At 68.7% G+C, this 57,671-nt stretch carries 42 protein-coding genes and 3 pseudogenes (2 of these 45 running past the window's edge); 22 read left to right on the top strand and 23 right to left on the bottom strand.

What is annotated here, in order from left to right:
- Positions 1–538, bottom strand: partial view of a sigma-70 family RNA polymerase sigma factor gene (locus J2126_RS16330; RefSeq protein WP_245327390.1) — the 5' portion only. Its footprint begins 23 nt before the window's first position; 538 of the gene's 561 nt are visible here — the first part of the coding sequence; the start codon lies at positions 536–538; the stop codon falls past the left edge of the window.
- 151 nt (positions 539–689) lie between these two features.
- On the opposite strand from J2126_RS16330, the gene J2126_RS16325 reads away from it, so the two are divergent.
- Both J2126_RS16325 and J2126_RS16320 read left to right on the top strand, forming a co-directional pair.
- On the top strand, positions 690–1,472 hold the full coding sequence (locus J2126_RS16325; RefSeq protein WP_209487945.1) for a DUF4394 domain-containing protein: 783 nt from the start codon (positions 690–692) through the stop codon (positions 1,470–1,472).
- Between the two features lie 168 nt (positions 1,473–1,640).
- Positions 1,641–3,510, top strand: a pseudogene (locus J2126_RS16320) (DEAD/DEAH box helicase).
- 199 nt (positions 3,511–3,709) lie between these two features.
- Here the strand turns inward: J2126_RS16320 and J2126_RS16315 are convergent.
- Together J2126_RS16315 and mtnC are read right to left on the bottom strand one after the other, a co-directional pair.
- Positions 3,710–4,039, bottom strand: coding sequence for a 2Fe-2S iron-sulfur cluster-binding protein (locus J2126_RS16315; protein WP_209487944.1), 330 nt, complete (start codon positions 4,037–4,039; stop codon positions 3,710–3,712).
- Between the two features lie 23 nt (positions 4,040–4,062).
- Entirely contained in the window at positions 4,063–4,740 is a 678-nt protein-coding gene (gene mtnC / locus J2126_RS16310; RefSeq protein ID WP_209487943.1) for an acireductone synthase, read from the bottom strand.
- Between the two features lie 221 nt (positions 4,741–4,961).
- Between mtnC and J2126_RS16305 the strand changes: the two genes are divergently transcribed.
- Positions 4,962–6,152: a lytic murein transglycosylase gene (locus J2126_RS16305; RefSeq protein ID WP_209487942.1), complete on the top strand. Its 1,191-nt coding sequence runs from the start codon at positions 4,962–4,964 to the stop codon at positions 6,150–6,152.
- Between the two features lie 3 nt (positions 6,153–6,155).
- Here J2126_RS16305 and J2126_RS16300 read toward each other — a convergent pair whose 3' ends face one another.
- The 4 genes from J2126_RS16300 to J2126_RS16285 form a co-directional block, all read right to left on the bottom strand.
- Positions 6,156–7,427: an MFS transporter gene (locus tag J2126_RS16300; RefSeq protein WP_209487941.1), complete on the bottom strand. Its 1,272-nt coding sequence runs from the start codon at positions 7,425–7,427 to the stop codon at positions 6,156–6,158.
- A gap of 105 nt (positions 7,428–7,532) precedes the next feature.
- On the bottom strand, positions 7,533–10,487 hold the full coding sequence (locus tag J2126_RS16295; RefSeq protein ID WP_209487940.1) for a putative bifunctional diguanylate cyclase/phosphodiesterase: 2,955 nt from the start codon (positions 10,485–10,487) through the stop codon (positions 7,533–7,535).
- Between the two features lie 237 nt (positions 10,488–10,724).
- The gene (locus tag J2126_RS16290; RefSeq protein ID WP_209487939.1) at positions 10,725–11,219 is read right to left on the bottom strand and encodes a hypothetical protein; all 495 of its coding nucleotides are present in this window, start codon (positions 11,217–11,219) and stop codon (positions 10,725–10,727) included.
- 113 nt (positions 11,220–11,332) lie between these two features.
- Positions 11,333–16,309: a beta strand repeat-containing protein gene (locus J2126_RS16285; protein WP_209487938.1), complete on the bottom strand. Its 4,977-nt coding sequence runs from the start codon at positions 16,307–16,309 to the stop codon at positions 11,333–11,335.
- Between the two features lie 332 nt (positions 16,310–16,641).
- On the opposite strand from J2126_RS16285, the gene J2126_RS25805 reads away from it, so the two are divergent.
- From J2126_RS25805 to treY, 7 genes are read left to right on the top strand one after another with little or no spacing between them, the layout of a single operon-like run.
- Positions 16,642–19,884 carry a maltotransferase domain-containing protein gene (locus J2126_RS25805; RefSeq protein WP_209487937.1) on the top strand — a complete coding sequence of 1,081 codons (3,243 nt, stop codon included), beginning with the start codon at positions 16,642–16,644 and terminating at the stop codon, positions 19,882–19,884.
- On the top strand, positions 19,881–23,177 hold the full coding sequence (gene treS / locus J2126_RS16275; protein ID WP_209487936.1) for a maltose alpha-D-glucosyltransferase: 3,297 nt from the start codon (positions 19,881–19,883) through the stop codon (positions 23,175–23,177). The genes J2126_RS25805 and treS overlap by 4 nt, the downstream gene beginning before the upstream one ends.
- Positions 23,174–25,378 carry a 1,4-alpha-glucan branching protein GlgB gene (glgB, locus tag J2126_RS16270; RefSeq protein ID WP_432445342.1) on the top strand — a complete coding sequence of 735 codons (2,205 nt, stop codon included), beginning with the start codon at positions 23,174–23,176 and terminating at the stop codon, positions 25,376–25,378. The genes treS and glgB overlap by 4 nt, the downstream gene beginning before the upstream one ends.
- Entirely contained in the window at positions 25,378–27,480 is a 2,103-nt protein-coding gene (gene glgX / locus J2126_RS16265) for a glycogen debranching protein GlgX (protein ID WP_209487935.1), read from the top strand. The genes glgB and glgX overlap by 1 nt, the downstream gene beginning before the upstream one ends.
- On the top strand, positions 27,477–29,228 hold the full coding sequence (gene treZ / locus J2126_RS16260) for a malto-oligosyltrehalose trehalohydrolase (RefSeq protein ID WP_209487934.1): 1,752 nt from the start codon (positions 27,477–27,479) through the stop codon (positions 29,226–29,228). The genes glgX and treZ overlap by 4 nt, the downstream gene beginning before the upstream one ends.
- Positions 29,225–31,258 carry a 4-alpha-glucanotransferase gene (gene malQ / locus J2126_RS16255; protein ID WP_209487933.1) on the top strand — a complete coding sequence of 678 codons (2,034 nt, stop codon included), beginning with the start codon at positions 29,225–29,227 and terminating at the stop codon, positions 31,256–31,258. The genes treZ and malQ overlap by 4 nt, the downstream gene beginning before the upstream one ends.
- Complete coding sequence (treY, locus tag J2126_RS16250) at positions 31,255–33,786, top strand: malto-oligosyltrehalose synthase (protein WP_209487932.1); 2,532 nt, start codon at positions 31,255–31,257, stop codon at positions 33,784–33,786. Before malQ ends, treY begins: the two co-directional genes overlap by 4 nt.
- Before the next feature lie 3 nt (positions 33,787–33,789).
- Here the strand turns inward: treY and J2126_RS16245 are convergent, their stop codons facing one another.
- Complete coding sequence (locus J2126_RS16245) at positions 33,790–34,977, bottom strand: MFS transporter (RefSeq protein ID WP_209487931.1); 1,188 nt, start codon at positions 34,975–34,977, stop codon at positions 33,790–33,792.
- Positions 34,974–35,696, bottom strand: coding sequence for an arsenical resistance protein ArsH (gene arsH / locus J2126_RS16240; RefSeq protein ID WP_209487930.1), 723 nt, complete (start codon positions 35,694–35,696; stop codon positions 34,974–34,976). The genes J2126_RS16245 and arsH overlap by 4 nt, the downstream gene beginning before the upstream one ends.
- 287 nt (positions 35,697–35,983) lie before the next feature.
- Between arsH and J2126_RS16235 the strand changes: the two genes are divergently transcribed.
- Positions 35,984–37,129, top strand: a complete 1,146-nt coding sequence (locus tag J2126_RS16235) for a hypothetical protein (RefSeq protein ID WP_209487929.1) — start codon at positions 35,984–35,986, stop codon at positions 37,127–37,129.
- 10 nt (positions 37,130–37,139) lie between these two features.
- On the opposite strand, the gene J2126_RS16230 is transcribed toward J2126_RS16235, so the two are convergent.
- Both J2126_RS16230 and J2126_RS16225 read right to left on the bottom strand, forming a co-directional pair.
- Positions 37,140–38,264, bottom strand: coding sequence for a linear amide C-N hydrolase (locus J2126_RS16230; RefSeq protein ID WP_209487928.1), 1,125 nt, complete (start codon positions 38,262–38,264; stop codon positions 37,140–37,142).
- Positions 38,265–38,349: 85 nt separating this feature from the next.
- A complete protein-coding gene (locus J2126_RS16225; RefSeq protein ID WP_209487927.1) occupies positions 38,350–38,982 on the bottom strand; it encodes a cytochrome c oxidase assembly factor Coa1 family protein in 633 nt (210 codons plus the stop codon).
- A 229-nt stretch (positions 38,983–39,211) separates the two neighbouring features.
- Here J2126_RS16225 and J2126_RS16220 point away from each other — a divergent pair, with 229 nt between their 5' ends.
- Complete coding sequence (locus J2126_RS16220) at positions 39,212–40,006, top strand: SDR family NAD(P)-dependent oxidoreductase (protein WP_209487926.1); 795 nt, start codon at positions 39,212–39,214, stop codon at positions 40,004–40,006.
- A 21-nt stretch (positions 40,007–40,027) separates the two neighbouring features.
- Positions 40,028–40,180 carry a hypothetical protein gene (locus tag J2126_RS16215; protein WP_209487925.1) on the top strand — a complete coding sequence of 51 codons (153 nt, stop codon included), beginning with the start codon at positions 40,028–40,030 and terminating at the stop codon, positions 40,178–40,180.
- 136 nt (positions 40,181–40,316) lie between these two features.
- On the opposite strand, the gene J2126_RS16210 is transcribed toward J2126_RS16215, so the two are convergent.
- Positions 40,317–40,583, bottom strand: coding sequence for a hypothetical protein (locus tag J2126_RS16210; protein ID WP_209490602.1), 267 nt, complete (start codon positions 40,581–40,583; stop codon positions 40,317–40,319).
- 139 nt (positions 40,584–40,722) lie between these two features.
- Between J2126_RS16210 and J2126_RS16205 the strand changes: the two genes are divergently transcribed.
- Positions 40,723–41,721 carry an alpha/beta fold hydrolase gene (locus J2126_RS16205; protein WP_209487924.1) on the top strand — a complete coding sequence of 333 codons (999 nt, stop codon included), beginning with the start codon at positions 40,723–40,725 and terminating at the stop codon, positions 41,719–41,721.
- A 35-nt stretch (positions 41,722–41,756) separates the two neighbouring features.
- Here J2126_RS16205 and xth read toward each other — a convergent pair whose 3' ends face one another.
- A complete protein-coding gene (gene xth, locus J2126_RS16200) occupies positions 41,757–42,605 on the bottom strand; it encodes an exodeoxyribonuclease III (RefSeq protein WP_209487923.1) in 849 nt (282 codons plus the stop codon).
- A gap of 11 nt (positions 42,606–42,616) precedes the next feature.
- Complete coding sequence (locus tag J2126_RS16195; protein WP_209487922.1) at positions 42,617–42,793, bottom strand: hypothetical protein; 177 nt, start codon at positions 42,791–42,793, stop codon at positions 42,617–42,619.
- 272 nt (positions 42,794–43,065) lie between these two features.
- Between J2126_RS16195 and J2126_RS25800 the strand changes: the two genes are divergently transcribed.
- Both J2126_RS25800 and J2126_RS25795 read left to right on the top strand, forming a co-directional pair.
- Positions 43,066–43,545 carry a PAS domain-containing protein gene (locus J2126_RS25800; RefSeq protein ID WP_348634322.1) on the top strand — a complete coding sequence of 160 codons (480 nt, stop codon included), beginning with the start codon at positions 43,066–43,068 and terminating at the stop codon, positions 43,543–43,545.
- A gap of 12 nt (positions 43,546–43,557) precedes the next feature.
- A pseudogene (locus tag J2126_RS25795) lies at positions 43,558–43,698 on the top strand (histidine kinase); the annotation flags it as partial.
- Between the two features lie 226 nt (positions 43,699–43,924).
- On the opposite strand, the gene J2126_RS25385 reads toward J2126_RS25795, so the two are convergent.
- The 7 genes and pseudogenes from J2126_RS25385 to J2126_RS16160 all read right to left on the bottom strand — a co-directional run bounded on the left by J2126_RS25385 (position 43,925) and on the right by J2126_RS16160 (position 48,831).
- Positions 43,925–44,251, bottom strand: a complete 327-nt coding sequence (locus J2126_RS25385; RefSeq protein WP_245327385.1) for an MATE family efflux transporter — start codon at positions 44,249–44,251, stop codon at positions 43,925–43,927.
- A complete protein-coding gene (locus tag J2126_RS16185; protein WP_209487921.1) occupies positions 44,194–44,706 on the bottom strand; it encodes a hypothetical protein in 513 nt (170 codons plus the stop codon). The genes J2126_RS25385 and J2126_RS16185 overlap by 58 nt, the downstream gene beginning before the upstream one ends.
- 8 nt (positions 44,707–44,714) lie before the next feature.
- Entirely contained in the window at positions 44,715–45,218 is a 504-nt protein-coding gene (locus J2126_RS16180) for an MATE family efflux transporter (RefSeq protein WP_209487920.1), read from the bottom strand.
- An 8-nt stretch (positions 45,219–45,226) separates the two neighbouring features.
- Positions 45,227–45,642 (bottom strand): annotated as a pseudogene (locus tag J2126_RS16175) (acetyl-CoA C-acyltransferase); the annotation flags it as partial.
- Between the two features lie 207 nt (positions 45,643–45,849).
- On the bottom strand, positions 45,850–47,058 hold the full coding sequence (locus tag J2126_RS16170; protein ID WP_394030007.1) for an ABC transporter substrate-binding protein: 1,209 nt from the start codon (positions 47,056–47,058) through the stop codon (positions 45,850–45,852).
- Between the two features lie 71 nt (positions 47,059–47,129).
- Positions 47,130–47,909 (bottom strand): 3-hydroxybutyrate dehydrogenase, encoded by a 780-nt coding sequence (locus J2126_RS16165; protein WP_209487919.1) that lies wholly within the window; start codon positions 47,907–47,909, stop codon positions 47,130–47,132.
- Between the two features lie 13 nt (positions 47,910–47,922).
- A complete protein-coding gene (locus tag J2126_RS16160; protein WP_209487918.1) occupies positions 47,923–48,831 on the bottom strand; it encodes a 3-hydroxyacyl-CoA dehydrogenase family protein in 909 nt (302 codons plus the stop codon).
- A 300-nt stretch (positions 48,832–49,131) separates the two neighbouring features.
- On the opposite strand from J2126_RS16160, the gene J2126_RS16155 reads away from it, so the two are divergent.
- Positions 49,132–50,517 (top strand): sigma-54 interaction domain-containing protein, encoded by a 1,386-nt coding sequence (locus tag J2126_RS16155; protein ID WP_245327383.1) that lies wholly within the window; start codon positions 49,132–49,134, stop codon positions 50,515–50,517.
- A gap of 667 nt (positions 50,518–51,184) precedes the next feature.
- Here J2126_RS16155 and J2126_RS16150 read toward each other — a convergent pair.
- Entirely contained in the window at positions 51,185–52,174 is a 990-nt protein-coding gene (locus J2126_RS16150; RefSeq protein ID WP_209487917.1) for a GntR family transcriptional regulator, read from the bottom strand.
- Positions 52,175–52,343: 169 nt separating this feature from the next.
- Here J2126_RS16150 and J2126_RS16145 point away from each other — a divergent pair, with 169 nt between their 5' ends.
- Genes J2126_RS16145 through J2126_RS16125 form a run of 5 tightly spaced genes read left to right on the top strand, consistent with a single transcriptional unit; the run spans position 52,344 to position 57,260 of the window.
- On the top strand, positions 52,344–53,531 hold the full coding sequence (locus tag J2126_RS16145) for an alpha-hydroxy acid oxidase (RefSeq protein ID WP_209490225.1): 1,188 nt from the start codon (positions 52,344–52,346) through the stop codon (positions 53,529–53,531).
- 46 nt (positions 53,532–53,577) lie between these two features.
- Positions 53,578–54,342 carry an acetoacetate decarboxylase family protein gene (locus tag J2126_RS16140; RefSeq protein WP_209487916.1) on the top strand — a complete coding sequence of 255 codons (765 nt, stop codon included), beginning with the start codon at positions 53,578–53,580 and terminating at the stop codon, positions 54,340–54,342.
- 36 nt (positions 54,343–54,378) lie between these two features.
- Positions 54,379–55,641, top strand: a complete 1,263-nt coding sequence (locus tag J2126_RS16135) for an ABC transporter substrate-binding protein (protein WP_209487915.1) — start codon at positions 54,379–54,381, stop codon at positions 55,639–55,641.
- Positions 55,638–56,375 (top strand): SDR family NAD(P)-dependent oxidoreductase, encoded by a 738-nt coding sequence (locus J2126_RS16130; protein WP_209487914.1) that lies wholly within the window; start codon positions 55,638–55,640, stop codon positions 56,373–56,375. The genes J2126_RS16135 and J2126_RS16130 overlap by 4 nt, the downstream gene beginning before the upstream one ends.
- Positions 56,376–56,414: 39 nt before the next feature.
- Entirely contained in the window at positions 56,415–57,260 is an 846-nt protein-coding gene (locus J2126_RS16125) for a fumarylacetoacetate hydrolase family protein (RefSeq protein WP_209487913.1), read from the top strand.
- Positions 57,261–57,454: 194 nt separating this feature from the next.
- On the opposite strand, the gene J2126_RS16120 is transcribed toward J2126_RS16125, so the two are convergent.
- Positions 57,455–57,671, bottom strand: the 3' end of a protein-coding gene (locus J2126_RS16120) for an aldo/keto reductase (protein WP_432445341.1). Its footprint extends 758 nt past the window's final position; the window shows 217 of its 975 coding nt (coding positions 759–975); the start codon falls outside the window, past its right edge; the stop codon is at positions 57,455–57,457.

The following is a 57,671-nucleotide window of genomic DNA, read 5'->3' as shown; positions in this document are numbered from 1 at the left end:
AGAGCAGGCCCCGGCGGATCCAGGATTTGGCGGTACCCAGCGGAATGCCGAGCCGTCCCGCCAGCTCGCCATGGCTCAACCCGCGCGCATAGGCGAGGATGATGGCGTTGCGACGCAAGGGTTCAAGCCGTTCAAGGCAGCGGCGCAGCGCCCCGTTCTCCGACAAGGCGATGACGACATGCTCGGCGTCGGCATCCTCGCTCGCCAGCCCCATCGGCTCGAAATCGTCGACGAGTTCGGTCCGGCCTTCGCCGCGCAGCACATTCAGCGCCCGGTGCCGCAGGATGGCGAACATCCAGGTCGCCGGCTCACCGCGCGCCGGATCGAATGTCGCGGCTTTCTCCCAGATGCGCAGGAAGGTGTCCTGCACCACCTCCTCGGCGAGGTCGCGGCGCCGCAGCAGCCGCAAGGCGACGCCGATCATCTGCGGTGCCAGTTGATCGTACAGCCGGCGCAGGCTGGAGCGATCGCCGCGCGCGCAGCCTTCCAGCGCCCGGGCAAGCTCATCCCGCGAAACGGCCCCCGCCAGCGCTGTCATCACGGCTCCGCGCGTCATTCGAACGAATACGCACCGACGGCGCCTTCGGATGCAAAGACAAAAAAGAAATTTGTGCTGCATCCGCCGGGCAAGGGCGTGGGTAACCGCTCCGTATCAGCCGATGCGTTCGGCTTCGGACGGAGGAAGACAGATGAAAGTCTCGATGATCGCCCTGACGCTCGCAGGCGTCCTGGCCGGGGCCGGCGCCGCCCAGGGCCAGACCGTGATCGCGCTCATGGACGGCAACATGATCGCCCCCATCGATGCCAAGACCTGGACCGCCGGCAAGCCGATGAAGGTGAGCGGCGTCGAGGGCAAGCTCATCGGCATCGACGTGCGCCCGGCGGACGGCATGCTCTACGGCCTGTTCGACAATGGCACGGTCGCCGTGATCGACACCGCGACCGCCAAGGCGACCATGAAGTCCAGGCTCAGCAGCACGCTGGCGCCCGGCGTCGCCGCCACCGTCGATTTCAACCCGGTCGCCGACCGGCTGCGCATCATCGGCAGCGACGGCACCAACCTGCGCGCCAATGTGGATGACGGGAAGGTCACCACCGACGGCACGTTGAAGTTCGCCGAGACCGACATGCACAAGGGCGAGGCGCCCAACGTGGTCGCCGGCAGCTACACCAATTCGGTGAAGGGCGCCAAGGAGACGACGCTCTACAACATCGACGCAACCATCGGCGCGCTGGTGAAGCAGGCGCCGCCCAATGACGGCGTTCTGGCCGCCGTCGGCAAGCTCGGGGTGAAGGCGAAGCGCTACGCGTTCGACATCGTGATGGTCGACGCCGGCGCGAGTGAGGGCTGGCTGCTGGCGGACGGCACGCTCTACCGCGTCGATCTCGCCAAGGGCACGGCGAGCGAAGTCGGCAAGATCAAGGGCGCCGGCGGCGTGGTCCACGACATCGCGGTGATGCCGGCGATGTGACGCCTCGTATCGTGACGATCAAGGCCGCCGGAGCGATCCGGCGGCCTTTGGTCTGTCCGGGAGGTGGATATGGCATCCGGGCCACAGGCCTATTATGAAGGGGCTCCACACGTTCCGACGGCTCCCCTCCGACGCCTGACGATACTGCGACATAGGCGGACCCCAGCCGTGCCCTTCCTGACGACGAACCCGGCCCTCGCCCGTGCCCTGGCCGAGCGGGAATATGACAACCCCACGCCGGTGCAGCTTGCCGTGCTGGCACCCGAGGCATCCGACCGCGACCTTCTGGTGTCCGCCCAGACCGGGTCCGGCAAGACGGTCGCCTATGGCCTCGCCATGGCCGGGACGCTGCTGGGCACCGAAGAGCGGTTCGCGTTCGCCAGCGTGCCGCAGGCCCTCGTGGTGGCACCGACGCGGGAACTGGCGCTGCAGGTCCAGCGCGAATTCGCGTGGCTCTACGCGGAGACCGGCTCCCGCATTGTCTCCTGCGTCGGCGGCATGGACCCGCGGCAGGAGCAGCGCCTTTTGGCGCGAGGCGCCCATATCGTCGTCGGCACGCCCGGCCGCCTGCGCGACCACCTGGAACGCGGCCGCCTCGACCTCTCGGCGCTGCGCGTGGCCGTGCTGGACGAGGCCGACGAGATGCTCGATCTCGGCTTCCGCGAGGATCTCGAGTTCATTCTCGACGCGACCCCCGCCGGAGCGCCGCAGCCTGCTGTTTTCCGCGACCATGCCGCGCGGGATCATCACGCTCGCCAAGCGCTACCAGCGGGACGCCCTGCGCATTGAGGTGGCGGGGGCGGAAGGCGGGCACGCCGATATCGAATACCGCACCATGCGCGTCGCGCCGACGGAGGTCGACCATGCGGTCGTCAACGTGCTCCGCTATTATGATACCCCCAGCGCCATCGTCTTCTGCAACACGCGGGAGGCGGTGCGGCGCCTGCACGCCATGCTTCAGGAGCGGCAGTTCGCGGCCGTCGCCCTGTCCGGCGAATTGAGCCAGAACGAGCGCAACCACGCCTTGCAGGCCCTGCGGGACGGGCGGGCGCGGGTCTGCGTCGCCACCGATGTGGCGGCGCGCGGTATCGACCTGCCGAACCTCGGCCTCGTCATCCACGCCGACCTGCCGAACGACGGCGAAAGCCTCCAGCACCGCAGCGGCCGCACCGGCCGGGCGGGCCGCAAGGGGGTGAGCGTGCTTCTGGTGCCGCCGTTTCGCCGGCGCCGGGCCGAGGATCTGATGCGGGCAATCGGCATCCGGCCATCCTGGTCCGGCCCGCCCACGTCCGAGGACATCCGCAAGCTCGACCACGACCGCATGCTGCACGATGCCCTCATCACCGATGAGCCGGGCGAAGAGGATGCCAGCGCGGGCCTTGCCCTGCTCGCCGCGCACTCGCCCGAGCACCTCGCCGCCGCGCTGGCGCGCCTCTACCGGGCCGGCCTGCCGGCGCCCGAGGAAGTCGCCGATCCGGGCGAGCCGCGCACCGCCCGCGACCGGGCGGCCGGGCGGGACTTCGACGGCGGCTCGAATGTCGGCGGGGTCTGGTTCCGCCTCAACGTCGGACGACGCAACAATGCCGACCCCAAATGGCTGCTGCCCCTGATCTGCCGGCGCGGGAACGTGACGCGCAAGGAGATCGGCGTCATCCGCATCTTCGATGAGGAGACCGCCTTCGAGGTGAGCCCCGCCGCCGCCGAGCGCTTCAGCAAGGTCGCCCGCAAGGCCGACGGCGACGATGTCGTCATCGAGCCGATGCCCGGCCAGCCGGCCGCCCCCGCGAAGCGCCCCGGCCGAACAAGGCCCGAGCGCGACAAGACCGAGCGCCACCTCTCGCGCTCCGAGAAGCCGTCTCGCGGCAAGTCATTTCGCAGTGGAGCGGAGCACGAGAGGCCGGCGCACGGCAAAGCCCCATTCGAGAAGCCGCGCGAGACCAAGCAGGTGGGTCAGGGCAAAGGCGAGCGTCAGCAGAAAAGCCGCCGCGCGCACCCATCCGAGGGCAAACCGAAAGGTAAGCCGCCGAGACGCTCCTGACGGCGATCGGACGCCAGTGGGCTGGAGCCCCGAACGGGAGCGAAGGGAGCAGATGTCCGAGGGTGGACCGCCACACCCTCCTTCCCTGGAGCGCGATCCGATCAAGTTGAATCGACTTGATCGGTGGATCGCCCTCTAAGCTCAAGAAAGAGAACGCGTGATCCGATCTGATTGCGACGCAATCAGGTCGGCGCGTGCTCTAGAAGCTGCCCGGTTCCTCCGGCGCAATCACCACAAGCATGCCTTCCATGGCCGGCTCCAGCTTCAACTGGCAGGCAAGCCGGGACGCAAGCGTGCGGGCCGCGCTGGTGGCGAGCATGCGGCTCTCGCCGGGGCTGATCTGAGGCGCCGCCACACTGGCCGGAAAGGTGACGAAGACATGGCAGGTGGCGCAGGCGCAGCCGCCGCCGCACTGGGCCGTGAGTTCTTCGATGCCGCCCTTGCGGATGGCCTTGAGGAGGGAGGCGCCATCGCGGCCGCTTACCTCCTGCCGGTCGCCGCTGCGGGTTTCCACGGTGAACCGGGCCATGGCTCAAGCACCCGCCCGCCGGCTCACGGCAGGATGACGGACGCGAGGTCCGCCGCCGCCGGGTGCCGTCCACTTTCACCGCCTGCCCGCGCGATCCGCACCGTAGCGAGGCCGGCGGATGCGGCCGCGTCCAGTTCGTCCACATTTTCCGAGAGCACGAGGATCTGCGCCGGGGCGATGCCAATCTCCTGGGCGATGGCCTTGTAGGCCTCCTCCTCCACCTTCTGGCCCATGCGGGTGTCGAAGAAGCCGTCCAGAAGGCTCTCCGCGTCCGACCCGGCGGACGAGAGCCAGAGCTTCTGCGCCAGTTCCGAGGAGGACGAGAAGCTGAACAGCCTGAGCCCCTGGGTCTTCCAGGCGGCAAGGCTCGGTCCGGCATCGTCATAGATCTCCGCCTTGAAGGCTCCGGCGGCATAGCCCTCCTGCCAGATTCGGCCCTGGATGATCTTGAGCGGCGTCGGCTTGCGGCCCTGCTTCATCCAGCGCAGCAGCAGCGCCTCCGCTTCGTGGGACTTGAGGGAGAAGCCACCCATCAACCGTCCCGCCTCATCCAGCGCCGCCTCGATCTCCTCGTCCTCCTCGCCATGCGCGGCGATGAAGGCGCCGAGCCGCTCGCGGGTATGTGGGACCAGTGTTTCTTCCAGGAAGGACAGGGGGCCGAGCACGCCCTCGATGTCCATCAGCACCGCCTTTATGGCCATGGATGCGCCTCTGCCTCAGCCGGATCCGATTGTCGGGAAGCCGCCAGAACGGCCCTCCCCTCCGCGCGGTCCGGGTTACCGGGAGGGGCAAGCACCCGCCGTGCCAGCCGCCGCTTTGGCGGCGAGGCGGGCCATGTTACCCTCCGGCTGTGCCTCTCCCATCGATGAGCCGCCCCTTGCCCGCCGGTTACCGTTGCCTCTTTGCCGGGCTCGTCGCCTGGATGTCCGTTCTCACGCTCACCGCGCCCGCCCGCGCGGCGGATGCGGCCTTCACGCAATTCATCGCCTCCCTGTGGCCGGAGGCGCAGGCAGCCGGCGTGTCGCGCGCCGCCTTCGAGCGGGAGACGGCGGGCCTCGAACCCGACTACAAGCTGCCGGATCTCGCTCTGCCCGGCCGACCCTCCACCGGTGCGGGCGGACAGGCCGAATTCGTGCAGGTGCCGGCGGCCTATGTGAAGGAAGCCACCATCGCCCGCCTCGCCGCCGAAGGGCAGCGGCTGATGCAGAAGTACAAGGCGCCCCTCGACCGAATCGAGGCCATGTTCGGCGTGCCCGCCCCCGTGGTGCTGGCCATCTGGGGCCGCGAGACCGATTTCGGCCGCTACACCTCGCCCCACGACGCGCTCAAGGTGCTGGCGACGCAGGCCTATGCCGGCCGGCGCAAGGAGCAGTACCGCACCGAGTTCATCCTCGCCCTCAAGATGCTGAGTGACGGCGATGTGAGCCGGAAGGATTTCCGCGCCTCCTGGGCCGGGGCGACCGGCCTCGCCCAGTTCCTGCCCTCCGATTATGTGAAGCACGGCGTCGATCTCGATGGCACCGGCCACGCCGATATCTGGCGCTCGGTGCCCGATGCCCTCGCCTCCGCCGCCAAGCAACTCGCCGACAAGGGATGGCAGCCGGGCGTGCGCTGGGCCTATGAGGTGCTGGCGCCGGTGAATGCTGATTGCACCATGGGCGTGCCGGAGGTGAAGCAGCCCATATCCGAGTGGATCCGGGCCGGCTACGCCCCCGTCCGCCGCCTCTCCGGCAGCGAGGTGACGCAGCCGGCCTCGCTGCTCCAGCCGGAGGGCATCTACGGCCCGTCCTTCCTCACGACGGCGAATTATTTCGTCATCAAGCAATACAATTTTTCCGACCTCTACGTTCTGTTCGTCGGCCATCTGTCCGACCGCATGACGGACCCCGCGCCCTTCCGCACGCCGTGGTCGGCCTCCTCCCAGCTCAAGACGAAATCGGTGGAGGCCATGCAGAAGCACCTCGCGCGGCGCGGGCTCTATTCCGACAAGATCGACGGCAAGGCGGGCATGCAGACCCGCGCGGCGCTCGGCACCTACCAGAAATCCGCCGGGCTCAAGGTGGACTGCTGGCCGAGCGAAGCGGTGCTCAACGCCATGAATGCCGGGCGCTGACCCTCAGGGCGCCGCCCGGTCCTCGTCCGGCCGGTGGAAGGCGAGGACCAGTGCAACGGATGAAAGCGCCAGCACCGCCATCAGCGCGAAGCCGTCGGCGAACGAGCCGCGCAGCGATAGCACGAATCCGGTAACAACAGGGGCGACGAAGCCGGCCAGCGCGAAGCAGAAATCCATGATGCCGAGCGCGGTGGCGGCCTTCTCCGGCACGATGTCCACATTCACCGCGAAATAGGCCGCGTTCGCCCCCATGGAGGCGGCGACCGCCAGCGAGATGCAGGTGATGGCCACCGGAAGGCTGGCACTGAACGCCACCGGCACCACCGCGAGCGCCGCCACCAATTGCGTTCCGGCGATGAGGTAAGAGCGGGATACGCGCAGGCGCCCCGTCGTCGTCAGCAGGTGATCGGACCACCGGCCCAGCGCCCAGAGCGCGCCGGCGGCGCACAGCCACGGCAGCACGGTGAAGACGCCGACGGCCGGAAGATTCAGCCCATAGGACTGTTGCAAATAACTCGGCAGCCACGCCATGAAGAAGAACAGGAAGTAGCCGAAGACGAAGAAGGCCCAGTAATTCACCAGCAACGTGCGGTTGGTGAGCAGCACCCGCACCTCGCTCATGCGCGGCCAGCGGCGAACGGGTGCGACCTCCGCCTTCTGTCCTTCGCGGATGAACGCCAGTTCCTGCGCATTTACATGGCGGGACTGCGCCGGATCGTCCCGGAACAGGAAGAACCACAGCGGCACCCAGACCAGCGACACCACGAACAGCACGGCGAAGGTGCCGCGCCAGCCAAGCGCCGCCAGAAGCTGCGTCACGATCGGCCCGCCGCACGCCAGCGCCACCGGCACCGCCACGAGGGCATAGGAGAGCGCGCTCGCCTGCCGGGCCGGCGGCAGCCAGCGCTCCACCGCGCCGGTGACGGCGGAGAAGTTCGGCCCCTCCGCCATGCCCAGCAGCGTGCGGGCGAGATAGAGCGTGAGGAAGCCGGAGGCGAGGCCGGTGAGGCCGATGGACAGGCTCCACAGCACCGCCGCCACGGTGAGCACGATGCGCGCGCCGTATCGGTCCACGGCGAAACCGCCGACGAGGGTGGTCACCGCATAGCCGAGGCCGAAGGCGCCGAGGATGGTGCCGGCGGCGGCCTTGGACAGGCCGAGCTGCTGCTCGATTTCGGGGATGGCGTAGGAGATGGCCGCGCGGTCGATGTAGTTCACCACCGTGATGGCGAACAGGAGGAAGATCACCACCCTGTGGAATCGCGTCGCCGCCATGGCTCTCCCCCTGCGTGATCCCCCGACCCCCGCGCCGAGACTCAGAGGACGGATGTACCATGCGCAAGGTGGACGATGGGGATCAAGGGCGCTATCGCGCCGCCCTCACCGCACCCCGGCACTTCCGCTGACGGCGCCTAGCACTTTGGGGAACAAGGCTTCGAAGCGCTCCGGCGGCAGCGGCCGGCTCCAGTAATAGCCCTGGCCGTAGGTGCAGCCGTGGGAAGCGAGGAAGGCCATCTGCCCCGCCTCCTCCACCCCTTCGGCGAGGATCTCGATATCGAGCGCCCGGGCCATGGCGATCATGGCGCGCACCAGTTCGCCATCCACCGCGGACGTGGGCAGGTCGCGCACGAAGCTCTGGTCGATCTTGAGCCGGGAGATGGGGAAACGCTTGAGGTAGGCCAGTGAGGAATAGCCCGTGCCGAAATCGTCGATGGCGACCCGAATACCCAGTCCGGCAATGCGGTTCAGGGTGGTTTCGGCACTGGAATCGGCATCGAAAAGCATGCTTTCGGTGATTTCGAATTCGATGCTGTCAGCCGGCACCCCCGCGGCGGCGAGCGCCGCCTCGGTGCGGGCGACGATGTCGGTCGCATTGAGCTGCCCGGCAGAGATATTCACCGCCACAAACCCGCAGGGCAGCCCCGCCCTCCGCCAGGCCGCCATCTGGGCGCAGGCGGTCGTCAGCACGAAGTCGCCCAGGGGGACGATGAGGCCGGTGTCCTCGGCGACGGGGATGAAGCGGTCGGGGCCGATCATCTCGCCTTCGGGGGTGACCCAGCGCACCAGCGCCTCGGCACCGACGATGGTCTGGTCGGCGAGACGGACGATGGGCTGGAAATGGACGGTGAACTCCCCGTCCGTCAGCGCCCGCCTCAGGTTGGCGACGAGTTGCACGCGCGCCCGTGCATCGCGGGTCAGGGCGTCGGTGTAGAAGGCATAGGTGCGCCCGCCCCGGCTCTTGGCCTTGTAGACCGCCGAATGGGCGTGCTGGAGCATGGTGGTGGGGTCGCTGGCGTCCTCGGGAAACAGGCTGATGCCGATGCTGGCGTTGACGAAGAGATCGCTCACGTCCTCCGCCGCGAACGGCTCTGCCAATGCCTTGATGAGACGTTCGGACAGGCGCACCGCCTCCTCCGGCCCCTTGTCCACGTCGATCACCACCACGAACTCGTCGGCGCCGTAGCGGCCGAGGGTGGCGTCTTCCGGCGTCGTCTTGCGGATACGCTCGGCGGCGCCCCGCAGCACCGCGTCTCCAGCGGCGAAGCCGAGGCTGTCGTTGATGGTCTTGAGGTGGTCGATGTCGATGTAGAGCACGGCGCAGCGGGTGTCGGTGCGGGTCAGGGCGTGCTCGATGAGGGAATAGGTCAGGGTGCGGTTGGGCAGGCCGGTGAGGGAATCGTAGCGCGTGAGGCGGTCCACCTCGATCTCGGAGCGGCGCGCCTGGGTGATGTCGTTGAACGCCCCCACATAGCTCTCCGGCGCGCCGGTGCGGCCGTAGACCGTGCTGATGACCGTCTGCTGCAGATAATAGGGTCCGCCCTTGCGGCGGTTCCAGATCTCGCCGCGCCAGACGCCGGTGTCCTTCAGCGTGCCCCAGAGCAGCTGATAGAACAGCTCGTCGTGCCGGCCGGAGTTGAGGACCCGCATGTTCTGGCCCAGCACCTCCGCCTCCTCGTAGCCGGTGATGGCGACGAAGGCCTTGTTGACGGCGGTGATGCGCCCGGCGAGGTCCGTCACCACCAGCCCCTCCTGGGTATTGGTGAACACCGCCTGCGCCAGCGTCAGCCGGTGCTCGGCGGCGCGACGGGCGGTGGCGTCGGAGGCCATGAGGATGACATAGCCCTCGTCCTCCAGGCTGTCGCGGGCGATGGACCGGACGCAGGACAGCCAGATCTCCGTGCCGGCCCGGGTGAGGTGGGGCTGATCCCCCGGCTCCTCGAGGACCGTGCCCGAGGCAAGCGACGTGCCGTCGACGGGGACCACCGCACCCGTGGCCTGCGCGCGGATATCCGGTCGCACGTCGGCATAGCTGCGCCCCAGCAGTTCGTCCCGTTCATACCCCAGGAGGGCGCAGAACGCTTCGTTGACCCGCAGGAAGCGTCCGTCGAGGTCGAGATGGGCGATGCCCTCGGCGGCCTGCTCGAAAGTCGCCCGGAAGCGCTCCTCCGCCGCGTGGAGCGCGGCCTTCTGGTCCGCCTCCGCCAGGGCGGCGCGCAGCCGCTGGTGCTGGATGAAGAGCAGGGTGAGAACCCCCGCCACCAGCAGGCATGCGGCGGCGGTGATGGCGGAGAGAAAGGCGACGCCGCGCACGTCGTCCACCACGTCGCTGGTGGCGACGCTGGAGATGAGCACCGCATTGGCCGCGGGGATGGTTGCCGCCGCCACCAGCAGCGGCGTGCCGTCCGCAGGCGTGATGACGTCGGACGCGAGGCCGCCGGCCCCTGCGGACGCGAGGGGCGTCAGGGCCTCGGGCAGGGCCTGCTGACGCCCGACGATCATCCACCGTGCGTCACCGCTGCCGGGTCTGGTGGCGATCAGCACCCGGGCGCTGCCGCCCATCAGGCCGACGAAGGATCCCAGCCGGTTGAAGCCGGCACCGCCCTCGGTGACGATGGAGAGGAGGGTGTCCTGCGGCGCGGCCGGCGTCGCCTCCGTCATCCGCCGTGCCACCTCCCCATCGATGGAGCGCGCCACGGCCTCGGTCATGAATTCGAGCTGACCCCTGCGCTCGCCGAGCAGCGTGTCAGAGGCCGAGCGGAACACCGCATAGCTGATGAGACCGGCCGGCAGGGTCACCAGCGCAAGGCTCACGAACAGAAGCCATGCGCGCAGCTTCGGCATCGGCCGCGTGCGTTCCGTCCCGGCGGTGTGGAGCGCGAGATAGAGAAGCGCCGTCGTCACCGCCACGAAGACGAAGCCCTTGAGGGTGGAGAAGAGGCCGAAGCCGATGGATCCGCCCACGCCCTCGATGAACCGGTCGGAGAAGTAGATCCAAAGGGTGGCGCCGACCGCATAGGCGATGGTGACGCTCGCGATGTACGTCCTGCGGGTCATCATCGCGCGTCTTTTCACAGTCAGAGATCGAATGCACCTTACATCCGGGCGGACGCGCAGCGAAACGAGAGTTTGCGGATCATCCCAAGAAAATATTTCAGCTCAAGGGGATACGGTAAAGCTCGTGGCTGGGACAGGCGATCGCGGGGCGCGCAGCGGACCACGGCATCGTTCAAGCCACAGCGTCGGGCGCGCCGTTTCCTTGCACGTCCGGGCAGGCTCCCACCTCCGGGAGGGTCATGGGGCGGGGGCGACCACGTTGTCGAAGCTGATGACCACCTCGGTCTTCTGCTGCTGCGAGGTCATGCGGATCGGCAGGCCGCTGTCAGCCGCGATCCAGACCCGCTGAGGGTCCAGCGCGCCGACCCCCGGCATGGGCGGGGGCGTGTAGTCATAGGCCACCGCGCTCTTGCCCTGGACCGTCTCCGGGCCCACGCGACGGCAGTCCTTGAGGCTCGATGCGCCGGGAATGACGCTCTTCTGCATCCGCACACGCTCGCCGGGTCCAAGCGGCAGCTTGTTCCACTTCGCGCCATCCTTGACGTACATGTCGTCGCCGACGATGACGGATTCCATCAGGAGCTTGCCGTTGAGCGATGTCATCTGCCGGTAGGCCGGCGCCTTGCTGAGGCGATCATAGGCATCGGCCACGTTCTGGCAGTCGTCGGCGCGCGCCCCTGAAACCGGCACGACGAGACAACCGAGCATCAGGATCGGTCCGGCGGCGCGCATGAGATGTCCTTCCAGATCAGGCGCGCAAGCTTAGTCTGTGCCTTCGGCCCACTCAACCGGCCTTCGGAACGCGGTGCCCCCAAGACCTTCCCTTCGCCAACGCGGGCGGCGCCCTACCACTGGTAGCGCATGCCGCCCCGGGCGTTCGCCGCCGCGTAGCCATCGCCGAACTTGACGCTGGCGGTGGTGAAGCCGTTCCAGCCGTTCGCCTTGGCGAACACGTTGAAGCCGCCGCCGACCTCGCCGAAGGCGCCGTTGAAGTCGTCGGCGACGGTCAGCGGCAGGCCGGGGTTGAAGATGGTCACCGCGTTGTCGCCGAGGAATTCGTACCACAGGCGCGCGTTCAGATTGGCCTCGATGCGCAGCGCCGCGTTCTCGTGGATCGGCCCGCCGACCCGGGCGCCAAGGCCCGCCCGCAGGCTGTCGTTGCTGCCGAAGTCCGCCGCCGTGCCCGCGAGCAGGAAGACGTTGTTGATGCGGGTGGAGACGTAGCTCAGCGTGGCGATGGGCTCGAAGAAGCCGGTGGCCCCGAGCTTCGCCCGGTACCCGGTGTCGAGGGTGAAGCCGAGGCTCGTCGCCCGCGCGCTCTGGCCATAGGCCGCGACGCCGCCGAGGGTGGGCGCGGTGTAGTCCATGGAGAGGATGTCAGCCTTGAACAGGCCGTCCACGAACCAGTTGCGGTTGAGGTAGGTGGCATAGGCACCCACCGTGCCGCCGGAATAGCTGGCGGAGGTCGGCGAGGCATCGAAGCCGAGCTGGGAGGTCACGTAGCCGGCCATCACGCCGAACATCACCGCGTCTTTGCCGGAGGCGGACGGGTTGGTCTTGCCGAAATCGGCGCCGGCGATGAAGCCGTAGGTGTTCTGCGCATAGCCGGTGTCGTAGCTGTAGGCCGCGCCCGGCACCGTGGCGGTGGTGGTGGAATTGCGCAGGCCCCAGCTGCCCACCGCCTTCGCCCACACGCCGGGCGTCACGGCCTGCTGCCCGCCCTTGCCAACGTCCGCGCCGTTGCCGCCGTCGAGATAGGTGCGCAGGTCCGCCTGCCGGTCCAGCCAGCCGCCGCTGGTCTCGTACCAGATGCTTTGCGCGCCGGTGACGAGGCGCGGCAGCTCATAGGCCTCCCGGTCCGGCACGCCGACGAGATAGGTGTCGTTGCCGCGCGTCACGAGGTCGTAGAAGACCACGCCCTTGTCGATGACGCCGCCGAAGCGCGGATCGTAGCCGGCCGACTCGGCGGAGATGACGAAGCTCGCCTCCTGGCCGCCGCGCTTGCCGTAGGAGACGGCATCGGGGTTCACCACCTCCACCACCATCATGCCCTTGGGGTTGTAGCCCCCGGCGCTGCCGCTCACGTCGTTGATGACGATGGCGGTCTGCCCCTGCGTCGCCACCGTGCCGGCGGGCAGCAGATCGCCGTTGGCATCGAGGCCGCCGATCACGAGCCTGTCGGCGGTGGTGCCGGGGCCGCCGAGATACGCATCGATGCCGAGGCGGCTGTTGCCCTGCCCGACGAGCACGCCGCTCACGTAGGTGACGTCACGGGTGCCGTTATAGGCGGTCTGGCCCGGCGTCTCGTCGATCATGGTGAGGAGGCCGGCGTCGGTCGAGACGAGGCTGCCGTTGACGAAAGTTTCGAGGCCCGTGAACGTGGTGGTCTCGCCCTGCGCACCGTTGAGGGCGGTGACGGTCAGGCCGGTGTTGTTCACCTGGTCCGTGCCGCCGCCGAAGCTGTTGACGCCCACGGTGATCCAGGTGTTGGAGCTGAGGTTGCTGACGATGTCGTTGCCGTCGGAAAAGCTCACCCGGCCGATGACGGTGCCGGCGTTGGTGACGGTGGTGGACCCCGCATCGGCTCGGATCGCCACGCGCCCGGCGGCGGTGGCGAGGTCACCGTTGGCCGCATAGGTCCAGGAGCTGACGAGCGAGCCGTTGCCGATGTCGATGGCGGTGCCGTCGCCGCTCGACACGCGGATCACCGCCTCGCCCTCGGACGCGCCCGAGCCGGAGACGACGCTGAAGGTGCCGATGGCCACCGCGACGGTGCCCGTCCCGTCAGCGCGGATGCCGTTGCCGGAGCCGCTTTGCCCCGAGTCCGCATAGATGCGCGAGCCGGTGCCGAGCGTGACCGTCGCCGCACCGCCGCCGCCCGCGAGCGTGCGGACGCCGGTGCCGCCGGCGAGGATGCGCACGCCGTCCGCGAGCGTCACCTGAACGTCGCCGCTGCCGGCCGTCTGTGCGACGACGCCGGTGCCCGCGCTGGTGATGTCCGCCCCCACATCGACACGCGCCGCCCCCGCGCCGCCCGAGGTCGCGCCCACGCCGAAGCTGCCGCCCGCCGTGATCTTGCCGGCGACCGTGACAGTCGTTGCACCGCCGGTGTTGAGGGCGAGGATGCCGGAGCCCGTCGCGTCGATCTCCGCGGTGGTCTTGACGGTCACCGTGCCCCCGGCGCCGGAGAGGCCGGCATCGATGCCGGTACCGCCCGCCGTGACCTTGGCATTGGTGGTGACGTTGACCGTGCCGCCATCGCCCGTGAGGGCGGCAAGGATGCCGGAGCCGCCCGCCTTCACGAGGCCGTCCGTGGTGACGGTGACGCTCATGCCATTGCCGGTGGCGCTGGCGTCGATGCCCTGCGCGCCCGAGGTGATGGCGCCGTTCGCGCTCGTCGTCACCGTGGCCGAGCCGCCGGCGCCGGTGGCCACCGCGCGCACGCCGAAGCCCGTGACGGTGATGGCATTTTCCACCTTCACCTCGGTGGTCGCCGTGCCGGCCGCGGTCGCCGATGCCTCGGCGCCGCTGGCGCTGTCGGTGATGGCGCCGCGCAGGGTGAAGCTGCTCAGGGCGTCGCCCGTCTCCGAGGTGGCGAGCCCCTTCACCGCCGTGCCGGTGCCGCCTTTCACGGTGGCGTCGGTGGTGATGATCGTGGTCGCATTACCCTTGGTGCTGGTGGCGTCGGCGACGATACCGCCGAGCCCGCCGGTGACGGCGCCGGTGACGCCGATCTTCGTCTGCGTCGTCCCCTCCACCGCCGAGACGGCGGCGATGGCCGCGCCGCCGCTGCTGGTGACGGTGCCGGCGGTCGTCACATCTACGTTGCCGGAGGTACCAGCCTTGTCGATGCGGATGCCGCCCACCGCACCCGACACCGAGGTGCCGGCCTTCGTCTCAACCACGATGTCTCCGGTGCTCGCCGCGTCCGAAGAGACGCGCAGGCCGACGGTCGAGCCCTTCACCTGCGTGGTGTCGGCGAGGGTCACGGAGACCTTGCCGCCCATCTGCTTCAGGAACACCCCGTCCTGCGTGCCCTCGATGGCCGCGTTGCCGGAGGTTGTGAGCGTGATGGTGCCGGTGGCCTCGCCATAGAGGCCGAACCCGCCCGCCACGGTGGATTTCGCCGTGCCGGAGAAATTCTGGATGGAGAGATCGCCGCCCTTGGCGTTGAAGAAGGCGCCGTACTGCCCGCCCGAGGCGCTGCCGCTGAAATTGTCCGCCGTCACGCCGCCGCCCAGCGTCCGCGCGAACACGCCGGCCCCGGTGCCGCCCGTCGCCGTGCCGGAGAAGCCGGAGACATTGATGTCCCCGCTCGTGCCCGCCTGGACGAAGATGCCGTACTGCCCGCCGGAGGCGCTGGCGGCGAAATTCTTCACGCTGATGCCGCCGGTGTCGGTGAGCAGCAACACGCCGTTGGCGCCGCCGACGACGTTGGGCGACCCGGCCGAACCGCCGGTGAAATTGTCGGCGGTGATGGCGCCGCCGATGGTGCGGCCATAGACGCCGTAGTCGCTGTTGCCCGTCGCCGATCCGGAGAAGCCGGAAAAGTTGACGCTGCCCGCTCCGGTCTGGGCGAAGATGCCGTATTGGCCGCCCTGAGCGCTGGAGCCGAAATTCCGGATGCTGATGGCGCCGGACGTGGACAGCGCCTGGATGCCGCCCGCGCCGCCAGTGATGAACGGGCCGCTGCCCGTGCCGGCGGTGAAATTGTCGGCGGTGATGGCACCGCTCGTGGTCGAGAGCAGGAGGCCGCTGCCGGCCGTGCCCTTCGCCGTGCCGCTGAAGCCCGAGGCATCGATGGTGCCGGAGGTGGCGAAGGCGAGGATGCCGTTCTGGCTGCCCGTGGCGCTGCCGCTGAAGCTGGTGAGCGAGATGTCGCCGGTGGTCACCACCTGGGTGAAGATGGCGTTGGCGCCGGTGCTTTCCGCCGTGCCGCTGAAGCCGGAGAGATCGACCTTGCCGGCATTGCTCTGGGCGAAGATGGCGTTCTGGCCCGCCGTGGCGCCGCCGCCGAAACTGCGGATGTTGACGTCGCCCGTCCCAGTCACCTGCGCAAACACGCCGCTGGCACCGGTGCCTTCGGCGGTGCCGGTGAAGCGGTCGATGGTGATGGTGCCGTTGCTCGACTGGGCGAACAGGCCGTTCTGACCGCCGGTGGCGCTGCCGGCGAAATCGTTCACCGTGATGTTGCCGCCGGCGATGAGGGTGAGCCCGTCCGAGGTCGTGCCCTTGAAGGTGCCGCCCTCGGCCGCGATGTCGATGTTTCCGGTGGTCGAGGCCAGCACGCCGCTCGCGCCGCCGGTGAGGCTTGCGCCCGCCAGCACCCGCACGCTGGCGTTCGTGGCGGGAAGCAAAGCCAGGGCATAGCCGTCCGCGCTCACGGTGGCGCCGATGCCGGTTCCGGACGCCTGGGAGATGGCGCCGCTGGAAATCAGCACGATGCCGTCGGTGGTCGCGGTGAAGCTGCCGCCGATGTTGTTCAGGACGATGTCGCCGCCGCCGAGGCCGGAGCCGACGACCACGGAGATGGGCGCCGCCCCGGTGATGATCGTATCGTCCGCGGTCGTCACGGTGATGGTGTTGCCGGTGACCACAGCCGCCGGCGCACTCGCGCCCGCGCAATCAAGCGCCGTGGGATTGCCGGCGGGACCCGAGGTGACGCAGGCGCCGTAGGCCGCCGGCGCGGGCATCAGCCCCGCCAGAACCGTTGCCAGCGCCGAGCCGGACAGAAGCGTCCCGCCAAGGCGCGCGCGCCATGGTGCGCGCCTCTCGGCCCGGCCTGACGGTCGCATCTTGAGCCTGTGCGTGGCGCTGGACATGCACTCGTTCTCCGGCCCGATCCATGATCCGCCCCCTCGATGCGCCCCCGTGACGCGCCCCCGTGACGCGCCCCCTTGGCACGGCACGAGAGCCCGGCACGCGTGCGCACGCGCCAGCCGCCCGCTTGAGCGGGCACCGGGCAGCGACAGCGAAGCAGCCGTTTCGGGTGACGCCAGAATTTCCCATCATGGTTAACCTTGAGTTACGCGGCGAAACAAATGCGGCCCAAGATTTCCCGCGCATCCGCCAGCATTCTTGACCTTTCGGCGGAACCCCTCACTGCCCAAGACATTGTCTCCCCGCAGGCAAACGGTATCGGCGAGGGCAAGACGTGCACCATCAGGCGATGGAGGGCGAATATGGGCGCATGCCCCGGGTGTCGGACGAGACGCGGCCTCGGCTGTATCATGTGCCTGCGCGGGCGCTGCCAGACGGCGCGGCGCGGGACGCCCTTCTGAAGCGCATCGCCGCGCTCGGCTTCGACACGCTGCTCCTCGGCTGGCCCTTCCCCGTGGAGCCGCACAGCTGGTTCGCCACCCGGACGCTCGACAGCCTCGCGCAGCCCTTCGATGGTGAGACGCCGGACGCGGCTTTCGCCGATCTCGCCGAAGCGGCTGCCGCCCACGGCCTCGCCTTGTTTCTCGACCTTGCCTGCACCCGCGCCGGCAATGGCGACCTTCTCACGGCCCTGCCGGAGTGCTGGAGCGGCAATGCGCGCGAAGGCGACCCGCGCGTCTCTTCCGCCGCCGCCGGCCACACCGTGACGCTTTCCGACGATGCGGACGCCGACCGCTTCATCGCCTTCTGGTCCGGGCATCTCGACCGCTGGCGGCGCGCCGGCATCAGCGGCGTGCGCTGCCACGATGCCGGCGCGCTGCCCGCCGACATCTGGCGGCGCCTTCTCGGCCCGACGCGCGACGCGGGACTGGTGGCGGTGGGCTGGACGCCCGGGCTGCCGCGCGAGCGGGTGCGCGATCTCGCCTCCGCCTTCGATTTCGTCACCTCTTCCACCGCCTGGTGGGATGGCCGCGCACCCTGGCTGGTGGACGAAGTCAACGCGCTGCGCCCCTACGCGCGGCTGCTCGCCTTCTGCGACGATCCCTTCGGCCAGCGCCTCGCCGCGCGGGTGCCGGAAGCGGCCGCGGAGGCGAGCCACCGCCTTGCGCTGGCCGCCGCCGCGCAGCTTACTGATGGCTGGCTCATGCCCATGGGCTTCGAGCACGGCGCGCGCACGCCCTTCATGGCGGCGCACGACGCTGGCGAAGACTTGGCTGGCGAAGACTTGGCTGACGAAGACTTAATCGCGGCTGAGAGCTTCGACCTTTCCGCCGAGATCGCCGCGCTCAACACGCAGTCGTTCACTGTGCGCCGCCTCCGCCAGCTCACCGCGCCCGGCGCGCCGGCGACGCTGGTCAAGGCCGATGGCCCCGGCGGCGCCCGGCTCCTCGCCTTCAATGCCGACCTGACGCAACCCGCGCCCCTGAGCGCGCGACAGACTGCGGCACGCCTCGGCCTCGCGCTCGCCGGCCCCGTCGCCGACGAACTGCCCCCGGGCGGAACGGCTGCCATGGATCTCTCCCCCACCGCCCCGATCCTCGCTCCGCGCCAGGAGGTTGCCCCCTTCATCGCCGCGCCGCGCATCGCCATCGAGCGGGTGACGCCGAGCGTGGACGGCGGCCGCTTCGCGGTAAAGCGCTGCGTGGGCGACGTGGTGACGGTGGAGGCGGACATTTTCTCCGACGGCCACGAGAAGCTCGCCGCCGAACTGCGCTGGCGCGCGGTGGACGAGAAGACGTGGCAGCGCGTGCCGATGGTGCCCACGGTGAACGACCGCTGGCAGGCGCGTTTTCCGCTTCTGCGCGTCGGCCGCCACGAATTTCTCGTGGAGGCGTGGTGGGACCATTTCGGCACCTTCCGCCGCGATCTCGGCAAGAAGCGCGAGGCCGGTCAGGCTCTGGCGGTGGAGGTTGCCGAAGGGCGAGACTTGCTTGAGACCGCGCAGGAGCGTGCGCCGAAGGCCGTGCGCAGCGTGATCCGCGATCATCTCAAGCGGCTGAAGGGCAGCGAGGCCGCCGCCGTGGAGGCGCTGCTCTCGCCTGCCCTCGCCGCCGCCATGGCCGAGGCCGAGCCGCGCGCCTTCGCCACCGGCGGGCAGCAGCCCTACCCCATCGAATGCGACCGCGAAGCCGCGCAATTCGCCAGCTGGTACGAGCTGTTTCCCCGCTCCGTCACCGACGACGCCACCCGCCACGGCACGCTGCGTGACGTCATCGGGCGGCTGCCGGCCATCAGGGACATGGGCTTCGACGTGCTCTATTTCCCGCCCATCCATCCCATCGGCCGCACCCACCGCAAGGGCCGCAACAATTCGCTCAGCGCCGGCCCGGATGATCCCGGCAGCCCCTATGCCATCGGCGCCGAGGCGGGCGGGCACGAGGCCATCCATCCCGATCTGGGGAGCTTCGAGGATTTCCGCGCGCTCGTCGCGGCGGCACGGGACGAGGGGCTGGAGATCGCGCTCGACTTCGCCATCCAGTGCTCGCCAGACCATCCCTGGCTGAAGGCGCATCCGGACTGGTTCCAGTGGCGGCCGGACGGCACCATCCGCTACGCCGAGAACCCGCCGAAGAAATACGAGGACATCGTCAACGTCGACTTCTATGCCAAGGGCGCGGTGCCGGACCTCTGGCTCGCCTTGCGCGATGTGGTGGAGGGCTGGGTGCGCCTCGGCGTGCGCATCTTCCGGGTGGACAATCCCCACACCAAGCCCTTCCCCTTCTGGGAGTGGCTGATCGCCGACATCCGCAGCCGCGACCCCGGCGTGATCTTCCTCGCCGAGGCCTTCACGCGGCCGAAGCTGATGTATCGCCTGGGCAAGATCGGCTTTTCCCAGTCCTACACCTACTTCACCTGGCGCAATACGAAGGCCGAGCTGCGCGACTATCTGGAAGAGCTGAACCGTGCACCGGCGCGGGACATCTACCGCCCGCACTTCTTCGTCAACACGCCGGACATCAACCCCTATTTCCTCCAGCGCTCGGGCCGCCCCGGCTTCCTCATCCGCGCCGCGCTTGCCTCCATGCTCTCGGGTCTGTGGGGCCTCTATTCCGGCTTCGAACTGTGCGAGGCGGAGCCTGTGCCGGGGAAGGAAGAGTATCTCAACAGCGAGAAATACGAGGTCCGGCCGCGCGACTACGCAGCGCCCGGCAATATCGTCGCCGAGATCACCCGCCTCAACGCCATCCGCCGCGCTTATCCGGCGCTGCAGAGCCATCTCAACGTCACCTTCTACAACGCCTTCGACGATCAGATTCTCTACTTCGGCAAACGCCTGCCCGGCGAGGACGAGATGGTGCTCGTGGCGGTGAGCCTCGATCCCCACGCACCGCGCAGCGCCGCCTTCGAACTCCCCCTGTGGGAATTCGGCCTGCCCGACCATGCCTCCGTGGAGGTCGAGGATTTGTTGCGCGACACCCGTTTCACCTGGACCGGCAAGATGCAGAACCTTCACCTCGACCCGGCCGATTTGCCCTACGCCATCTGGCGCATCCGCCCCGTGGGAGGCGTCGTATGAACGTCCATTCCGCCCCCACCTCTTCCGCGCCGGCCACCACCAGCGACGACGACGCGCTCTGGTACAAGGACGCGGTGATCTACCAATTACATGTGAAGTCCTTCTTCGATGCCAATGACGACGGCATCGGCGACTTCGCGGGGCTGATCTCCAAGCTCGATTACATCGCAAGCCTTGGCGTCACCTGCATCTGGCTGCTGCCCTTCTATCCCTCCCCCCGGCGGGATGACGGCTACGACATTTCCGAATACAAGAACGTCCATCCCGATTACGGGACCATGGCCGACGCGCGCCGCTTCATCCGCGAGGCTCATGCGCGCGGCATGCGGGTCATCACCGAGCTGGTCATCAACCACACCAGCGACCAGCACCCCTGGTTCCAGCGCGCGCGGCAGGCGAAGCCCGGCTCGGCGCACCGCAATTTCTACGTCTGGTCCGACAATGACCACGCCTACGCCGGAACGCGCATCATTTTCCTCGACGCCGAGAAGTCGAACTGGACGTGGGACCCGGTGGCCGGCGCGTATTTCTGGCATCGTTTCTATTCCCACCAGCCCGATCTCAACTTCGACAATCCCGCCGTGCTGAAGGCGGTGCTGGGCGTGATGCGCTTCTGGCTCGATCTCGGCGTGGATGGCCTGAGGCTCGATGCCGTGCCCTATCTGGTGGAGCGCGAGGGCACCTCCAACGAGAATCTGCCCGAGACCCACGCCATCCTGAAGACGATCCGCGCGGAGCTGGACGCCGCCTATCCCGGCCGCCTCCTGCTCGCCGAAGCCAACATGTGGCCGGAGGATACGCAGCAGTATTTCGGCGAGGGCGACGAATGCCACATGGCGTTCCACTTCCCGCTCATGCCGCGCATGTACATGGCGATCGCGCAGGAAGACCGTTTTCCCATCACGGACATCATGCGCCAGACGCCGGATATTCCGGAAAACTGCCAGTGGGCCATCTTCCTGCGCAATCATGACGAGCTGACGCTGGAGATGGTCACCGACAGCGAGCGCGATTACCTCTGGAATTTCTACGCCGCCGACCGGCGCGCCCGCATCAATCTCGGCATCCGCCGCCGCCTCGCGCCCCTGCTCCAGCGCGACCGCCGGCGGGTGGAGCTGATGAAGTCGCTGCTCCTCTCCATGCCCGGCACGCCCGTGATGTATTACGGTGACGAAATCGGCATGGGCGACAACATCTTCCTCGGCGATCGCGACGGCGTGCGCACGCCCATGCAATGGTCGCCGGATCGCAATGGCGGCTTCTCCAAGGCCGACCCCGCGAGCCTCGTGCTGCCGCCCATCCAGGACCCGCTCTACGGCTTCCAGGCCATCAATGTGGAGGCGCAGAGCCGCGACACCCACTCGCTGCTCAACTGGACGCGCAAGCTCCTCTCCGTGCGTCGCGCCCATCCCGCCTTTGGGCGCGGTACGCTGCGCTTTCTCTATCCGAAGAACCGCAAAGTCTTCGCTTATCTGCGCGAACACCAGGGCGAAACGCTGTTGTGCGTCGCCAATCTGTCGCGCTCGCCGCAGGCGGTGGAGGTGGACCTCTCGGAATTTGCCGGCCGCATTCCGCTGGAACTGCTCGGTTCCTCGCCCTTCCCGCCCATCGGCCAACTCACCTATCTGCTGACGCTGCCGCCCTACGGCTTCTACTGGTTCCTCCTCGCCACCGACGCGCAATCGCCGGACTGGCACACACCGGCGCCCGAGGCCATGCCCGAATATCTCACCTTCGTCTTGAAGGGGGCGCCGGAGGAGATGATCACCGCCGCCCACCGCAAGAGCTTCGAGGCCGACGTGTTGCCGGCCTATCTGCCCAAGCGCCGCTGGTTCGCGGGCAAGGCCGATGCGCTCCAATCCGCCCGCGTCGCCATGACGGCACGCCTTGGCAAGAAGCGCGAGCGCGCCTTCGTGATGGTGGAGACCAAGCGGGCCGGCGGATCGGACCTCTACCAGATTCCCGTGGGCATCTCCTGGGATGACGAGGCCGGCCAGTCCCTGCCCCAGCAGCTCGCCCTGGCCCGCGTGCGGCGCGGGCGGCGCACCGGCTATCTCACCGATGCATTCGCGCTGCCCGAGTTCGCCGCCGACGTGATGGAGCTCATCGCCGCCAATGGCGAGGTTCCAAGCTCGCAAGGCCGCATCGTTTTCCGCCGAACGGAGGCTTTCGATCCCGCAGCGACGCCCGAGGGTGCCCCGGTGCGATTTCTTTCGGCGGAACAGTCCAATTCTTCTCTCATCTACGGCGACAAGGCCATTCTGAAGTTGTTCCGCCGCATCACGCCCGGCATCCATCCCGAGGCGGAGATGAGCCGGGCGCTCACGGAGCGGGGCTTCGCCAACACGGCGACGCTGCTGGGCGAGATCGTGCACGAGCCGGAGGGCGGCGCGCCGCAGGTGCTCGCGGTGCTCCAGGCCTATGTGGCCGGCGAGGGCGATGCCTGGACCTTCACCCTCTCATTTCTCCAGCGCGCCGCCGACGAGATCGGTCACGAGGTGGACCATGAGGGCAGCCAGCAGGAAGACCTCATCGCTCCCTATCTGCGCTTCACCGAGCATCTGGGCCTGCACCTCGGCGAGATGCACCGGCTGCTCGCCGCGGACACCGAAGACCCGGCCTTCTCGCCCGAGCCCGCCGGCCGCGCGGCGCTGGACGCCTGGCGCAGCCGCATCGGCGGGCGCATCGACGCCGCGCTGAACGGGCTTGCCGACCGCCTCGACACCCTTGCCGAGCGTGACCGCGAAAAAGCGGCCTGCATCCTCGACCGGCGCGCCGCACTGACCACCGAGATCGAGCGGCTCATCGCTGCCGGCGAAGGCGCCCGGCTGCATCGCATCCACGGCGATTTCCATCTGGGACAGGTGCTGGTGGCGCAGGGCGACGCGGTCATCATCGATTTCGAGGGCGAGCCCGCTTTGCCGGTGGAGGCCCGCCGCGCCAAGGACAGCGGATGGCGGGACGTGGCCGGCATCCTGCGCTCGCTGGATTATGCCGTGCGCGCCCGCCGCCGCCCCTCGCAGGCGGCCGGCGACGCCAATTTCGGCCGCCTCGCGGATCTCTTCCAGGCACGCATCCCGCAGGCCTTGCTCGACGCCTATCGCCGGGGCGCCGGCATCGAAGCTGGCGGCGCGGAGGCGAAGCGCGACGAGGCCTTGCTGCGCCTCTTCCTCCTGGAGAAGGCGGCCTATGAGGTGACCTACGAAATGGACAATCGGCCGGACTGGCTCCCCATCGCCCTCGGCAGCCTCGCCCGCCTCGTCTCCGATCTGGCGCCGGATGCCCGCGCATGAACCACGTTCATATGAGCCGCGTGCCGCCGCTCGACCCCGCCATTCTCGATCAGCTCGCGAGCGGGCGGCTGGAAGACCCCTTCGCCGTGCTCGGCCCGCACGAGGGGCCGCACGGCCGCTTCGTGCGCGTGTTCGTGCCGGGCGCGCAGGCGGTGGCGGTGCGGCCGAAGGCGGGATCGCAGACGCTGTTTCTGGAACAGGGACCCGTCGAAGGCTTGTTCTGCGGCCCGCTGCCGGAAGGCGCCTATGCGCTGTCCATTCAGTGGGGCGAGACAACGCAGGAGACGGAGGACCCTTACGCGTTCGGCCTGCTGCTCGGCGATCTCGACCTGCATCTCTTCTCCGAAGGCCGCCACTTCCGCCTCACGGATGCGCTCGGCGCAGCGCCGGTGACGGTGGAGGGCGTTGCCGGCACGCGCTTCGCCGTGTGGGCGCCCAATGCGCGGCGCGTGAGCGTGGTGGGCGATTTCAACGGCTGGGATGGCCGCCGCCATGCCATGCGGCGGCGCGGCGCCAGCGGCGTGTTCGAAATCTTCATTCCCCGCGTTGGCCCCGGCGCGCTCTACAAATACGAGATCCTCGGGCCGGATGGCGCGCGCCTGCCGCTGAAGGCGGACCCGGTGGCGCGGGCGACGCAGCTGCCGCCTCAGACGGCCTCCGTGGTGCCGACGCCGCGCGTTCACCGCTGGCGCGACAGCGCCTATATGGCCGCACGCGCCGCGCGCAACGCGCCCTCCGCGCCCATCAGCATCTATGAGGTGCATGCCGGCTCGTGGCTGCGCGATCCGGCGACGGGGGAGCCGCTCTCCTGGCTCGGCCTCGCCGAGCGGCTGGTGCCTTATGTGAAGGACCTCGGCTTCACCCATGTGGAGCTGCTGCCGGTGACGGAGCATCCCTTCACCGGCTCGTGGGGCTATCAGCCCCTCGGCCTCTTCGCACCCTCCCGCCGCTTCGGCGAGCCGGAGGATTTCGCCGCCTTCGTCGATGCCTGCCACCGCGCGGACATCGGGGTCATCATCGATTTCGTGCCGGCGCATTTCCCGTCCGACGCCCACGGCCTCGCCCATTTCGACGGCACCGCGCTCTATGAGCATGCCGACCCGCGCGAGGGCTTCCATCAGGATTGGAACACGCTGATCTACAACCTCGGCCGACGCGAGGTGGCGGGCTTCCTCATCGCCTCGGCGCTCCACTGGCTGGAGCATTTCCACGTGGACGGGCTGCGGGTGGATGCGGTCGCCTCCATGCTCTACCGCGACTACAGCCGGAAGGCCGGCGAGTGGATCCCCAACCGCTTCGGCGGGCGGGAAAATCTGGAATCCGTGGACTTCCTGCGCCACCTCAATGCGGTGGTGGCGGAGCGTTGCCCCGGCGCCATCACGCTGGCCGAGGAATCCACCGCATGGCCCGGCGTCAGCCGGCCCACCGAGGAGGGCGGCCTCGGTTTTTCCTACAAGTGGAACATGGGGTGGATGCACGACACGCTCCATTACATGGCGCGCGAGCCCATCTATCGCCGCCACCACCATGGCGAGCTGACCTTCTCCCTCGTCTACGCCTTCTCCGAGCGCTTCGTTCTGCCCCTCTCCCATGACGAGGTGGTGCACGGGAAGGGCTCGCTCATCGGCAAGATGCCGGGCGACACCTGGCAGAAGCGGGCGAACCTCAGGGCGCTGCTCGGCCTCATGTGGACCCATCCCGGCAAGAAGCTGCTCTTCATGGGCGGGGAGATCGGGCAGGAGCGCGAGTGGAGCCACGACCGGGAGATCGACTGGTTCCTGCTGGATGATCCCGCCCATCGCGGCATCCAGAGCCTCGTGCGCGACCTCAATCGCACCTATCGCGAATGGCCCGCGCTGCATGCGCTCGATGACCAGCCCGAGGGCTTCCGCTGGATTGTCGGCGATGACGCGGAGAACAGCGTCCTCTCCTTCCTGCGCCTCGCCCCCGATGCAGCGCCGGTTCTGGCGGTCATCAACCTCACGCCGGTGCCCCGGCAGGGCTACCGCATCGGGGTGCCCCATGCCGGCCGCTGGCGCGAGGTGCTGAACTCGGACGCCCCCCTCTATGGCGGCTCCGGCATGGGCAATTACGGCGGCGTCGAAACGCGGGACGCGCCCGCCCACGGCGAAGGCCAGAGCCTCGACCTCACACTCCCCCCCCTCTCCACCCTCCTCTTCGTACATGCGGGAGAACACTGATGGCGTGGCCGGATCGGCTTGAGAGCGGACAGCCCTATCCGCTCGGCGCGACGTGGGACGGGCTGGGGGCGAATTTCGCCGTCTTCTCCGCCAATGCGGACGGCATCGACCTCTGCCTGTTCGACCCCTCCGGCCGGCGGGAGATTGCCCGCATGCCGCTGCCGGAATGCACCGACGAGGTGTGGCACGGCTATCTGCCCAACGCCCATCTGGGCCTCCTCTACGGCTTTCGCGCCCACGGCCGCTACGAGCCGGAGGACGGCCACCGCTTCAACCCGCACAAACTCTTGCTCGACCCCTATGCCCGCCAGGTCGCGGGACAGGTGCAATGGTCGGATGCGCTGTTCGGCTATCGCGTCGCCTCCGGCCGGGGCGACCTCTCCTATGACCGGCGCGACAGCGCCGTGGCCATGCCCAAGGCCGTGCTGGTGGACGACAGCTTCTCCTGGGGTGACGACCGCCCGCCGCAGACGCCGTGGTCGGACACGGTGATCTATGAGGCCCATGTGCGCGGCCTCTCCATGCTGCGCGAGGACGTGCTGCCCTACCAGCGCGGCACCTTCGCCGCCCTCGCCCATCCCGCCTTCATCGAGCATGTGAAGCGCATGGGGGTGACGGCGGTGGAGCTGCTGCCCGTCCACGGCTTCGTGCAGGACCGATATCTGGTCTCACAGGGGCTCAAGAATTACTGGGGCTACAACACCCTCTCCTTCTTCGCGCCGGAGCCGCGCTATCTCTCCGCCGGCGACCGCAACGAGTTCAAGGTGGCCATCCGCCGGCTGCACGCGGCCGGGCTCGAAGTCATCCTCGACGTGGTCTACAACCACACCGCCGAGGGCAGCGAACTCGGCCCGACGCTGAGCTTCCGCGGCCTCGACAACCGCTCCTACTACCGGCTGGTGAAGGACGAGCCGCGCTACTGCATCAACGACACCGGCACCGGCAACACGCTGAACATCTCCCATCCGCGTGTGCTGCAGATGGTGATGGATTCCCTGCGCTACTGGGTGACCCATTATCGCATCGACGGCTTCCGCTTCGATCTCGGCGTCACGCTCGGCCGCGAGGAATACGGCTTCGACCCCGGCTCCGGCTTCTTCGACGTGCTGCGGCAGGACCCGGTGCTCTCCCGCGTGAAGCTGATTTCCGAGCCCTGGGACATCGGCCCCGGCGGCTACCAGTTGGGCCACCATCCGCCGGGCTTCGCCGAGTGGAACGACCGCTTCCGCGACAATGTCCGCCGCTTCTGGCGGGGCGATGCGGGGCAGCGCGCGGAGCTGGCGGCGCGGCTGTCCGGCTCCGGCGACATCTTCGACCGGCGCGCCCGGCGGCCCTGGGCCTCGGTGAACTTCATCGCCTCCCACGACGGCTTCACGCTGAAGGACATCGTCTCCTATTCCGAGCGCCACAACGCCGCCAATGGCGAGGACAATCGCGACGGCCACTCGGGAAACTATTCCGCCAACTGGGGCGCCGAGGGCCCGACCGACAATCCCGAAATCCGCGAGCGACGCGCCCGGCTGGAGCGGGCCATGCTCGCCACCGTCTTCCTCGCCTTGGGCACGCCCATGCTGCTCGCCGGCGACGAGTTCGGCCGCACGCAGAACGGCAACAACAACGCCTATTGCCAGGACAACGAGATCTCCTGGATCGACTGGTCGCTGCTGGAGGGGCCGGACGGGCAGATCCTGTCCGATTTCGTCGCCGCCCTCGCCAAGGCGCGCCACGATTATCCCCTCCTGCGCTGCCGCTCCTTCCTCTATGGCGATCGCGAGCTGGCGCCCGGCATCACCGATATCGCCTGGTTCGACGAGAAGGCGCAAACCCCTTCACCCGACGACTGGAACGCGGCGGAGGCCCGCCTCCTCACCCTGCGCCGGGCCGCCCACGGAGACGACGGCACCATCTGCGTCATGACGCTGATGCTGAACGCCACCCACGAGCCGCGCAGCTTCCGCATTCCCCCGCCGACGCCGGTGATCCTGATGATCGACAGCGCCAATCCCGGCGCGCCGGAAATGCTGGTGGAGAGCGAGGAGGTGGAGGTGGCGCCCCAGTCGCTCGTTCTCTTGCGCGGGCGCATTTCCGGGGGCGGTGCATGAGCGGGGCGCGGGACGACACCACGACCGCCTTCGGCCCTGTTCTCACCCCCAACGGCACGCGGTTCCGCCTGTGGGCACCGGGCGCTGACGGCATCGAGCTGGAGCTGTCCAGCGGCACGCGCCTCGCCATGGCGCCGCGCGGGGGCGGTTGGTTCGCGGTCGAGGCGCCGGTGGGGCCGGGCACGCGCTACCGCTTCCACCTGCCGGACGGTACCGCCTTTCCTGATCCCGCGTCGCGCGCGCAGGCGGAGGACGTCCACGGCTTCAGCCTCGTCACCGATCCCGAGGCTTATCGCTGGTGCACGGACTGGCGCGGGAGGCCGTGGCACGAGGCGGTGATCCTGGAGGTTCACGCAGGCATCTGCGGCGGCTTTGCGGGCGTGGCAGCGAAAATTCCAGCGTGGGCCGCTCTGGGCATAACGGCCGTGGAGCTGATGCCCATCGCGGCCTTTCCCGGCACACGCAACTGGGGATACGACGGTGTGCTGCCCTTCGCCCCGGCCGCCGCCTACGGCACGCCGGACGAGCTGAAAGCGCTCATCGACACTGCCCACGCGCACGGCGTGATGATGCTGCTCGACGTGGTCTACAACCACTTCGGGCCGGACGGGAATTATCTCGGCCTCTATGCCCCCGACTTCTTCCATCCCGAGCAGGCGACCCCGTGGGGGCCGGCGGTGGCGTTCGACCGGCCGGAGGTGAGTCGCTTCTTCCTCGAAAATGCGCTGATGTGGATCGAGGAGTTCCGGTTCGACGGGCTGCGGCTCGATGCCGTCCACGCCATCCTGCCGCCCGAGGCGCTCGCCGCCCTCGGCCGCGATATCCGCGCACACCTGCCGGCGGATCGCCATGTGCATCTGGTGCTGGAGAACGAGCACAACGACGCGGCCCTGCTGCCGCGCCCGTTCGATGCCCAGTGGAACGACGATATCCACCATTGCCTCCATGTGCTGCTGACCGGCGAGCGGGAGGCCTATTACGGCGACTTCGCCGACGCCCCGTCCGCCCGCCTCGCCCGCTGCCTCTCCGAAGGCTTCGCTTATCAGGGCGAGATGGCGCCGAACCTCGGCCGCGCACGCGGCACGCAAAGTGGCCATCTTCCGCCCACCGCCTTCGTGTCCTTCGTCCAGAACCACGACCAGATCGGCAACCGCGCCTTCGGCGAGCGGCTTCTCGCGCTGGCCGATCCCGACAGCGTGCGCGCGGCGCTGGCGCTGGTGCTGCTCGCACCGCAGATTCCCATGCTGTTCATGGGCGAGGAGATCGGTACGCGCACGCCCTTCCTCTTCTTCACGGACCATGCCGAGGGGCTCGCGGACCTCGTGCGCGAGGGCCGGCGCGCGGAATTCGCCCGCTTTTCCGCCTTCTCCGATCCGGCGCGCCGCGCCACCATCCCGGACCCGAATGCGGAGACGACCTTCACCGCCTCCATCCCCGCGCCGCCGCCCGATGCGGAGGAGTGGGAAGCGTTCGTGGAGGACATGATCGCCGCCCGCCACACGCATGTGATCCCGCGCCTTGAAGGCGCGGTCAGCCTCGGCGCGCAGGCCGTGTCCGAGCACGCCGTCGTCGCGCGCTGGCGCATGGGCGACGGCGTGGTGCTGACGCTGGCGGCGAACTTCGGCGCGGAGCCCTGCCCCGCCGAATTGCCGGCGGCGCTCACCCTCATCGCGTCGAGCGGCGCCGTGGACGATTTCGCCATTCCGCCGCGCGCCACCCTCGCCTTCCTCGAAAGCGAAGCTGAATGACGGCGCCCCGCCGGCCCGCCCCCTCGCCCATCGAGACACTGGCTCAGGCGGCCGGCGTCTCCATCCAATGGGCGGACGCCTTCGAGCGCCCGCACCGCGTGCCTCCCGAAACGCTCGAGCGCGTGCTCACCGCTCTCGGCCACCCCTGCGGAACGTCCGCCGACATCGCGCGCGCCCTCGCCGCCCTTCAGGCACCGCCCGGCCTTCCCGGGCTGATGACCGCCGACGCGGGACGCGAGGTGGTGCTGCCGGGCATCGTGCCGTCGGTGCCCGTGGAGCTGGAAGGGGAGACGCCCCGCCGCCTCATCCTGCGGCCGCATCGGGAGGGCTCCGTCTTCACCGCGCCCAAAGAGCCCGGCTACCACGTGCTGCGCATCGGATCGCAGAGCGTGCGGCTCGCCGTGGCGCCCCATAGCGCGCCCTCGGTCGCGGAACGCACCGGCCGTGCGCGGGCCTTCGGCGTGGCGGCGCAGGTCTATGGCCTGCGGCAGGCGGGGGATGGCGGCATCGGCCATCTCGGCGCCGTCGCGGCGCTGGCCGAGCGGCTGGCCGGCTTCGGCGCGCACGCGGTCGCGCTGAGCCCGCTGCACGCCCTGTTCTCCGCCGCGCCCGAGCGCTTCAGCCCGTATGCGCCCTCCAGCCGGCTCGCCCTCAACCCCCTCCTTGCCGATACCGCCGCGCTGTTCCCCGGACGCGGGATCGAGGATGCGCCCGAGGACGAGGACGGGTTCATCGACTGGCCCCGCGCGGCCCGGCGCAAGCTCGCGCATCTGCGCCGGCTGTTCGACACGCTGGACACCTTCCCCGACGGCGCCGGGGGATTTGCCGCCTTCGCCGCCCAGCCCGGCGACGACCTCGCCCGCCATGCGCTGTTCGAGGCGCTGCATGCCGCCATGATGGCGGAGGGCCACGGCCCCGACTGGCGCCGCTGGCCGGCCCCGCTGCGCGATCCGGATGGCCCGGCCGTCGCGGAGTTCGCCTCCGCACGCGTGGAGGAGGTGCGCTTCCATCTCTTCCTGCAATGGCTCGCCGGGCGGAGCCTTGCCGATGCGCAGGCCCGCGCGCGGGCGGCCGGCATGGGCATCGGCCTCATCGCGGACCTCGCCGTGGGGCTCGATCCCGCCGGCGGGCAGGCGTGGAGCCGGCCGGGCGATCTCCTCGCCGGCCTCGCCATCGGCGCACCGCCGGACCTCATCAATATCGCCGGGCAGAACTGGGGCCTCACCGCCATCTCGCCCACGGCGCTCGCGGCGCTCAATTTTGAACCGTTCCTCGCCGCCATCCGCGCGGCGCTGCGCCATGCCGGCGGGGTGCGCATCGACCACATCCTCGGCCTGCGCCGCCTGTGGCTGGTGCCCGATGGCGCGGGGGCCGGAGAGGGCGCCTATCTCACCTATCCGCTTGAGGATCTGCTGCGGCTCGTCGCCATCGAGGCCCACGCCCACGGCGCCATCGCCATCGGCGAGGATCTCGGCACGGTGCCGGAAGGCCTGCGCGAGGAGATGTCGGCGCGCGGCATCCTCGGCATGCGCGTGCTGCCCTTCGAGCGCGACGCGGACTGCGGATTTCTGCCGCCGGAGGACTGGCAGCGCGAGGCAGCGGCCATGACCTCCACCCACGATCTGCCCACCATCGCCGGCTGGTGGGCGGGGCGTGACCTCCACTGGCGCGCCCGCATCGCCGCCTGCGACGTGGCCGCCGAAGCCCTCACCGCGCGCGACGGCGAGCGCGCGGCCTTCGCGGCGGCGGCGGCCGAGACGGGCATCGCGCCGACCCTCGACAATGCGGACGACGCGGTGGACGCCGCCATCGCCTATGTGGCGCGGAGCACGTGCGACCTCGCGATCATCCCGCTGGAAGACCTCCTCGGCCTCGACGAAAGCCCCAATCTGCCGGGTACGGTGGACGAGCACCCCAACTGGCGCCGCCGCATGGCCGCGCCGGAGGGCGACCTCCTCGCCGCGCCGAAGGTGAAGGCCCGCCTCTCCCTCCTCCAGCTGACCCGCGGCGAAGGGGCCGCCGAGCAATGACCTCCGCCATCCCCCGCGCCACCTATCGCCTGCAATTCCACAAGGGCTTCACCTTCGACGACGGCGCCGCATTGGTGCCCTATCTCGCCGACCTCGGCATCAGCCACGTCTATGCCTCGCCCATCCTGAAGGCGCGGGCGGGCTCGACCCATTGCTACGATGTGGTGGACCCGGCCCTCGTCAATCCGGAACTCGGCGGCGAAGACGGCCTCAAGCGCCTGGTAGCCGCACTGCGCGGCCGCGGCATGGGCCTGGTGGTAGACATCGTGCCCAACCACATGGGCGTCGGCGGCGACGAGAATCCCTATTGGCTGGACGTGCTGCGCAACGGGCGCGAGAGCCCCTTCGCGGCCATGTTCGACATCGACTTCGACGCCGGCGGCGGGCGGCTGCGCGCGCCCTTCCTCGGCGCGCCCTATCACGAGGTGCTTGCCAGCGGCGATCTCAAGCTGGTGCGCGACGCCGAGGCCGGCTGGGCGGTGCGTTACTTCCACCACCTGTTCCCGCTGCGGCCGGAGGATGCCGAGGCGTTGGAGGCCGATCCCGCCGCCGCCAGCGGCCTGGCCGGGGAGGAGGCCGCCCGGCATCTCCACGCGCTGCTGGAGCGCCAGCATTATCGCCTCGCCTTCTGGCGCACGGCGCCGGACGCCATCAACTGGCGCCGCTTCTTCGACGTGACGGAGCTTGCCGCCCTCCGCGCCGATGCGCCCGGTGTGTTCGAGCGCACCCACGCCACGGTGCTGGACCTTTACGCCCAGGGCCTCATCGACGGCCTGCGCGTGGACCATGTGGACGGCCTCGCCGATCCCGGTTCCTATTGCCGCCGGCTTCGGACAGAGCTTTCGGCGCGGGAGGCGATGCGGCCGGCGGCGCTGCGCGGGCGCGCCTGGCTGGTGGTGGAGAAGATCCTTGCCGCCGGCGAGAGCCTCGATGCCAGTTGGGAGGTGGACGGCACCACCGGCTACGACTTCATGGAGGAGGTGAGCCGCCTCATCCACGACGCCGCCGGCTTCGAGCGCCTCACGGCCCACTGGGCCGCCCGCACCGGCCGCCCCGCCGCCTTCTCCACCGAGGAAGAGGCGGCGCGGCGCGAGATCATCGCCCGGTCCTTCACCGCCCCGCTGGAGACCGCGGTGGATGCCCTCGCCGCCCTCGCCGCCGCCGATCTTGCCGACCGGGACCGGCCGCGCCCGGCGCTCCGGCGCTGCCTGATCGAAATCCTCGTCCACTTCCCCCGCTATCGCACCTATGCCGCCGGCACGGGCGAGACGGGAGAGGACGCGCTCCACGCGGCCATCGCGGCGGCGCGCGGGAGCGCCTTTCCCGGTGATGAATGGCATCTCGACCGGATCGGCGACTGGCTCGGCCCCCTCGCCCCGGACGCGCCCCACGCCGACCTGCGGCGCGCCGCCATCACCCGCTTCGAGCAGCTCTCCTCGCCGGTGGCCGCGAAATCGGTGGAGGATACGGCCTTCTACCGCTACGGCCCCCTGCTCTCGCGCAACGAGGTGGGCTCGAACCCCGCCACGGGCGGCGGCAGCGTCGCCGACTGGCACCGGACCGCCGGGGCGCGGGCGGAAGATTGGCCCTTCGCCATGCTGGCGAGCGCCACCCACGACCACAAGCGTGGCGAGGATGTGCGCGCGCGCCTCTCCATCCTGAGCGAATGCGCGGACCTGTGGATCGCCCTCCTCGACCGCTGGCTGGCGGCGCTCAAGGAACGGGCGCCCGCAGTGGACGCGGCCGATCGCATCATGCTCTTGGAAACGCTGGTGGGCGCCTGGCCGGACGATGCCGCCGACATGGAGAGCTTCCTCGCCCGCGTCGAGGGCTGGCAGATGAAGGCGCTGCGCGAGGCCAAGCGCGCGACATCGTGGGACCGGCCGGACGAGGCCTTCGAAGCCGAGGCGCAGGGCCTCGCCCGCTTCATCCTCACCGCGCCCGAGGGGGCGGACATGCGGCGGGAAATCTCCCGCTTCGTGGATCTCCTGCGCCGGGCGGCGGAGGCGAAGGGGCTGGTGGCGAGCGTGCTCAAGCTCACCGCCCCCGGCATTCCCGACATCTATCAGGGCACGGAATTTCTCGACCTCTCGCTGGTAGACCCGGACAACCGACGCCCGGTGGATTTCGTCCGCCGCCGCGCCGCGCTCGCCGCCCCTGCTGCAAGCGCCGACGGCCGCAAGCAGTGTCTAATCCAAGTGCTGCTGAGGCTTCGGGCAGAGGCACCGGAGCTGTTCCTCGGCGACTATCTTAAGCTGGAGCTGGGTGGCACGCTGCCCATGGTGGGCTTCCTCCGCACAAGCGGAGGAAAGGCGCTGCTGGTGCTCTGCCCCGGGCGGACGTTCGAGCAGGTGACGCCTGCCGGAGGTCTCGATCCGCGCGTGTGGCAGGCGATGGGCGTTGCGCTGCCGGACGGCTTCCGCTGGCGCTTCGCGCTGCCCGGGCTCTCCAGCGATCTCACCTCCGCCGCCGATCTCGCCGCCAACTCGCAATGGCCCTTCGCTGTCCTCACCGGCGACAGCGACTGAAGGCTAAACCCGCCGCCACAGCAGCGCGAGCAGCACCGCCGCCGCGAGCCACAGGGCGACCAACGCCGCGAGCACCGCGCCCGCCCCGCCGGCCGTCAGCAGCTGCGCCGCACCCAGCGGCGCCAGCGCCTGCGCCAGCAAAGCCGGGCGGGCAAGGCGGCCGGCGAGCACGGGATAGCGCTCCGCTCCCAGCACCGCCAGCGGCACCGTGCCCTTGGCGATGGAGAAGATGCCGTTACCCGCCCCGTAAGCCACCAGCGCAACCGCGACGATGGGAAAGCCGGCCGCGAGCAGCACGAGCCCGAGCCCCATCAGCGCCACCGCCCAGATCATCGTCCAGAGCGGATGATGCCGACCGCCAGACATCTGCTCGACCACGCGCGCGAGCACCTGCGATGGCCCGACGAGCGTCCCGAGCGCCACCGCTTCCGCAAGACTGAGGCCGCGCGACTGGAGTAGCGCCAGCACCTGCACCGACATGGCGGACGCGATGGTGCCGATGCAGGTGACGATGCCGCCCATGAGGAGGAAGGCGAGGCGCTCCCGCCCGCCGAGCGTCACCGGCGTGACCCGCGTCGGCCCGCCGCTTTCCTCCCGATGCGCGACCTTCGGCACGAACGCCAGCACCAGCGGCATGGAGAGGCCCAGATGCAGGCCGGCATAGACGAGGCAGGTCGCGCGCCAGCCCAGATGCGCATCGAGGAAGGCGGTGATGGGCCAGCACACCGTGCTGGCGAAGCCGCCCCATAACGTCAGCAGCGTGATCGCCCGACGCGCCCCGGCGCCATAGAGCCGGCCCAGCGCGGCAAAGGCCGCATCATAAAGGCTCGCCGCCATGCCCGCGCCGGCGATGCACCAGCCCAAAGCGAACACGATCGGCCCCTGCGCCAGCGCCAGCAGCGCGAGGCCGCAGGCCAGCAGGACGCAGCCGCCCGCCAGCACCGGCCGGCCGCCGCGCGCAGCGATCAACGCGCCGACCTTCGGCGAGACGAGCCCCGCCACCAGCAGCCCCACGCAGAGACTGCCGACGATCCATTGCAGCGGCCAGCCCGTGTCCGCCGCGATCGGCCCGGCCAGCACCGTGAGCAGATAGAAGGACGAGCCCCAGGTGGGGATCTGCACCACGCCGAGCGCGGCGATGACCCCACGGCCGGCGCCGCCGGCTCCGGCCGGCGATGCGGCGGCAGTCACCGCACGGCCGAGCCGAGGGCGAGCCGCGCCTCCAGCGCCTCGGCCGCCTCCTTGCGCTCGCTGTAGCGGTCCGTGAGGTAGGGGGAGATGTCGCGGGTGAGCAGCGTGAACTTCACCAGTTCCTCCATCACGTCCACCACCCGGTCGTAATAAGCCGAGGGCTTCATGCGGCCCGCCTCGTCGAACTCCTGATAGGCCTTGGCGACGGACGACTGGTTGGGGATGGTGAGCATGCGCATCCAGCGGCCGAGGATGCGCATCTGGTTCACCGCATTGAAGGATTGCGAACCGCCGCACACCTGCATCACGGCGAGCGTGCGCCCCTGCGTGGGGCGGATGGCGCCCAGCGCGAGGGGGATCCAGTCGATCTGCGCCTTCATCACCGCGCTCATGGCGCCGTGCCGCTCCGGGCTGCACCACACCTGCCCCTCCGACCACAGGGCGAGTTCGCGCAGCTCCGCTACCTTGAGGTGGTGCACCGGGGCGCCATCGGGCAAGGGCAGGCCATCCGCGTGATAGACCCGCGTTTCCGCCCCCAGCCGGTTCAGCAGACGCTCGGCCTCCAGCGTCAGCAGGCGGGAGTAGGAGCGCTCGCGCAGCGAGCCATAGAGCAACAGGATGCGCGGGGGGTGACGGGAGGGCGCGGCCGGGATGAGCCGGTCGGGGGCCGGAACGTGGAACAGGGCTTCGTTCACGTTGGGGAGGATGTCGTCGGTCACGGATGCGCCTCACCTGATCTCGTTGGCCGCTCTCATAGCAGGGCGCGGCGCGGCTCACACCCTCCATCATCCCGGGACGGGAGGATCGCGTGCCTGCCCCCGGCTTGAGCACGGACAAGTCAAAATATAAGCAAAAGAGCAGATGTTGCGCACGAATACCCGGCATCGCGTTCAACTTCGCGCCAGCCCCGCGCGGTCTAAACTATTCGATTGACGCAGCAGAGCCTGGATTGAATATAAGCGACGACATCACAATCACGCATCCGCCTCGCGCCCGGGAGATTGCTATGGGTCTTCAGTCCATGGGTGATTTCAAATGGCCCGGCCTCATGCAGCCGGATGGCGCGGCCATCGCCCTCAATCGCGCCGATTTCATCGCGATCGATCGCTACAAGGACATCAGCTACGATCCGGTGTACCGGCCGCAGGCGCTCTATCACCGCGCGCTGGAAGGGCTCCACGCCAACAATGGCGCTTTTCTTTTGCAGGAGGTGGCCACCAACCTGCCCATCTACCGGGAAGACACCGGGCCGACCGACTTCCATCTGCACCTGCCGCCCGGCGGCTTCCAGCTGGTGCTCGTCACCTCCGGCATGTTCACCTTCGACTATGACGGCAAGCTCCATTACGTGGGGCCGGGCGCGGTGATGCTGCAGAGCGCCATCGTGCATCGCCAGCTCTTCTACACCTGGTCCGGCCTCTCCACGGAAGAGAATCTGAAGACACCGCAGACCGTGGTGCCGGACCCGCTCTGCATGGGCTATTCGGGCAAGTTCCTCGAAGCCTTCATCACCGATCCCTCCACCTTCCCGAACCCCACGGTGGTCGGCCCCGACAAGATCCGCGAGGACGAGACCCCCCGCACCGCCTGGAAGCATCCGCTGCACAACCGCCCGGCCGGCGCGGGCTTCTGGGTCCAGGATCCGCTCGCCCTCGACGCCCTCTTCCGCCTTTATCCCGCCGGCGCGCTCGGCCCGGTGGGCTCGGCCATGCCGGTGCATGTGCGTGACCTCGGCATCGAGGCACCGAGCGGCAGCCTCGTCACCGGCCACATCATCGCCACCGATCCGCGCGGCGGCGCGGTGCTGCCCAAGTCCGCCATGGCGGCCGACGCGGAGGGGCTCGCGAAGGGCGAAGTCGTGGTCTACCGCATCATCCGCGGCACCGCCGGCTTCGTCGACGGCGCGGGCAAGACGATCGAACTGGGCACGGGCGATACGGTGACCGCCGGCAAGGGCGCCATCCGGCTCACGGATGTCGGCGACGACACGCAGATCCTCCGGCTCGGCCTGCTCAACGGCTTCGACGCGCTGAAGATGTGGACGCCCGGCCAGCGCGACGAGATCGACGCCCTCGCCGGCCGGATCATCACCCGTGCCGACCTGCGCAGCGACCGCCTCGCCGGCAGCCCGGTGGGCTACCTTTACGAATAGGGCTGCGCCCTCATCCGATTTCGGCTTTCGCTGCCGCCTTCAGCGATCCGGTCGCGTCCGGCGGCAGCGCCGACAGGCGGCTCAGGGGAAGCGCGAGCGGCTGCGCCGCATCCCGGAGCGCGGCGAGGTCGAAGCGGGTGAAGTTCATGCCGGCATAGTCGCGCACGAAGAACAGGAGCCGGCCGAGGTCGGAGAGGCTGGTCCAGGAGGTGAATTCGGTCGCGTAAGGCCGCGCGGCGTCCTCCTTCAGCCCCGCCACCTCCATGTGGCCGCCGCCCTCCCCCGGGTAATCGATGGAGACGCCGCGCGGCCGGTCGAAGGTGTTCATCACATGGGCGAGCGCGTTCACCGCCCCATCGGCCGTGTCCGCCTTCTCGGCGAACTCGGCGTAATAAACCGCCCGCACGAAGCGCCCCACCGACGTGCTGGAGGATGGCAGCCCCGCCGTGGCGATGCCGGAATCGGGCTGGCGCGCCGCATAGCCGCCGAAGGTCGCCGCAGGACGGTCGACATTGCTGAGGAAGGTGTAATTGTCGAGATTGGTCAGGTGCCAGTCGAAGCGGGGGCCGTTGGTCATCACCCGCACGGGATTGTCGTAGAGCTGCATCTCGCCCTTGTGGAACTCGATCACCAGCGAGGCGCCCGCGGCGTCGTTCACCACATAATGGAAGGGCGAGACCGCCCCCTGCAGCAGCGCCAGCGCCTCCAGCACCACCGGCTGCGCGGCGAGGGCCGCCTTCACCTCCGCCACGCTCGCGAACCGTCCCAGTACCCAGCTGCCGAGATCGGAGGCGGCGAGCACGGCGCGCGTCATCTCCACCCCCTGCGCGCGGCCGGCGGCGGCTGGATAGGACAGGAGGCTGAAGGTGAGGCCCTTGTCGTTCAGGCCCTCGATGACCTTGAGATCCGCCATGCCGAGCGGCGCCTCGGGCGTGGGCACGCGCCAGGGCATGGTGATGGCGAGGAAGGCATGATCGACCGCATAGGCGAGCGCCGGATGGCCGGGCGCCTGCGAGGTCACGGGGAAACCGGCCGGGAACCAGGCGACCTCGTAAGGCAGATCCATCGTCAGTTCGAGCGTGCGACCGAGATAGGACCGCCCCGCGGCATCACCATAGACGAGCGCTGTGCACATGCCGGCTTTCCCCTGCGAAACCCCGCGCTTGGTCGCACACTTCCGGCCTTCCGCAAAGGCCGCGATCCCGCCCCATCCGCGCCGCTCAGGCGCCGATGCCCCCCGGCCGGCCGTTGCGGATGAGGACGATGGGCGTCTGCCGGCCATCCACGGTGACGACAAGCTGCCGGATGGTCCAGCGGTTACCCTCCCGGGTCGCCTGGGCGATGGCTTTCCCCGATCCCTTGTCCCCATGAATGGGGATGCTGTAGCTCGCGGAGCCGCCGCCATTCCCATCGACCGTCACCTGCCCGAACACCCAGAAGCCGTCCTGGATGTTCGCGCCGAGCGCGCTGACGACCTGCGGGTCGGACTGCACCGCCTTCATGGTCTGCGCGTAGGCGTCGGTATTCTTCAGGATGCCCGGCATGGTGTAGAACATCGTGCCGAATCCGCCCACCACGACGAGCCAGACGACGAGGCCGGCGATGCCCCAGGCGCGCTGTGTGCGGCGGAACTGGTCGGGGCTGCGCCATGTGCGATTGCGCCAGGCCCAGCGGCTGCCCCTGAAGCCCAGAACGATCATCATGACCAGGTTGACGAGCGGGATGAGCGCGAGCAGCGCGATCCAGGTGGAATTGCCGATGCCCCAGATCCAGTTGAGGAAGAAGGCGCCCCAGTTCCAGCGGTCGAGCTCGGGCGGGATTTCCGCTGGGTCATTCAGGGCTTCGTTGGTCATCGTGGGATCTCCTCGCCGCACGATGGCGTGTTTCGGAGCGCCGAGGCAAGTGGGAGTTGAGCGGCGTGCCGACGCGGGCATGAAACCCATCATCGGCTATATGGTCGCGCTGGTCGCAGGGCTGCGCCGGTCATCGCCGAGCAGTGGATCTCGACGGGTTTCGTCTAGAACATGCGCGACGTCCCGCGACGGCGCTTCGCGCTTCAACGCACATTCCAGGACTTTCGAGATGAGCAACCGCCTTGAAGGCAAGATCGCGATCGTGTTCGGCGCCGGGTCTGTCGGGCCGGGCTGGGGCAACGGCAAGGCGACGGCGGTGACCTTCGCCCGCAACGGCGCCCACGTGGTGTGCGTGGACGTGAACCCGGCCGCCGCCGAGGCGACCTTAGAGATCATCGCCGCCGAGGGCGGCGCCGCCTCCGCCTTCGCCTGCGACGTGACCAGTTCCGATGCCGTGGCCGATGTTGTGGCGCAGGTCATGGCGGCCCACGGGCGCATCGACGTGCTGCACAACAATGTGGGCTACGCCACCATGGGCGGCCCCATCGAGCTGGACGAGGCGGCCTGGCACCGGACCATCGACCTCAACCTCACCGGCTGCTTCCTCACCTGCAAGCACGTGCTGCCGCATATGCTGGCGCGCCGCTCCGGCGCCATCGTCAACGTCTCGTCCATCGCGGCGGTGCGCTACACCGGCTATCCCTACATCGCCTATTACGCGGCGAAGGCGGCGGTGAACAACTTCACCATGGGCCTTGCCCTTCAATATGCGAAGGACGGCATCCGCGTGAACGCGATCATGCCCGGGCTCATGAACACGCCGCTGATCTTCCAGCAGATTTCCGGCCAGTACGCCGATGCCGAGGCGATGGTCGCGGCGCGCGACGCCGCCTGCCCCACCGGCAAGATGGGAACCGCCTGGGATATCGCCAACGCCGCCCTTTTCCTCGCCTCCGACGAGGCTGGCTACATCACCGGCGTCAGCCTGCCGGTGGATGGCGGCCTGTCCTGCCGCGCCGGCTGACACGCGGCGGCCCTGCGCGGCGTGCTGGTGGAAAAGCGGCTTATCTTCAAGACGGTTGATCCCCTGCCCGTCCGCGACGTGCTCAGCACGTCCGGCTTCTGTGCGGACTGGCGGGCGAAGTTCGGCGACAAGGCATGGGATCTGCTGGAACAGGCTACCGGCAAGCTGAGCTGAAGATCAGCGACACGAGCCCTCCGCCAACTGCAGCCGGGCTTCTGTGCCCCTGATGGGACCTCCACGCCGTTCAGCGGCAGCGGCACCAGTAAAGACACCGGCCGGCTTCGCGCCGGCCCGTGTCTGGTGTCAGCGGCTACCTGAAGAAGAGGAAGAGAAGGATGATGATCGGGATCGGAACGCCCAGCAGCCACAGTAGAATGCCTCGGCCCATGATGACCTCCTGTTTCGATGTGAGATGAACCGCGCAGCAGGCTTGGGTGTTCCCGGCGACAGCGACGATCAGGCGGGCCACAGCGAAGATCAGAGACCCTAACTCCATCGTGCAGCGAAGCACGACCTGTGCCGCATCCTCGAAACGCGCGACAGCCCCGTCGCGCAACAATCGCTGGCGCAGCAGCAAAGTAAAAGAACGTACCCAGGAAACGCGCGGAATACTGACGCGTCGCGTTTATCGGCAGGAACATCGCCGGACGGGGGGCGTTTGCTGCCGACTGCAACATTTTTCGATTCACAGAGGCATCGAGCATGCCTTTCATGGAGTGTTCGCCTTGTTCTCTCGTCTTTCCAACCGGCAGATCACCCTTGCCTCCCTGGTCGCGGCCGGTGTCGCAGCCGCCGTCGCCAATGCTCTGATCGCGCGGGACACGGAGCGGCTGAACCCTCCCTCTGGCGCATTCATCGATGTGGATGGCGTGCGCCTTCATTACGTGGAGCGCGGCTTCGGCGAGCCTCTGGTATTGCTGCACGGCAATGGCGTGACCCTCGACGATCTCGATGCAAGCGGTCTGATGGCGGCTGCCGCCACCAGATATCGGGTCATCGCCTTCGATCGTCCCGGCTTCGGACACAGCTCACGTCCGCGCACCACGGTCTGGACAGCGGCCGCGCAGGCGGAACTCCTCCGCAAGGCGCTGCTCCAGCTCGGGGTTTCGCGCTGTCTTCTGTTTGGCCATTCATGGGGAGCCTGCGTCGCAGTCCGCTTGGCGGCGGACCATCCTGAGGCGGTGTCGGGTCTGGTGCTGGCGTCCGGCTATTACTTCCCGGATTTCCGCGCCGATGCGGTCGCGCTCGGCGGACCAGCCATTCCCGTTGTCGGCGACGTGCTCCGCTACACGGTTTCGCCGCTCCTTGCCCGGCTCACCTGGCGCCAGATGCTCCGAAACCTCTTCGCCCCGGCGAAAATTCCGGCGAAGTTCCGGGCCTTTCCACGGGACATGGCACTGCGCCCCTCCCAGCTACGCGCCGCCGCAGCCGAATCGATGCTGATGATTCCTGCGGCCTACAGCGCCAGCGAAAGGTATGGAGCGCTCACGATGCCGGTCGCCCTCGTCGCCGGCGAAGGCGATCGGGTGGTGGACATCGACAAGCAGTCTCGCCGCCTGCATGACCTGATCGCGGGCAGCTCGCTCAGGCGGGTCAAGGCCGGCGGTCACATGGTGCACCACACCGCGACGGCCGAAGTCATGTCCGCCATCGAAGAGGTCGCCAATGCCGCCCACGACGCGGGCGAACGCTTGGCTCCGAGGTCGCGTGCGTGACAGCCGCTGCACGGCTGGAGATCGGTCGCGCGACCTCACTTCCGGCGCGTGGGGCGCTCTCGTGATCGAGAGGGCGCCGTCAGCTTTCCACCCGGCCGGTCCGCGCTCTCCTCCTGGGCCAATTCGATCCACAGGGGGGCATGATCGCTTGCCTTCTCCCAGCCCCGCACGGCGCGATCAACCTCGGCTGCGGCCAGGCGGGGCGCGAGGCTCGGGCTCAGCAGAAAATGGTCCAGCCTCAGCCCTGCATTGCGCCCCCAAGCGTTCCGGAAATAATCCCAGAACGTGTAGAGGGCCTCGCCGGGATGCAGAGAACGCAGGGCATCGGTCCAGCCCTGGTCGACCATCGCCGCGAACAGTGCGCGGACCTCTGGCCGAAAGAGGGCATCGTCGCGCCAGCGTTCGGGATTGTACACGTCGAGGTCGGTCGGCATCACATTGTAGTCGCCGGCGAGCACCACCGGCACCTCAAGCTCCAGAAGCTCCTCCGCATAGGTGGTAAGGCGCCGGAACCAGTCCAGCTTGTAGTCGAACTTCGGCCCGGGCGCCGGATTGCCATTGGGCAAATAGAGGCAACCGATGAGAATTCCGTCGACCGCCCCTTCGATGTAGCGGCTTTGGCTGTCGTCCCCGTCTCCGGGCAGGCCGCGCCGCGTCTCGATCGGCTCGCGGCCTCTGGCGAGGATCGCGACCCCGTTCCAGCTCTTCTGGCCCTGCCAGATCGCGCCGTAGCCGGCCTTCTCGATCTCGCCGATCGGGAAGCGTTCGCTGGGCGCCTTCAGCTCCTGAAGGCAGACCGCGTCCGGCTGCGCTTCAGCGAGCCAACGCAGCAGGACCGATAACCGGCCGTTGACGCCATTGACATTGAAGCTCGCGATCTTCACAGCGGCAAAGCTTATCGCTTGCGGTCGCCCGTGTCGCCCTGACCGGCTTTGACCGAGGCTTTGGCGGTCTTGCGCACGTCCTGCGCCAGCGACTTGCCGACATCGTCGGATTCCCGGAACCGCCCCTGTTCGTCGCGCCGGACGTAGCGCTTGTCGGTGCCCGTATCGATGAGTTCGCGTTTGGCCATGACGTGCTCCCTTGGCTATGTAACGTAACGCCCGAGATCGCTTTCGGCTCCGTTCACGGCAAAGCTCGCGCAGTAAAGTGCATGTTGTCTATTGCTGGCCGGGCGGCCGGGAAAAATGCCAACGTCAGGATGAGCTGAGACGCTGCTATGACTCTCCGTTAAAAACATGGAAAATAGTGAGCTTATTGTAGTCTACACCCCCAAATGGTAACTCCCCTTTTACGGACAAGGCCGGTTCAAAACCTCCGTTTTACGCCCCATGAAAGGTTGCCATGCCCGTCAGCGACGAAGCCCACCCCCTGTGGGATGTGCACAACCTCAAGCGCGCCCTTCATGCCGCGGGGGTCGCCCTCTGGGCGTGGACCGTCGAAACCAACGCCTTCGCCATGGACGAGCAGGGGTTTGATCTGTGGGGTCTGCCGCAGGCGAAGAGCGTGACGTTCGAGGATCTCTCCTCCCGCATCCACCCCGCCGACCGCGACAGGGTGCAGGCGGCATTCACGGCCACGCGGGCATTGGTCGGCTCCTATGAGATCGACTTCCGTATTCTCCTCGGCGATGAGATCCGCTGGATTTCCGCCCGCGGTCTCGGCAATGACGAGGGGCTGCACCAGGGCCAGGTTTGGGGCGTTTTTCTCGATGTCACCGGCCGCAAGCAGGCGGAAGAGGGCCACGAGCTGCTGGCGGGCGAGATGAGCCACAGGGTGAAGAACCTGCTGGCGATCGCGGCCGGGCTCACCAGCCTGACATAGCGTTCGGCGACATCCGTGGAGGACATGGCGAGCGACCTTATCCAGCGGCTCACCTCCCTCGGGCGCGCTCACGATCTGGTCCGGCCGCTGGCGAAGGACCAGGGCCGGGCCGCGCTCCTGGGCGATCTGATTGCGGTCCTGCTTGCCCCCTATGACGACGAGGGCGCGTTCAGCGGGCGCATCCGGGTGGCGGTGCCACGGATGGGCATCGGCGAGCAATCCGCGACCGCCCTCGCTCTGGTCATCCACGAACTCGCGACCAACTCGCTGAAATATGGCGCCCTGTCGGTGTCATCGGGGATCCTGGACATCTCCGGATCGACCAACGGCGACGAGATCACCGTGGTGTGGACCGAGCGCAATGGGCCGCCTGTCGAGGTCAAGAGCGACGCGGGCTACGGAAGCCGGCTGCTCCGCGTAGGAAGCCGGCCACGACCGGCCAGAACAGTCGCCCCGCGCCTTGCGCCGCGAAGTAAAGCGCGAGCCCGATGCCGACGAAGCCGTAGAACGGCCCGACGATGCGCAAGTAAGAACTGCCTGCGGCCACCATGGCCGGTTCCGCGCTGAACAGGTACAGCCACGCCTCGGGGAAGAAGGCCGCGGCAAGCCCCACCGTTTCCGTCACGACGAAGGCGAGGCCCGCACCGGTCAGCGCGATATGCAGCGCGCGGTCGCCGCGCCCGGCACCGAGATTGGTGCCCACCATCGCCACCATCGGCGCACCGATGCCGAAGATGAGCGGGATGAGCAGGTACTCCAGATGAGCACGCCCGTGCCGAAGCCGGCGACCGCATCGACGCCGCCTTGAAGCGCGACGAGCGCCGTCGCGCCGCCGACGACGACATTGGTCTGGATCGACTGCAGCGACGACAGCGCCCCGACCCGCATGACCGAGCCGATGACCCGCCAGTCGAGCCGCACCCAGCGGAAGCGGGCGGGGTTGCGCCCGGAGAGGATGTAGGCGCCGAGCACCAGCGTGCCACCGAGATAATAGGCGATGAGCGCCAGCCCGCCCCCCGCGATGCCGAAGCCGGGAATGGGGCCGAAGCCGAAGATCAGTACCGGCGAGATCGGGATCAGCAGAACCACGCCGACGCAGATGACGATGGCCGGCAGCAGCATGTTGCCGGTGCCGCGCACGACGCTGGCGAGCCCGTTCATGGTCCGGGTCAGCGGCGTGCCGAGGAAGACGATTTGGAATAGATGAGCGCCGCCTCCAGCTCCGGCCCGGACCCGCCCATCGCCCCATAGATCTGTCGGCCGAACAGAAGGAACAGCGCGGCGAAGGCGAACCCGAAAGCAAGGCTCACCGCAATGGCGTGGAGCACCAGCGCATCCGCCGCCGCCTGCCTTCCCGCGCCGAGCGCCCGCGCCACGGCGGAGGAAATGCTGCCGCCCAGCGCGCCGGCCGACAGCGTCGTCATCAACATGACGGCCGGAAAGACCAGCGCCATGGCCGCGAGCGCCGCCGAGCCGAGCTTGGCCACGAAGAAGGTCTCGATCAGCCCGGCCGAGGCCTGCGCGAGCATAATGAGCACGTTGGGCCAGGCGAGCCTGATCAGAAGCGGCACGATGGGCGCTTCCACCAGCCGGCAGGTTCTGGCGTCGGCGGCTTGGTGTGCGGGCGTCGCGCTTAGCGCGGCAACGGCCGCTTCTGTCGGGGCGCGGTACATGGCGGGCCTCACATCGCTTCGAGGGCGAGGGCAATGCCCTGTCCACCCCCGATGCACAGGGTGACATGCCGCGCCTCAGCCCGTCGCGCCGCATGGCGTGGAGCAGGCGGGTGACGAGGATCGCTCCCGTGGCGCCGATAGGATGGCCGTGCGCCACCGCGCCGCCCTCCACGTTCACGATGTCCTCTGGCAGTCCCAGCTCGCGCGCGACGGCGATGGGCACGGCGGCGAACGCCTCGTTTATCTCGATGCGCTCGATGTCGCCGAGGGACCAGCCGGCATGCGCGAGCGCCTTGCGCACGGCCGGCACCGGGCCGAGGCCGAACAGGCCCGGCTCGACGCCGGCGACGCCAAAGCCCGCGAGCCGGCCAAGCGGCGCGATGCCCTTCGCCTCGGCGCACGAGCGCTTGGCCACGGCGCATGCCGTGACCGGCGTGTCGAAGATCTGGGTGAGACCGCCGCACGATTTGACACAGGCGATCACCCCGCTCATCGCCCTGACGGGCTGCACTTTAACAGAGGGAAGCCGGGCAACCGTCCCGCAGGCGGCCGCCAGGCTTATCCTTCAATGCACCCCATCACCCGCGCCCAATCGGAGGTCGTGCGTCGCCGCGAGCTGGGCCTCTGGCTGCTACCTCACCAGCGGGCAGCCGCTGTCCTTGACCGGGATGTAGGCTTCGGCGCCGGGCACCGTCTGGAGGAGCGTGAGATAATCCCACGGACCCTTGGAATCCTGAGGCTTCTTCACCTCGAAGAGGTACATGTTGTTAAATACACGCCCATTCTCGCCGATCTTCGCGTCCTTCATCATCATGTCGGTGACCGGCGTGGCGCGCATCTTGGCGGCCACCTTGTCGGCGTCGTCCGTGCCGAGGTCCTTCACCGCCTGGAGATAGTGGCGGACGGCGGAATAGACGCCCGCCTGGTTCATGGAAGGCTTGCGGCCGGTCTTGGCCTCGAACTTCTTCGACCAGGCGCGGGTCTCGTCGTTCATGTCCCAGTAGAACGAGTTGGACAGGATGAGGCCCTTCGCCACCGGCAGCGTCAGCGCGTGGATGTCGTTGATGTTGAGGAGCAGGCCGGCGAGCGTCTGCCCACCCTGCGGCAGGCCGAACTCGGTCGCCTGCTTCACGGAATTGATGGTGTCGCCGCCGGCATTGGCGAGGGCCACCACCTTGGCGCCCGACGCCTGCGCCTGCAGCAGGAAAGAGGAGAAATCCGAGGTCGCGAGGGGCACGCGGACGCCGCCCTTCACGGTGCCGCCCATGGCCTTCACCGTCTTGGATGCCTCCTCCTCCAGCGAATGGCCGAAGGCATAGTCGGCGGTGATGAAGAACCAGCTCTTGTCGCCCTTGGTCACCAGCGCGCGGGCGGTGGCCGCCGACACCGAGTGGGTGTCCCAGGTCCACATGAAGCCGTAGGGGCTGCACGCCTTGCCGGTGAGGTCCACCGAGCCGGGGCCGGACATGAGGAAGATGCGCTTGCGCTCCTTGGTGATGGCCTGCACGGCCAGCGCGGCGGCGGAGTTCGGCACGTCGGCCACCACGTCCACCTGCTCGGTGTCGATCCACTTGCGGGCGAGGCTCGCCGCCACGTCCGCCTTGTTCTGGTGATCGCCGACGATGATCTCCACCGGCACGCCGTTGATGGCGTTGCCGAACTCTTCCGCCGCGAGCCGGGCCGCCTGGGCCGAGCCCTCCCCGTTGATGTCGGAATAGACGCCGGCGAGATCGGACAGCAGGCCGATCTTGATCTTGCCGTCGGACATCTGGGCAGAAGCCGGCCCTGCGAGCGCGGCGACGGCGGTGCCGAGCGCCGCGGCAACCATGAGACCCTTCATGCGATTTCTCCCTGCGTTATGTTTGCTGAGCTTTGTTTGCTTGAACGCGTCGATGGAACCTTTCGGAGCCTTCAGCGGGCGACGTAGCCGCCATCCACCGCCAGCGTCGTGCCCGTGACGCCCGAGCCGGCCGGCGAGCACAGGAACACGACGGCCCCGGCGATCTCCTCCGCCGTCACCGGGCGGCGGATGGGCTGGTTCTGGAGGAACACCTCCTTCACAACGTCCTCGGGCGACAGGCCCGTGACCTTCGCCTGGTCGGCCACCTGCATCTCGATGATCGGCGTCATCACCATGCCGGGGCAGACGGCGTTGCAGGTGACGCCGGTCTCCGCCACCTCGATCGCGATGGATTTGGTGATCCCCACGAGGCCGTGCTTGGTGGCCACATAGGCCACCTTGTGCGGCGCGCCCACGAGCCCGAGCACGGAGGCGATGTTGACGATGCGGCCGAAGCGCCGCTCCGTCATGGAACCGATGACCGCCTTGCTGGCGTGAAAGGCGGCGGAGAGGTTCACCGCGACGAGGCGGTCCCACTGCTCGTCCGGAAAATCCGCCAGCGCCGAGACATGCTGGATGCCGGCATTGTTCACGAGAATGTCCACCGGGCCCAGTTCCGCGCACGCTGCCGCGACCAAAGCGCGGACCTCGGCCGGGCGGCTCACATCGGCGCCGTTATAGGCGATCTTCGTACCGGCGGCCGCGGCGAGATCGGCGCGGACGGCCTCGATCTCGCCCGCATCGCCGAGACCGTTGAGCATCACGTTGCAGCCCTCCCCCGCCAACGCCCGCGCGATGGCGAGGCCGATGCCGGAGGTGGAGCCGGTGACGATAGCGTTGCGGCCTTTCATGGTGTGGTCTCTCTCATGTGTCGTGAACGTCGAACCGGCGCAGATGGTCCGCGAGGCGCGTGCGCACCGCCTGCGCCTCCGCCTCGGTCCAGTCCCGGAAGCCCCCGCCGGTCTTCATGCCGAGGCGACCGTCGGCGACAAGCTCTTCCAGCAGCGGCAGGGGGCCGGGCGTGCGGTCGAGGTCGTGCAGGACATAGCGGTGGACCATCAGCGTCAGGTCCGTGCCAACAAGGTCGGCATTCTCCAGCGGGCCCAGCACCGCGAGGCGACGGCCGAAACTCTCCTTCACCACCTCGTCCACGGTCGCGGCATCGCAGACGCCGGCCTGAACGAGCGCGATGGCTTCGCGCCACAAGGCATGCTGCAGCCGATTGCCGATGAAGCCCGGTACGTCGCGGCGCACATGCACCGGCTTCTTTCCGATGCCGGCGAGGAGCGCCATCATGGCCGCGACCTCGGCGACGCCTGTGTCCTCGGCCTGCACCACCTCCACGAGGGGGATCTGGTGCGGCGGGTTCCACCAATGGGTGCCCATGGCCCGCCGCCGGTGGGCGAGCCCGGCCATGATCTGCATGATGGGAATGACCGAAGTGTTGCTGGCGAGCAGCGCGTGAGGCGGGGCGGCGGCCTCGATCTCCGCGAACACCCTCTTCTTCAGCTCAAGATCTTCCGGCACCGCCTCGATCACCACATCGGCGCCGGCCACCGCCGCGGCGAGCGTATCGGCGGGCGTCACCCGGTCCACGGCGGCGGGATCGGCACCCAGCCGTTCGAGACTCTCGCGGATGCGGCCGGGAACGCCGGCGCGGCGTGCCGGGTCGGCGTCGTGAATGGAAACAGGCAGCCCGGCACCGGCGAAGGCCTGCGCGATGCCATGGCCCATCAGGCCGGCGCCAATGACGGCGATCCTCTTCGGCTGCATTTCGTCCCGATGTCTTGCGCGCCCGCCGTCAGGGCGACCTGTTTTGCCTTGTCCCTGCGCAAGGCGCGTGCCAGCGGCCGGAGCGCCGCGCCGAACCAGCAAAATCAACGGATTGCGCAGGCGGCCCGGCCAAGCTCGACGTCAGATGTGTCCAGCATTCCGGACAGAGGCGCCTCGGACCTGCCGAGGTCCGTCAGCGAAGGGGCCGATTTGTCCATTGACAACGGCCCGCACGCCTGATGTCCAGATAACCGACATGCGCGTCCAGAAATGCGACACTCATCCATCGGGATTTGTCCCATGACCACCATCGCCGACGAACGCTTCGCCGCCGCCAGAGCGCTCCTGGGCATGGTGGAGGGCATGATCGACGGGGCGACCCTCGTCGATCGGGAGTCCCGGGTCGTCTGGTTCAGCGAGGGCCAGCTGGCGCTGCTCGGCAAGCCGGACCTTGCCGATCTGGTGGGGCAGGAGATCGAGCGCGTCATCCCCCATAGCCGGATGCGCGAGGTGGTGGAGACCGGCCATCCCCATCCCCTCGACATCATCCAGTATGGCGACCGCTGGCTGCTGGTGACGCGGCTTCCGCTTCGGGACGAGACGGGCGAGATCATCGGCGCCATCGCCTTCGCCCTCAAGGACAGCATTCCCTATCTGCGGCCCATCGCCGAGCGGCTCCATCAGATGCAGTCGCGACTCAGCCGGATGGAGCAGGCCTTCTCCGCCAAGCGGGCCGTGCGCTTCACCGCCGAGCACATCCTCGGCGCGAGCCCCGCCATGCGGCAGCTGGCGCGCCTGCTGCGCCGGGCGGGCGAGGTCGGGTCCGCCGTGCTGCTCCTCGGCGAGACCGGCACGGGCAAGGAAATGGCCGCGCATGCCATCCATGCCGCCTCCAAGCGCATGAGCCGGCCGTTCGTGGCCATCAATGTGGCGGCGGTGCCGGAAAACCTGCTGGAGGCGGAATTCTTCGGCGTGGCGCCGGGCGCCTTCACCGGGGCCGCCCGCCAGCCGAGGCCCGGCAAGTTCCAGATCGCCCACGAGGGCACGCTGTTCCTCGATGAGATCGGCGACATGCCGCTAGGCCTGCAGGCAAAGCTGTTGCGCGCGCTGCAGGATGGCGAGGTGGAGCCCGTGGGCTCCAACCAGCCGTTGCGGGTGGACGTGCGGATCATCGCCGCCACTAGCCGCCCCCTCGCCGACATGGTGCGTGCGGGCACGTTCCGGCAGGATCTCTATTACCGGCTCAACGTGCTGCCCATCCACCTGCCGCCCTTGCGCGAGCGGGCGGGAGACGTGGAACTGCTGGCCTCCCGCTTCAGCGAGCAGACCGCCGCCGCCTTCGGCGTCGCCATCCGTCCGCTGACGGCGGCCGCCGTGGCGCGGCTGGAGCGCCATGACTGGCCGGGCAATGTGCGCGAGCTCGCCAACGTCATCGAGCAGATCTATGTGCGCAGCGACGGGGCGCGGATCGAGGCGGACCATGTCGCGGACGTTCTTCCATCCGCAGCGCACGAGAACGAAGCGTCGCCGGTCCTTGATCTCGGCGGCGCCGTCGCCAGGCTGGAGCGCTCGATGATTGCCGACGCGCTGCAACAGGCGGCGGGCAATAAGCGGGAGGCGGCAAGATTTCTGGGCCTGTCGCGCAGCAGTCTCTACGCGAAGATCAAGCAATACGGGGCCGCGTGAGGCTGAAGAAGCGCTGGCCCGCGCGCTTCTCGGGTTCCGGCGGCAGCGGAGGGGCTCGCCATGTTTCGGTCCAAGCCGGGAGTGCGCACCACGCCCGTGGAAGGTAAACACGCCACCGTCGCGAACTCTGTCCAGGCTCGACGGTCGTCAGGTAACAGCCCGGTTTCGTGCACTGCCTGTCCTCAACTGCACGTCAGACCGAAGCCAAGGGCGTTTGCGCGCGAAGCCGGCACTATTTCTCGCCTTCTTTTTTTCGCGGTTCGCAATCGCATTCCCCCACTCCCCGCGCATTGATCTTGTGGCAGCGCGGGCATTCCCATCCGGGGCAGTAGGGCGGCAGCGTAGTATCCGGGACAGGCAGGCTCATGATGAGCGGGTCGCAGTGTTCGCAGCCTGGCGAGGGGCACGGGAATCGGGTGCAAGGATGCGGTATCATGGGGCCTCCCCCGCCTTTTTTGGCGCGGAGGTAAAATAACCAGACCCCGGTATTCTCACCAACGCGCTCGGCATACTTGGCCCATGCCGTTCGTTTTGGCGAGTACTTCTTCGTCGGCTTTCTCCGACTCTTCAGTCCCTTCATGCCCTGCAGGTATCAGCCTGGTGTATCTGAAATCGCCATCGGCCCAAGGGGACGCCGATGGACGCCGGCGAGGACACGGCCGGCCGTTCAGTCCGCGACGGCCTGGAGATAGGACGGGACGGGGATCGGCTTGCCCTTGGCGGTGATCTCGAAGCGGCGGAGCCAGCGCTCGACGGCGTCCCTCAGATGGGCCTCAAGGGCCTGCGCGGCCCGCTCCGGCTGGGCCTCCAGCAGAAGGTCGATGATCTCGATGTGCTCGTCCAGCGCCGCTACGATCAACCGGATGGGAATGCCCAGGAACGGATCGAAGAGGTGGCGGGTGGGGCCGAACAGGAGGTGCGTGCGCTTCAGGGCGCGCATGATCTCCGGGTTCGCGCAATAGCCGAGCAGCGTGATGTGAAGATCGGTTTCCGCCTCGTCGAAGCGCGTGCTGCTGATGGGTGTTTCTGCGCGAGTGGCGAGGACGCGGGCGCGCATGTCCGCCAGCACGGCGGCGGGCACGCGGGGCGCCGCCTGGCGCAAGGCCGCCGGCTCCAGCAGGCAGCGCAGCTCGTAGAGATGGCGGATGCGATCCGGCGTCATCTGCTCGGCGATCCAGTGGCCGGCATGATCCTTGGCGATGAGGCCGACGCCGTGCATCCGCGCCAGCAGGTCCCGGGTCACCGTCCGGCTGACGCCGAAATGCTCGGCCAGACGCAGTTCGTTCAGACGCACCGAACCGAACAGGGTGCGTACGAACAATTCCTGCTCGACCTCTTGATACATCCGCTCCCACTGCCGGGGCGCCGACATGTCCACGGGATCGAGCACCGCCGTGTCGGATGGTGCGCCGCCGGGAACCCGGTAGCCACGGCCTTCGAGCGGTTCCACCACGCCATCCCGGCGCAGCCGCTCCAGCGCCTGTCGGGCCGGCGACCGACTGATGCCGAAAGCGCGGACCACCTCCGCCTCCAGCAGGCGCTCGCCGGGACGGATCTGGCCGGCGGCGATCATCTCGCGGAGCTGGAGATAGGTCCGGTCCTGAAGGGAGCCGCCCGCCGCGGCGTCAGCGTCCTTGCCGGCTTTTTCAACCCCCATGGCCTGCTCCGTTCTCCCGGTTCCGCGCGGCATCGTTCGCGCCTATCGGCAGCGACAGCCCGATGCAAGAGGTCCGCACCCTTGACAGGACCCGTCGCATGGCTTCTAACATAAAACGTACTTTGAATCCAAAGTACGTTTTTGGCCACGCCTCAGGACAGCTAGAGTGATCTTCCCGGACGCGCCCATCACCTCGGTCGAGGACCTTCGCCGCCTGGCCGCCCGCCGGGTGCCGCGCATGTTCTACGACTACGTGGATTGCGGCTCCTGGACCGGTGCAACCTACCGCGCGAATGAGCAAGGCCTTGCTGCCATTCGCCTGCGCCAGCGCGTCGGCATCGACATCTCCCGGCGCAGCCTCTCCGGCCGCATGCTGGGCGAGGATGTCGCCATGCCGGTGGCGCTCGCCCCGACCGGTCTTGCCGGGATGCAGTGGGCGGACGGGGAGATTCTCGCCGCGCGCGCCGCGGAGCGGTTCGGCGTGCCCTTCACCCTGTCCACCGTCAGTGTATGCTCCATCGAGGACGTCGCCGCCCACACTTCGCGCCCCTTCTGGTTCCAGCTCTATCTGATGAAGGACCGGGCCTTCATGGAACGGCTCGTCGCCCGCGCCCATGACGCAGGCTGCTCGGCGCTGGTGCTCACCATGGATTTGCCCGTGCAGGGCCAGCGCCACCTCGACATCAAGAACGGGCTCTCGACCCCGCCGCGCCCCACGCTGCGCAATCTCGTCAACCTCGCCACCAAGCCGCGCTGGTGCCTGAACATGGCGCGGACGCAGCGGCGCACCTTCCGCAACATCGTGGGCCACGTGGAGGGGGTGAGCGATGCCTCCTCTCTGGCCCACTGGGTGTCCGAGCAGTTCGATCAGACCCTCAGCTGGGAGCACGTGCGGTGGCTGCGGCGCCTTTGGGACCGCAAGCTCATCGTGAAGGGCATCATGGACCCCGAGGACGCCCGGGCGGCTGCCCGCGCGGGGGTGGATGCCATCGTCGTGTCCAACCACGGCGGCCGCCAGCTCGACGGAGCGCCGTCCAGCATCTCCGCGCTGCCGGCTATCGCCGAGGCGGTGGGCGCGCGCACCGAGGTGCTGTTTGATGGCGGCGTCCGCTCTGGACAGGACGTGCTGAAGGCGCTGGCGCTGGGCGCAGGCGGCGTGCTCATCGGCCGGGCGTTTCTCTACGGCCTCGGGGCCATGGGCGAGGCGGGAGTGACGCGCTGCCTCGAACTCATCCGCCGGGAACTCGACCTGACCATGGCCCTGTGCGGCATCACCGACACGGCCGACGCCGCGCGCGCGTTGCTGGACGCGCCCGCTTATTCCGAACCCGCCGCGCGCCTTGCGGCGCCCGTCTGAACGACAAGCCCCGCGCGCCAGGGCAAGCCATAAAAGGAGAGGACCGATGTTCGGCAAGTATCAGATGCACCCCGGCAGCGGGGTCAACCCGCCTTATTCCCCGGCCTATCCGGTGGAGTGGGAATGCGCCTTGCGCACGCTGGAGGTGATGACCCGCGTCGATCCCGCGAAGACGCGGGCTCTGCTCGCGGACACGCCGTTCGAGCTGGTGAACGACCGGGTCGCTTTCCGCTTCATGGCCTCGCCGGGACACACGCTGTCGCTCCACCAGGGCCGCATGTTCGACCTCATGGTCACGGTGGCGGTGCGCTACGAGGACCTGTTCACCCAGACGCACATCTACATGTACTGCTCCGACCCCATGGGCATCGCGGCCGGCCGCGAGCTGTTCGGATACACCAAGAAGGACTGCACCTATCGCTTTGACGAGGCCGAGACCGGCGCCATCGAAAGCGCGGTGATCCGGCGCGGCGTGCCGCTCGCGGAAGTGTCGTTCACGCCGGACCCCGAGGCCCCCGTCGTGCGGCTCGTGGACGGCGCCGAGCAGCCCGGCGGCGAAATCCATGTGCGCCGTCTGCCGCACCCCGAGCGGCTGGAGACGGCCTATGCCGACGTCGTCTACCGCCGCACGCCCATCGCCTATTCCGCGCCTGTCGCCGGCCGCGCGGTCATGAACCTGCACGCGAGTGCCTTCGATCCGCTGACCGAGCTGGAGCCGGAAGTCCTCTCCGCCCAGTTCATGGTCTCCGACGTATACGGCGGCGGCTTTGCGGTGGAGGACCGTCGTCTGCTCAAGCGGCTCATTCCCTGAGCTGCCACCAGAACAAAAACGAAGGGAGGACTATCCATGACCCGAACCACAGACGAGACCCTCGCCCGGCTCCGGCGCCCGCCATCGCCCTCACGCCGAGCCCTGGTAGCCGCCGGCGCGCTGATGTTGGCGATGCCGGGCCTCGCCCTCGCGCAGGACCAGAAGACGATCAAGATCGGCGTGCTCACCGACATGTCCAGCCTCTATGCGGACGTGACCGGCAAAGGCTCGGTGGTCGCGACCCAGATGGCGGTCGAGGATTTCAACGCGGCCGGCAAGCCGCTCAAGGTGGAGGTGATCGCTGCCGATCACCAGAACAAGGCCGATGTCGCAGCCGGCATCGCCCGCAAGTGGTTCGACACCGAGGGTGTCGACATGATCGTGGACGTGCCGAACTCGGCCGTCGCGCTCGCCGTGGCCTCCATCGCGCGCGAGAAGAACAAGGTGATGATCGCCTCCGGTCCTTCCTCCTCGGACCTCACCGGAAAGGCTTGCTCGCCCAATACGGTGCATTGGACCTACGACACCTATGCCCTGGCCACCGGCGCCGCCACCGCGGTGGTGGAATCCGGCGGCAAGAACTGGTTCACGCTCACCGCCGACTATGCCTTCGGCCATGCCATGGAGCAGGACGTCAGGAACGTGGTCGCCCGGACCGGCGGCAAGGTGATCGGCGGCGTCCGCGCGCCGCTCAATACGCAGGATTTCTCCTCCTTCCTGCTGCAGGCGCAGGCGTCGGGCGCGCAGGTGGTCGGCCTCATCAATGCCGGCGGCGACACCATCAATTCCATCAAGCAGGCGGTGGAGTTCGGCATCCCGCAGAGCGGGCAGCGCCTGGTGGCCACCGTGCTCTACGTCACCGATGTCCACTCGCTGGGGCTCAAGGTGGCCCAGGGGCTCCAGTTCACGGAGTCCTTCTATTGGGACCTGAACGAGGGTACCCGCGCCTGGACCAAGCGCTTCGCGCCGCGCAACGACGGGCGCTATCCGAGCGCGCTGCACGCCGGGGCCTATGCCTCGACCCTGCACTATCTCAAGGCCGTATCCGCCGTTGGCGGGGCCACGGACGGCGTGGCGGTGGTGGACAAGATGAAGGCGCTGCCCACCGACGATCCGCTGTTCGGCAAAGGCTCGATCCGCGTCGACGGCCGCAAGATCCACCCCATGTTCCTGTTCCAGGTGAAGACGCCGGCCGAATCCAAGTATCCGTGGGACTATTACACGGTGGTGAAGTCCATTCCGCCGGAGCAGGTGTGGCGTCCGCTGTCGGAAGGCGGCTGTTCGCTGGTCAAGTCGTGAGCGTCGCGCTGGTCACGGGCGGTGGCGGCGGCATCGGCCGCGCCATCGCGCTGCGGCTGGCCGCCGCAGGCCATGACGTGGCGGTGATCGACCGCGACGGGGCGCTCGGGGCCGAGACGGCCCGGCTCGTGGAAGGGGCGGGTCGCACCGCCCTTTTCCTCGCGGCCGACGTCTCGTCGCCGGCGGAGGTCGCGGCCTTCGTCGCCGAGACCGAGGGGCAGCTCGGTCCCATCGATCTGTTCGCCAACAATGCCGGCATCGAGGGGGCGGTCGCACCCATCTTCGACTACCCGGACGATGCCTTCGATGCCGTGATGGCGGTGAATGTGCGCGGCGTCTTCCTCGGGCTCAAGCACGTGCTGGCGCGGATGCGGCCGAGGGGGCGGGGCGCGGTGGTCACCACGGCCTCCACCTCCGCCATCCGGGGACGTCCAGGGCTCGCCGGATATGTGGCGAGCAAGCACGCGGTGCTCGGCCTCACCCGCGTCGCAGCCCTGGATGTCGCGGGCACCGCCATCCGCGTCAATGCCGTCCTGCCCGGACCCGTGGACACACGGATGATCCATGCGCTGGACGAGAAGGCGGCGGCCGCCGGCGGCATTCGCAGGGCGGGCACCGCCACCTATGGCACGCCGGAGGACGTGGCGGCGGTCGTCGCCTTCCTCCTCTCGCCGGAAGCCGCCCACGTCAATGGCGCCGCCTGGACGGTGGATGCCGGCGCCACGGTCCCCTGAACCCCATCGGTCCTTGCCCTTTTTTCGAGGATGACAGCCATGAAGCTCTGCCGCTTTGGTGCTCCCGGCGCCGAGATGCCGGCCCTTGTCGACCGCGACGGCCGGTTGCGCGATCTCTCCGGCGTCCGCCCGGATATCGGCCCGCGCGAACTGTCGCCCGAGGGGCTCGCCGCCCTCGCCGCGATTGATCCTGCCACCCTGCCGCTGGTGGAGGGCGAGCCCCGCCTCGGCGTGCCCTTCGCCGGCATGAGCAAGTTCATCTGCATCGGGCTGAATTATTCGGACCACGCGGCCGAAGCCGGCATGGCGGTGCCGAGCGAGCCGATCATCTTCCTGAAGGCGCCGTCCGCCCTTTCCGGGCCGGACGATCCCATCATCCAGCCGCCGCACTCCACACGGCTCGACTGGGAAGTCGAACTGGGCGTGGTGATCGGCACCACCGCCCGTTACGTAGACGAAGACGATGCGCTCGCCTACGTCGCCGGCTATTGCGTGGTGAACGACGTGTCCGAGCGCGCTTTCCAGATGCAGTCGTCCCAGTGGGACAAGGGCAAGGGCTGCGACACGTTCGGCCCCGTCGGGCCGTTCCTCGTCACCAAGGATGAGGTGCCCGATCCGCAGGACCTCGACATGCGGCTCGACGTGAACGGCCGGCGCATGCAGTCCGGCAACACCCGCACGATGATCTTCGGCGTCCGGGAGCTCATCGCCTATTGCAGCCGCTACATGACGCTCCTGCCCGGCGACATCATCGCCACCGGCACCCCGCCCGGTGTCGGCATGGGGATGAAGCCCGAGCCGGTATGGCTGCGCCCGGGGGACGTCGTGGAACTTGAAATCGCTGGGCTTGGCCGGCAGCGGCAGGAGATAACCGCCCACAGGTGAGGGGTGGCAGAAGGCAGGCAGCAGCTCAAGGCTCGCGACGAAGCCACCGAGCATCGTCATCGCGCTCCACAGCAGAATGCACGAAACCAGGACGACGCGCGGCGATGCCCCTCCCCGCCGAACCCGGCGGGTCTCACCCTGTCACGCAGGCCTGACCCGCTCGCAAGCCTCGCCCATTGGCGGGACGCCAACGATCATTGCAGGCGCTGGACGGCCTTAGCTTGTGCCTCCCGGACCAGGCCTTGGTACAAGGTCTCCTTGCCGGGATACCAAGGCATGGTGCTGATGGAGCCAAAGCCGGGAATTGTCTCCATATGCGCGACCATGCGGGCGCGCATACGCTGGTCGGGCAGCGGACCGCTCATGGCCTGGACATTGTCGCCCATGTGGTCGGGATTCGATGTGCCGCAC

The sequence above is a fragment of the Xanthobacter flavus genome (assembly GCF_017875275.1).
GTDB lineage: Bacteria > Pseudomonadota > Alphaproteobacteria > Rhizobiales > Xanthobacteraceae > Xanthobacter > Xanthobacter flavus_A.
Note: the sequence above shows the minus strand (reverse complement) of the source record. Positions and strands in the feature narration are given on the sequence as shown.

What these genes read in the sequence shown, in the direction of transcription:
- J2126_RS16325 (WP_209487945.1), top strand. Translation starts at nt 690, where the DNA reads ATGAAAGTCTCGATGATCGCCCTGACGCTCGCAGGCGTCCTGGCCGGG.
- J2126_RS16315 (WP_209487944.1), bottom strand. Translation starts at nt 4,039, where the DNA reads ATGGCCCGGTTCACCGTGGAAACCCGCAGCGGCGACCGGCAGGAGGTA.
- mtnC (WP_209487943.1), bottom strand. Translation starts at nt 4,740, where the DNA reads ATGGCCATAAAGGCGGTGCTGATGGACATCGAGGGCGTGCTCGGCCCC.
- J2126_RS16305 (WP_209487942.1), top strand. Translation starts at nt 4,962, where the DNA reads ATGTCCGTTCTCACGCTCACCGCGCCCGCCCGCGCGGCGGATGCGGCC.
- J2126_RS16300 (WP_209487941.1), bottom strand. Translation starts at nt 7,427, where the DNA reads ATGGCGGCGACGCGATTCCACAGGGTGGTGATCTTCCTCCTGTTCGCC.
- J2126_RS16295 (WP_209487940.1), bottom strand. Translation starts at nt 10,487, where the DNA reads ATGACCCGCAGGACGTACATCGCGAGCGTCACCATCGCCTATGCGGTC.
- J2126_RS16290 (WP_209487939.1), bottom strand. Translation starts at nt 11,219, where the DNA reads ATGCGCGCCGCCGGACCGATCCTGATGCTCGGTTGTCTCGTCGTGCCG.
- J2126_RS16285 (WP_209487938.1), bottom strand. Translation starts at nt 16,309, where the DNA reads ATGTCCAGCGCCACGCACAGGCTCAAGATGCGACCGTCAGGCCGGGCC.
- treS (WP_209487936.1), top strand. Translation starts at nt 19,881, where the DNA reads ATGAACGTCCATTCCGCCCCCACCTCTTCCGCGCCGGCCACCACCAGC.
- glgB (WP_432445342.1), top strand. Translation starts at nt 23,174, where the DNA reads ATGAACCACGTTCATATGAGCCGCGTGCCGCCGCTCGACCCCGCCATT.
- glgX (WP_209487935.1), top strand. Translation starts at nt 25,378, where the DNA reads ATGGCGTGGCCGGATCGGCTTGAGAGCGGACAGCCCTATCCGCTCGGC.
- treZ (WP_209487934.1), top strand. Translation starts at nt 27,477, where the DNA reads ATGAGCGGGGCGCGGGACGACACCACGACCGCCTTCGGCCCTGTTCTC.
- malQ (WP_209487933.1), top strand. Translation starts at nt 29,225, where the DNA reads ATGACGGCGCCCCGCCGGCCCGCCCCCTCGCCCATCGAGACACTGGCT.
- treY (WP_209487932.1), top strand. Translation starts at nt 31,255, where the DNA reads ATGACCTCCGCCATCCCCCGCGCCACCTATCGCCTGCAATTCCACAAG.
- J2126_RS16235 (WP_209487929.1), top strand. Translation starts at nt 35,984, where the DNA reads ATGGGTCTTCAGTCCATGGGTGATTTCAAATGGCCCGGCCTCATGCAG.
- J2126_RS16230 (WP_209487928.1), bottom strand. Translation starts at nt 38,264, where the DNA reads ATGTGCACAGCGCTCGTCTATGGTGATGCCGCGGGGCGGTCCTATCTC.
- J2126_RS16225 (WP_209487927.1), bottom strand. Translation starts at nt 38,982, where the DNA reads ATGACCAACGAAGCCCTGAATGACCCAGCGGAAATCCCGCCCGAGCTC.
- J2126_RS16220 (WP_209487926.1), top strand. Translation starts at nt 39,212, where the DNA reads ATGAGCAACCGCCTTGAAGGCAAGATCGCGATCGTGTTCGGCGCCGGG.
- J2126_RS16195 (WP_209487922.1), bottom strand. Translation starts at nt 42,793, where the DNA reads ATGGCCAAACGCGAACTCATCGATACGGGCACCGACAAGCGCTACGTC.
- J2126_RS25800 (WP_348634322.1), top strand. Translation starts at nt 43,066, where the DNA reads ATGCCCGTCAGCGACGAAGCCCACCCCCTGTGGGATGTGCACAACCTC.
- J2126_RS25385 (WP_245327385.1), bottom strand. Translation starts at nt 44,251, where the DNA reads ATGGTGGGCACCAATCTCGGTGCCGGGCGCGGCGACCGCGCGCTGCAT.
- J2126_RS16185 (WP_209487921.1), bottom strand. Translation starts at nt 44,706, where the DNA reads ATGAACGGGCTCGCCAGCGTCGTGCGCGGCACCGGCAACATGCTGCTG.
- J2126_RS16180 (WP_209487920.1), bottom strand. Translation starts at nt 45,218, where the DNA reads ATGTACCGCGCCCCGACAGAAGCGGCCGTTGCCGCGCTAAGCGCGACG.
- J2126_RS16170 (WP_394030007.1), bottom strand. Translation starts at nt 47,058, where the DNA reads ATGAAGGGTCTCATGGTTGCCGCGGCGCTCGGCACCGCCGTCGCCGCG.
- J2126_RS16165 (WP_209487919.1), bottom strand. Translation starts at nt 47,909, where the DNA reads ATGAAAGGCCGCAACGCTATCGTCACCGGCTCCACCTCCGGCATCGGC.
- J2126_RS16160 (WP_209487918.1), bottom strand. Translation starts at nt 48,831, where the DNA reads ATGCAGCCGAAGAGGATCGCCGTCATTGGCGCCGGCCTGATGGGCCAT.
- J2126_RS16155 (WP_245327383.1), top strand. Translation starts at nt 49,132, where the DNA reads ATGACCACCATCGCCGACGAACGCTTCGCCGCCGCCAGAGCGCTCCTG.
- J2126_RS16150 (WP_209487917.1), bottom strand. Translation starts at nt 52,174, where the DNA reads ATGGGGGTTGAAAAAGCCGGCAAGGACGCTGACGCCGCGGCGGGCGGC.
- J2126_RS16140 (WP_209487916.1), top strand. Translation starts at nt 53,578, where the DNA reads ATGTTCGGCAAGTATCAGATGCACCCCGGCAGCGGGGTCAACCCGCCT.
- J2126_RS16135 (WP_209487915.1), top strand. Translation starts at nt 54,379, where the DNA reads ATGACCCGAACCACAGACGAGACCCTCGCCCGGCTCCGGCGCCCGCCA.
- J2126_RS16125 (WP_209487913.1), top strand. Translation starts at nt 56,415, where the DNA reads ATGAAGCTCTGCCGCTTTGGTGCTCCCGGCGCCGAGATGCCGGCCCTT.